The sequence below is a fragment of the Rummeliibacillus suwonensis genome, from assembly GCF_007896435.1.
In the GTDB taxonomy this organism is placed as follows: Bacteria; Bacillota; Bacilli; order Bacillales_A; family Planococcaceae; genus Rummeliibacillus; species Rummeliibacillus suwonensis.
Window position 1 is genome coordinate 2,679,462 of record NZ_VCBL01000001.1, and the last position, 57,671, is coordinate 2,737,132.

General features: G+C 34.6%; 46 protein-coding genes (1 of these 46 only partly in view). 10 read left to right on the forward strand and 36 right to left on the reverse strand.

All coding sequences use genetic code 11. The annotated features are described in order from the left end of the window. The 8 genes from FEU33_RS12200 to FEU33_RS12230 all read right to left on the reverse strand — a co-directional run. Nucleotides 1–1,200: the 5' portion of a phospho-sugar mutase gene (locus FEU33_RS12200; RefSeq protein WP_146549632.1), read on the reverse strand. 510 nt of this gene lie to the left of the window's left edge; only the first 1,200 of its 1,710 coding nucleotides appear in the window; its start codon is at nucleotides 1,198–1,200; its stop codon lies off the left edge, out of view. Between the two features lie 213 nt (nucleotides 1,201–1,413). Then, a complete protein-coding gene (locus FEU33_RS19135) occupies nucleotides 1,414–2,019 on the reverse strand; it encodes a hypothetical protein (protein ID WP_244951018.1) in 606 nt (201 codons plus the stop codon). An 89-nt stretch (nucleotides 2,020–2,108) separates the two neighbouring features. Then, on the reverse strand, nucleotides 2,109–3,359 hold the full coding sequence (locus FEU33_RS19140; RefSeq protein WP_244951019.1) for an RNA-binding domain-containing protein: 1,251 nt from the start codon (nucleotides 3,357–3,359) through the stop codon (nucleotides 2,109–2,111). Nucleotides 3,360–3,993: 634 nt separating this feature from the next. Next, nucleotides 3,994–4,353, reverse strand: a complete 360-nt coding sequence (gene fliT / locus FEU33_RS12210; RefSeq protein ID WP_146549633.1) for a flagellar protein FliT — start codon at nucleotides 4,351–4,353, stop codon at nucleotides 3,994–3,996. After that, entirely contained in the window at nucleotides 4,353–4,751 is a 399-nt protein-coding gene (gene fliS / locus FEU33_RS12215) for a flagellar export chaperone FliS (protein ID WP_146549634.1), read from the reverse strand. Before fliS ends, fliT begins: the two co-directional genes overlap by 1 nt. 33 nt (nucleotides 4,752–4,784) lie before the next feature. After that, nucleotides 4,785–6,998, reverse strand: coding sequence for a flagellar filament capping protein FliD (gene fliD, locus FEU33_RS12220; protein WP_146549635.1), 2,214 nt, complete (start codon nucleotides 6,996–6,998; stop codon nucleotides 4,785–4,787). A 15-nt stretch (nucleotides 6,999–7,013) separates the two neighbouring features. After that, nucleotides 7,014–7,394, reverse strand: a complete 381-nt coding sequence (locus FEU33_RS12225) for a flagellar protein FlaG (protein WP_146549636.1) — start codon at nucleotides 7,392–7,394, stop codon at nucleotides 7,014–7,016. 324 nt (nucleotides 7,395–7,718) lie between these two features. Continuing rightward, on the reverse strand, nucleotides 7,719–8,864 hold the full coding sequence (locus tag FEU33_RS12230; protein WP_146549637.1) for a glycosyltransferase family protein: 1,146 nt from the start codon (nucleotides 8,862–8,864) through the stop codon (nucleotides 7,719–7,721). Between the two features lie 120 nt (nucleotides 8,865–8,984). Here FEU33_RS12230 and fliB point away from each other — a divergent pair, with 120 nt between their 5' ends. Continuing rightward, entirely contained in the window at nucleotides 8,985–10,193 is a 1,209-nt protein-coding gene (fliB, locus tag FEU33_RS12235; protein WP_146549638.1) for a flagellin lysine-N-methylase, read from the forward strand. Nucleotides 10,194–10,962: 769 nt separating this feature from the next. On the opposite strand, the gene FEU33_RS12240 is transcribed toward fliB, so the two are convergent. The 24 genes from FEU33_RS12240 to FEU33_RS12355 form a co-directional block, all read right to left on the reverse strand. Beyond that, nucleotides 10,963–11,661: an acylneuraminate cytidylyltransferase family protein gene (locus tag FEU33_RS12240; RefSeq protein ID WP_146549639.1), complete on the reverse strand. Its 699-nt coding sequence runs from the start codon at nucleotides 11,659–11,661 to the stop codon at nucleotides 10,963–10,965. Further along, entirely contained in the window at nucleotides 11,651–12,703 is a 1,053-nt protein-coding gene (locus tag FEU33_RS12245) for a nucleotidyltransferase family protein (RefSeq protein WP_146549640.1), read from the reverse strand. The genes FEU33_RS12240 and FEU33_RS12245 overlap by 11 nt, the downstream gene beginning before the upstream one ends. A gap of 2 nt (nucleotides 12,704–12,705) precedes the next feature. Continuing rightward, on the reverse strand, nucleotides 12,706–13,329 hold the full coding sequence (locus tag FEU33_RS12250; protein WP_186731393.1) for an acetyltransferase: 624 nt from the start codon (nucleotides 13,327–13,329) through the stop codon (nucleotides 12,706–12,708). Next, nucleotides 13,322–14,401 (reverse strand): N-acetylneuraminate synthase, encoded by a 1,080-nt coding sequence (gene neuB / locus FEU33_RS12255; RefSeq protein ID WP_146549642.1) that lies wholly within the window; start codon nucleotides 14,399–14,401, stop codon nucleotides 13,322–13,324. The genes FEU33_RS12250 and neuB overlap by 8 nt, the downstream gene beginning before the upstream one ends. Then, nucleotides 14,398–15,525: a UDP-N-acetylglucosamine 2-epimerase gene (gene neuC, locus FEU33_RS12260; RefSeq protein WP_146549643.1), complete on the reverse strand. Its 1,128-nt coding sequence runs from the start codon at nucleotides 15,523–15,525 to the stop codon at nucleotides 14,398–14,400. Before neuC ends, neuB begins: the two co-directional genes overlap by 4 nt. Continuing rightward, entirely contained in the window at nucleotides 15,526–16,689 is a 1,164-nt protein-coding gene (locus FEU33_RS12265; protein WP_146549644.1) for a LegC family aminotransferase, read from the reverse strand. Beyond that, complete coding sequence (locus tag FEU33_RS12270; RefSeq protein WP_146549645.1) at nucleotides 16,686–17,684, reverse strand: NAD-dependent 4,6-dehydratase LegB; 999 nt, start codon at nucleotides 17,682–17,684, stop codon at nucleotides 16,686–16,688. The genes FEU33_RS12265 and FEU33_RS12270 overlap by 4 nt, the downstream gene beginning before the upstream one ends. A gap of 15 nt (nucleotides 17,685–17,699) precedes the next feature. Next, nucleotides 17,700–18,011, reverse strand: coding sequence for a hypothetical protein (locus tag FEU33_RS12275; protein ID WP_146549646.1), 312 nt, complete (start codon nucleotides 18,009–18,011; stop codon nucleotides 17,700–17,702). Between the two features lie 10 nt (nucleotides 18,012–18,021). Then, nucleotides 18,022–19,701, reverse strand: a complete 1,680-nt coding sequence (locus FEU33_RS12280) for a motility associated factor glycosyltransferase family protein (protein ID WP_146549647.1) — start codon at nucleotides 19,699–19,701, stop codon at nucleotides 18,022–18,024. A gap of 159 nt (nucleotides 19,702–19,860) precedes the next feature. After that, nucleotides 19,861–20,691 carry a flagellin Hag gene (gene hag / locus FEU33_RS12285; RefSeq protein WP_146549648.1) on the reverse strand — a complete coding sequence of 277 codons (831 nt, stop codon included), beginning with the start codon at nucleotides 20,689–20,691 and terminating at the stop codon, nucleotides 19,861–19,863. A 196-nt stretch (nucleotides 20,692–20,887) separates the two neighbouring features. Next, nucleotides 20,888–21,127: a carbon storage regulator CsrA gene (gene csrA, locus FEU33_RS12290; RefSeq protein WP_146549649.1), complete on the reverse strand. Its 240-nt coding sequence runs from the start codon at nucleotides 21,125–21,127 to the stop codon at nucleotides 20,888–20,890. Next, nucleotides 21,127–21,570: a flagellar assembly protein FliW gene (fliW, locus tag FEU33_RS12295; RefSeq protein WP_146549650.1), complete on the reverse strand. Its 444-nt coding sequence runs from the start codon at nucleotides 21,568–21,570 to the stop codon at nucleotides 21,127–21,129. The genes csrA and fliW overlap by 1 nt, the downstream gene beginning before the upstream one ends. Nucleotides 21,571–21,847: 277 nt before the next feature. Next, nucleotides 21,848–22,414, reverse strand: coding sequence for a DUF6470 family protein (locus FEU33_RS12300; RefSeq protein ID WP_146549651.1), 567 nt, complete (start codon nucleotides 22,412–22,414; stop codon nucleotides 21,848–21,850). A gap of 67 nt (nucleotides 22,415–22,481) precedes the next feature. Continuing rightward, on the reverse strand, nucleotides 22,482–23,399 hold the full coding sequence (gene flgL / locus FEU33_RS12305) for a flagellar hook-associated protein FlgL (protein WP_146549652.1): 918 nt from the start codon (nucleotides 23,397–23,399) through the stop codon (nucleotides 22,482–22,484). Between the two features lie 12 nt (nucleotides 23,400–23,411). Beyond that, nucleotides 23,412–25,094, reverse strand: a complete 1,683-nt coding sequence (flgK, locus tag FEU33_RS12310) for a flagellar hook-associated protein FlgK (RefSeq protein ID WP_146549653.1) — start codon at nucleotides 25,092–25,094, stop codon at nucleotides 23,412–23,414. A 255-nt stretch (nucleotides 25,095–25,349) separates the two neighbouring features. Further along, nucleotides 25,350–25,844 (reverse strand): flagellar protein FlgN, encoded by a 495-nt coding sequence (locus tag FEU33_RS12315; protein WP_146549654.1) that lies wholly within the window; start codon nucleotides 25,842–25,844, stop codon nucleotides 25,350–25,352. Between the two features lie 16 nt (nucleotides 25,845–25,860). After that, on the reverse strand, nucleotides 25,861–26,124 hold the full coding sequence (gene flgM, locus FEU33_RS12320) for a flagellar biosynthesis anti-sigma factor FlgM (RefSeq protein ID WP_146549655.1): 264 nt from the start codon (nucleotides 26,122–26,124) through the stop codon (nucleotides 25,861–25,863). Between the two features lie 795 nt (nucleotides 26,125–26,919). Further along, nucleotides 26,920–27,336: a TIGR03826 family flagellar region protein gene (locus FEU33_RS12325; RefSeq protein WP_146549656.1), complete on the reverse strand. Its 417-nt coding sequence runs from the start codon at nucleotides 27,334–27,336 to the stop codon at nucleotides 26,920–26,922. A gap of 445 nt (nucleotides 27,337–27,781) precedes the next feature. Beyond that, complete coding sequence (locus FEU33_RS12330; protein ID WP_244951020.1) at nucleotides 27,782–28,408, reverse strand: ComF family protein; 627 nt, start codon at nucleotides 28,406–28,408, stop codon at nucleotides 27,782–27,784. After that, nucleotides 28,408–29,784: an ATP-dependent helicase ComFA gene (locus FEU33_RS12335; RefSeq protein ID WP_146549992.1), complete on the reverse strand. Its 1,377-nt coding sequence runs from the start codon at nucleotides 29,782–29,784 to the stop codon at nucleotides 28,408–28,410. Before FEU33_RS12335 ends, FEU33_RS12330 begins: the two co-directional genes overlap by 1 nt. A gap of 576 nt (nucleotides 29,785–30,360) precedes the next feature. Then, nucleotides 30,361–31,203, reverse strand: a complete 843-nt coding sequence (locus FEU33_RS12340) for a DegV family protein (protein ID WP_146549657.1) — start codon at nucleotides 31,201–31,203, stop codon at nucleotides 30,361–30,363. Between the two features lie 864 nt (nucleotides 31,204–32,067). After that, nucleotides 32,068–32,748, reverse strand: coding sequence for a nuclear transport factor 2 family protein (locus FEU33_RS12345; protein WP_146549658.1), 681 nt, complete (start codon nucleotides 32,746–32,748; stop codon nucleotides 32,068–32,070). A gap of 555 nt (nucleotides 32,749–33,303) precedes the next feature. Next, nucleotides 33,304–33,978, reverse strand: coding sequence for a response regulator (locus FEU33_RS12350; RefSeq protein ID WP_146549659.1), 675 nt, complete (start codon nucleotides 33,976–33,978; stop codon nucleotides 33,304–33,306). Between the two features lie 12 nt (nucleotides 33,979–33,990). Next, nucleotides 33,991–35,163 carry a sensor histidine kinase gene (locus FEU33_RS12355; RefSeq protein WP_146549660.1) on the reverse strand — a complete coding sequence of 391 codons (1,173 nt, stop codon included), beginning with the start codon at nucleotides 35,161–35,163 and terminating at the stop codon, nucleotides 33,991–33,993. 203 nt (nucleotides 35,164–35,366) lie between these two features. Between FEU33_RS12355 and FEU33_RS12360 the strand changes: the two genes are divergently transcribed. Together FEU33_RS12360 and FEU33_RS12365 are read left to right on the forward strand one after the other, a co-directional pair. Then, nucleotides 35,367–36,005: a YigZ family protein gene (locus FEU33_RS12360; protein WP_146549661.1), complete on the forward strand. Its 639-nt coding sequence runs from the start codon at nucleotides 35,367–35,369 to the stop codon at nucleotides 36,003–36,005. A gap of 133 nt (nucleotides 36,006–36,138) precedes the next feature. Further along, nucleotides 36,139–37,329, forward strand: a complete 1,191-nt coding sequence (locus FEU33_RS12365) for an LCP family protein (protein WP_146549662.1) — start codon at nucleotides 36,139–36,141, stop codon at nucleotides 37,327–37,329. A 572-nt stretch (nucleotides 37,330–37,901) separates the two neighbouring features. Here FEU33_RS12365 and FEU33_RS12370 read toward each other — a convergent pair. Then, nucleotides 37,902–38,939 (reverse strand): glycosyltransferase family 4 protein, encoded by a 1,038-nt coding sequence (locus FEU33_RS12370; protein WP_146549663.1) that lies wholly within the window; start codon nucleotides 38,937–38,939, stop codon nucleotides 37,902–37,904. A 920-nt stretch (nucleotides 38,940–39,859) separates the two neighbouring features. Here FEU33_RS12370 and brnQ point away from each other — a divergent pair. After that, nucleotides 39,860–41,203, forward strand: a complete 1,344-nt coding sequence (brnQ, locus tag FEU33_RS12375) for a branched-chain amino acid transport system II carrier protein (protein WP_146549664.1) — start codon at nucleotides 39,860–39,862, stop codon at nucleotides 41,201–41,203. A gap of 1,009 nt (nucleotides 41,204–42,212) precedes the next feature. Further along, entirely contained in the window at nucleotides 42,213–43,781 is a 1,569-nt protein-coding gene (locus tag FEU33_RS12380; RefSeq protein WP_146549665.1) for an FMN-binding glutamate synthase family protein, read from the forward strand. A 336-nt stretch (nucleotides 43,782–44,117) separates the two neighbouring features. Here FEU33_RS12380 and FEU33_RS12385 read toward each other — a convergent pair whose 3' ends face one another. Next, a complete protein-coding gene (locus FEU33_RS12385) occupies nucleotides 44,118–45,449 on the reverse strand; it encodes an NAD-dependent malic enzyme (protein WP_146549666.1) in 1,332 nt (443 codons plus the stop codon). Between the two features lie 640 nt (nucleotides 45,450–46,089). Here FEU33_RS12385 and FEU33_RS12390 point away from each other — a divergent pair. Together FEU33_RS12390 and FEU33_RS12395 are read left to right on the forward strand one after the other, a co-directional pair. Then, a complete protein-coding gene (locus FEU33_RS12390; protein WP_186731394.1) occupies nucleotides 46,090–47,388 on the forward strand; it encodes a C40 family peptidase in 1,299 nt (432 codons plus the stop codon). Nucleotides 47,389–47,772: 384 nt separating this feature from the next. Then, nucleotides 47,773–48,513 (forward strand): C40 family peptidase, encoded by a 741-nt coding sequence (locus FEU33_RS12395; protein WP_146549668.1) that lies wholly within the window; start codon nucleotides 47,773–47,775, stop codon nucleotides 48,511–48,513. A gap of 511 nt (nucleotides 48,514–49,024) precedes the next feature. Here the strand turns inward: FEU33_RS12395 and FEU33_RS12400 are convergent. After that, nucleotides 49,025–50,542, reverse strand: coding sequence for a S1C family serine protease (locus FEU33_RS12400; protein WP_186731395.1), 1,518 nt, complete (start codon nucleotides 50,540–50,542; stop codon nucleotides 49,025–49,027). Between the two features lie 531 nt (nucleotides 50,543–51,073). On the opposite strand from FEU33_RS12400, the gene FEU33_RS12405 reads away from it, so the two are divergent. From FEU33_RS12405 to FEU33_RS12415, 3 genes are all read left to right on the forward strand, one after another. Further along, on the forward strand, nucleotides 51,074–51,817 hold the full coding sequence (locus FEU33_RS12405) for a WecB/TagA/CpsF family glycosyltransferase (RefSeq protein ID WP_146549670.1): 744 nt from the start codon (nucleotides 51,074–51,076) through the stop codon (nucleotides 51,815–51,817). A 392-nt stretch (nucleotides 51,818–52,209) separates the two neighbouring features. Beyond that, nucleotides 52,210–53,871 (forward strand): tetratricopeptide repeat protein, encoded by a 1,662-nt coding sequence (locus FEU33_RS12410; RefSeq protein WP_146549671.1) that lies wholly within the window; start codon nucleotides 52,210–52,212, stop codon nucleotides 53,869–53,871. A gap of 625 nt (nucleotides 53,872–54,496) precedes the next feature. Continuing rightward, nucleotides 54,497–56,137 (forward strand): tetratricopeptide repeat protein, encoded by a 1,641-nt coding sequence (locus FEU33_RS12415; protein WP_146549672.1) that lies wholly within the window; start codon nucleotides 54,497–54,499, stop codon nucleotides 56,135–56,137. A gap of 378 nt (nucleotides 56,138–56,515) precedes the next feature. Here FEU33_RS12415 and FEU33_RS12420 read toward each other — a convergent pair whose 3' ends face one another. Then, nucleotides 56,516–57,169, reverse strand: coding sequence for a hypothetical protein (locus FEU33_RS12420; protein ID WP_146549673.1), 654 nt, complete (start codon nucleotides 57,167–57,169; stop codon nucleotides 56,516–56,518). Nucleotides 57,170–57,671: the final 502 nt, after the last annotated feature.

Consider the following 57,671-nt stretch of genomic DNA (forward strand, 5'->3'; position numbering starts at 1 on the left):
ATAGCCAAATAGATAGGAATAGGTATTCTTTTTTTCAAATTGTTCAATTTGTTCCGCTATATATTTAAAACCAGTTAATGTATTGATTGTATGAATACGATGATGTTTTGCAATTTTAGCTCCCAATTCAGATGTGACAATCGTTTTGACGAGAACGGCATTACAAGGGAGCATATCCTTTTCTTTCTTTGTTTTAATCAAATAATCGGTTACAAGAGCACCTACTTGATTGCCTGTAAGCAGTTGATAGCCATTATGATTCCGAACGGCAACACCTAGACGATCAGAATCAGGGTCTGTTGCTAATAACAGATCCGCGGATGTTTTCTTTCCCAATACCATCGCTAATCGAAATGTTTCGGGCTCTTCTGGATTTGGATAAACCACCGTTGGAAAATCGCCATCTTGAATCGTTTGCTCTTTCACAACATGAACATTGGTAAATCCTGCATTGGTTAACCCCTGCATAACTGGCACATAACCGACGCCGTGAAGAGGAGTGTAGACAATGGAAAGATCTTTATCGATATTTGTTCTTTCAGAAATGGTTTGCAGATTTTGCTGAAAAGCCATATCGATATCTTCTAAAATCTCTGTATAAAGCCCTTTTTGCTGGAGCTCTTCAATCGATGCTGCTTTAATCGCGAAAATATCGTCCATGTCCTCCATTATATGTACAATTTGATCGGCATGCGTAGGAGTCAGCTGTGCCCCATCTTTTCCATATACTTTAAAGCCATTATATTCTTTCGGATTATGGCTGGCCGTAATCATCACACCTGCATATGCATGAAGATGACGAATAGCAAAGGATAACTCCGGCGTTGGTCGCGGCTCAGCAAATACAAAAGTTTTCAGCCCCTGTTCTCCAAGAACTTTCGCTGTTTCCAATGCAAATTCATATGAATAATGCCGAGAATCATAAGAAATCACCACACCTCGATTTTTAGCATCTTCACCATCATGCGCGATACTCTTTGCTAACCCAAAAGCCACACGTCTAATCGTGAAAATGTTCATACGGTTGGTACCGACACCCAGTAACCCTCGCATGCCTCCTGTACCAAATGGAACATATTGATAGAAACGATCATCGATAGCCTGTTGGTCGTTTTCGCTTGCTACTAGTTCTTGTTTTATATAGGATGGAAGATTGGCAGCTTGTGCTTGCCATGATTTGAACAGTGATTCGATTTGCATGATTGAGCTCCTTTGACTTTTCAAAAAAATGATTTTTCTTTTTAGCTGAATCCATTTTATAATGAAAATGCAGATAGATAAAAATGCTGATTGTTCATATGGAATCCATTTAAAAAGAAGAAGACCTCCTACAGCCTTTCCAACAAAAATGAGGATCTTCTTAATAAATCACAATATATTTGCGTATACATCTGTATTGTTGAAAAAGGGATTTTACCTTCTATTTTCTATAGGATTCTTTACGGCTTTATAAGCTTGATACTTATGATTTGGCGTATGCGGATAACGTAATTCTAATTGATGATTTTCGACAAGTCGCTTAATATGATTTTTTCTTAATCCAGCAGCATCTCTGTTTAAATAATGAGCAATTTCATTTATTGTTAAAAACTGATCGGAGCACAATGTTAATATGAGTACTCTAAGTATATCTGGTTTTATACGCGACTTCTCCCTAGCTGGCCTTGCAATTTCCATTAGTCTTTCAGTATTACTTTTTTGACTTTTATAATGCTCACCTAAATTTCCTCTGTTATTACCTAAGTTATTTTCTTTATTACCTAAGTTATCTTTGTTGTTACCTAAGTTATTTTCTTTATTACCTAAGTTATTTTTGTTATTACCTAAGTTATTTTCTTTATTACCACAGCTATTTCCATAACGTTTATTCAATTCTAAAAAAACGTCAGATAAAATATAAGTGGTGCCACGCCCAGCACCTTGTGGAGAAAGTAATCCTTCTTCCACTAAATTAGAAAGTAATTTAGTGATGTCTTTTGAAGATTTATTCGTTAATTCCTGAATTCTAACGTTATTCACACTTTTTTCTTGGAAAGTCGTAACTAATGCAAGTACTTCATCGAATGAAAGAAGGTGAAAACGATCTTTTAATATCCACTTTATATCATTTACAATTTCAATAGGTAATAGTGAAGTAGATATAACGTAAGAGTAGTTCTTTCAGGCTGAAATTCTTCTTTTATAATAGGTCGCTTCCAATGTTGTTGTCTCCATGTAGTGTGAATACTTTCCAATCCATATCCAGATCGTTCACCTAAACCTATTTGTGAGAACATCTTAAAGAGCAATGGATTTCTTGGATCACTATTACCTCCAGAAATAGCTTTTTCTATGGGTATTCGTAAAATACCAGAATTTGAAAAACGGAAAAAGCTTTTTTCTTTTTCAATCACAATTCCGGTTTCACCAAAATAATTCGCATGAATAATTGTATTAAGTACTGCTTCCCTTAAAGCTTTGTGCACTCTCGTTTCAACTTGTCGGACATACTCATCCCCTTCCAAATGAAAAGGAACATTAATATCAGCTGTTATTTTTATAATTACTTTAAAATAAAAATCATATAGATTTCCCGACCACGTTCCATCCTGTGAAGTAATTCTATTAGACCAACGTTGTCCAGGAATTTCTGTATTCTTTTCTCTATAATCTAAATAGTAATGGGGAAAATAACTTGTAATAGTATTCTCTTCTCCAAACATGAGTAAACCTGCAACTGTCAAACCTTCTTCCCTTGTTTTACGATTTCTTCCCCATCCTCCAATTCTCACTAAAAATTCAACATCATCAAGTTCATTCCATGTACTATCAGGTTTTAAATTAGCAAACCTCTTACGGTAACTTTTTAAAGATTCTGTATTTATATCTTTCAAATCATAAGAATCCAGTATTTTACTATCTTGTGATGAAGAAGATTGTTCGGCAATCATACGTTGAACTTCTTCTGCACTACATCGATAATCTCCTTCGAAATTCCGCCTATATGTTCCAATCAAAGGATTCTGCCCAATATAAACAGGTTTTTGCTGACGCATCGCTCTTGGAACAACAATCTTTAAAATATGCTTTCCCTCAATCACTAATGGAGTAACGTTTTGTAATATATTATTGCTCACTTTATTTCGATTATTAACATTATCCCAAAAATCCTTTTGAAGTTTTACTACATCAATATCTACTGGATAAAATAATCCATTCTCTTCCTTGATTCCTAAAAGGATTGTTCCACCATTGGTATTGGCAAATGCTGAATATGTGTACCACATTTCTTTTGGAACTGTCCCTTTACTGGCTAATTTGCATTCTAACTCTGCATCTTCTCCCAACTTTATCAGATTCCAAATTTCAGAACTCTCCATGTTTGCACCTCCTTCTAAGCTTTCAAATAACTATAATTTATAGACACACAACACCTTATGTAAATTTTACCTTAAGATCAGTATATATTGAAATATTTTCAACAATTATAAACCTATATACTTCTAATTAATTACTAGTACAACTTTAATATTGAAAAAAATCGCATATATAGATTTGTCATAATAAGCTCGAAACAAAAGAAAGCTGTTCACATAGAACTATAATTGACCAAAAAAAATTAGAAAATGCTATTTAAATCAACGTTGAATTCTCTTCTTTTAATATTCAGAAAATTTCCGAAAAATTCCATGGTAAATTAGTATGGTTCACTGATTTTAAACCTCTAAAAAGCATAAACAATTTATAAATCATATGATAAAGTAAAGCTTCCATCACTGATGGAATTTCACTTTATCTAATTCCTATTCGTTAGTCCAAGGATCTACATCCAGTTTTCTTCAGCTATCACGTCACCATGGATACTCTTACTACTATTCGCTAAAAAGTTCCTACTGTTTAACTTATCATAAGCATCCAACACCAAATTATCAACAATGCCAAGTGTACACAAAAAAGATTCTCACGAAAATAGTACTTCGTGAGAACCTTCTAATCTCTTACTGCAAATAGCCGCTATTTTCTTCCATCAAAATAAGTACCATCCATCACTCGAACACTAGCATATGGATCGACATATCGGCGTTCAGAGGTTTTGGATTTTTGGAGATTTTTCATATCTTGAGCAATTTCAGCTTTTGCCTTTTTTAAACGCTCGATAATACCTTTATCAAGCTCTCTTAATTGTTTCTCAAATGGATGACCGATGATTGGATTGGCATCGAGCTTTTTCAACTCATCAATGATGATGCCACGCTTGTCCAAGTAGTCATCCATTTTTTGGATATAAGCATCTCGTTCTTTATCTGCTGGAAGCTGCGTTAAATGCTTGTAAAGTTGAGCTGAAACTTGTAACAATTCTTGGATTTGATCCATTATAACTGATCTCCAGCAAATTGTTTTTGACGATTGATTTTGATGACTTCTTTCCAAGTATCACGGAATTCCGTAACCAAGCCTTCTACTTCATCTAAAATAGCCGCATCATTTTGGATATTTGCTTCTGTTAAACGACGATGCATGTATTCGTATAGATTAAACATTTCTTTTGAAATCGGTATATCCATATTCAAGGTCGCCATCAATTCTGAAATAATGGCCTGTGCTTTTTGAATATTCCTATTGCGGTTTTCAATATCCTCGGCTATAATCGCTTTTTTTCCTTGATGGATAAATTTGATACAGCCATTGTAAAGCATTAATGTCAGTTCACCCGGGGACGCGGTTGTAACACTGTTTTGTTTGTATGCATTATATGCATTTTGTACTGACAAATCGAACAACTCCTTTAGTTTCGCATGTTCCTATTATGATCCTGATGAGAAGATGGAAGATTGGCTATTGGCTTTTTGGATTGCTAGTTCCATTGCGGAGAACTGATTCCAATAACGTTCTTCAATGTCTTTTAGGCGGTCTTTCCAGTTGTCAATTTTCGTATCTAAATCAGAAATAGTTCTTCCTAATGAATAAGAACTATCAGATGTTGATGATGCCTTCCCAGCAGTTTGCTCAATATTTGTAATGGCTGTTTTGGCTGAATCACGCAAATCGGCGATGACCCCATTCTCACCAGTCGCTGAATTCCCGTTAAAGATTCTCTTAAGAATATCAGGATCTGCCTCTACAGCTTTACGTAATTTTTCTTCATCAATTTCTAGCTTACCGTTATCTGACCATTCTTTAGATGTTGTAATACCAATTTTATATAAAGTATCTCCTGATTCACTACCATATTGAGATAATGTTGATCGCATTGAGTATAAAGCCGCTTCAATATTATCATCACTTTTTAGAAGACCTGCTTTTGCTTTAACTTCCCATTTTGAGATTTGATCCTCTGTCATTTCAGCTTTTTGTGCATCAGTTAATGGTGCATAGTCTAAATTTTTCTTTTCAGTAACACGTGTATTCAAATCTTTAATTAAGCCATTATACGTTTCTACAAACGCCTTTACTTTTTCAACAGCTTTATCAACATCATTAGAAGACGTAACTTTAACAGGATCTTGCGCAGCATCTAAATTTTTTGTTGCTGTAATCGTATAACCTGCAATATTAAAGTCATTAGAATTTTGCTCGTATTGAACGCCATTAACTGTTATCGAAGCATTAGAACCACCATTAGCTAATGTTAATTCTTTTTCAGTATTTCCATCTGCAGTCATAGTTTGATTTGTCAATTTAGAGAAAAGTTCTAATGCTCCTGATGTATTTTCAACATCATTACCACTCTCATCTTTGACTGTAGATAAAATACTTACTTCTGCTAAATCATCACTACCTGTTCTCACTCCAGTATTGTTGGCTGAGATATTTAACTGTCCATTATTGAATATAGCAGTAACTCCTGCACCTGAGCTATTGATCTTACTCATGAGAGAACTAATAGTATCCGTTCCCTTATACGTAATTGTGGTGTCTTTTGTAGAGCCATCCGCTTGTACTGCACGTAATGTAAACATACCATCTTGTGCAGCCCCACCTAATACTTCTTGAATCGTACTAGAATTTTGCAGTGTAGAATCAGCAGAGGTAGTAACAAAAGATGTGCCTGTAGAATTGGCTAATGGACTTTGGAATGTAGCAGATGAAATAGTAGATTCCACAGAAAGAGAGGCTTTTCCATCTTCGGATTCAATCGAAATTCTTCCGTCAGAAATATAAGCTTTATATCCTTGTTTTTGCACTTCCATCAATAAATCGCTTACTGTCGCATCAGGGTCTTCAGAAACAATACTATTCAAATCAATAGTTTCTCCTCCATTAATTTGAAGTGTACCTGAAGTCAATCCAATGTCACTCAACTTTGTATCAATTGCAGCTGTTTGTGTTTCACCATCTTTGTCAAATGTTAACTTACCAGATGTTTGTGTAGCTACATTAAATGTAAAACCTAGTTTTTCAAGACTAGTACGTGTGTCATCATCGAATTGTACAGCATCTTTACCAGCTGAAATTGTAAATTGTCCATTAGATATCCCCGCTGAATAACCATTTGCCTTTAATTGATCGATGACACCCTGTGCAGTTGTTGCATCTGTCCCAAAAATTTTCAAACTTGAAACGCCCAATTGGCCAATATCACTCAAATTTGTATCTGCTGTAATTCTTTTATTCGTAACAGATGCAGAATCATAATTTTGACTAGCTACCTGAGCTACTGTTACTTGACTAATTGTTAAATTTCCACTTGCGGCTGTCCCTGCCTTCACTGTAACTGAATCATTTAATGATGTTGTAGCAGTCTTAGTATTCCATTTATCACTTGTCCCATAGTTATCCCATAGTCCATCCCTAAACGCAGAAAGTGAAGTATTTACTTCACGATAGGCATCCCGTGTCCATTCATACTTTTGCTTTTGCTGCTGAAGCTTTTCCATTTGCGCACTTTCAGCTTTCATCAACTTTTCCATGATAGAGTCAATATCCATACCAGATACGAGACCACCAATTTTATTTTTATATTGCAAATATGAATAAGCCAACTGTGTACTACTACTTGTACTATTAACTGAAGTCATATAAATTCCTCCTAACTAGATTTGTTTGTCAAACATTTTCCCAATTAGTTTTTGCATTTCATAATAAGCATCAAGTAATTCCTTTGGTGGAATTTCTTTGATGACTTTATCTGTCTTTGCATCAACGATTTCTACATAATATTTTTCAAGACCATCATGAAAGACAAATTTCGAGTTTTTTTGTGAGTACTCCATAAACTCATTTAATTTGTTGACGGCTGTTTGATAAGCTTGTTTAGTCGGCTGTCCATTTTCATCTGTCATTTCTGAAACATTTCCTAATTTTTCTTGGATTGAAATAGCATCTGCCTTTGCTAGATTTTTTGTATATATTTGTTGTTTGGCAGTTTCAATATTTTTTGTAGAATCGGCGTTGCTTATTGAAGAAATACTCATCATAATCCTCCTCCTCTTACACCTATATCTATATCTCACTAATATTATCGGAATCATTGTTGTCTTTTTAACTACTGTTAAGAAACAACGAGAGGAAAGTGGGAAAATATTTATCTAGATGGAAAACTTTCAATTGTTAGGAACTGAAACTAATCATCTTTCATTTGTATTATGATCTGTTTTTGAATAACTATTCCGTATGCCAAAGCTCTCAAGTTCTCGCTGATATTTGTTTATACATCCTGAAATCAACTAACTTTCTCCTGAAATGTTAATAGACTATTATAGTAGAAAGTGCTGTGTGTTACTATACATATCATTTAATTACGGGTTTATATTAAATCGATCATTGTAAATATTTATTAAATGTTGAACTCTTTCATTATATGTATGTTTTCCTATTATAGCCATTCTACCGTTTTGAGAAATTTCTTCTCGTATATCATCATTATTCAATACATATTTGATTTTCTCTACAATATTTTGTTTGTCAAAATCATAGAAAATGATTTCTTTGTTTTCAATAAAAAGTCCCTCTAAAAAAGGCGTTCTATTAGTAACAGTTACTGATCCATTTGCCATACCACTATACACTCTCTCATGTGATCCATCATATAAAAGTCCTTGAATATTTAAAGTGATTTTTGACATTTTCATTAAGTCTTGTGCTTGAATGTAATTTACAGCGGGATAAAAATTAATATTCGGATGATTAAATAATTCTGAATTTTCCCATTTATTTCCGAATATATTAAGCTTTATTCCACTATTAGCTACATTTTTTAATGTTTCTATTCTTCTATGAGCGTTTATTATTCTCCCTATATATCTTGCTAAAGTCATTAAATATTCATTTTCTTCTAATTGTAAATTCACATCAGATTGTCGCATAATTTCTTTGAATAAATCAAAATAATACATTTTGTCATCATTTATACATTGTTGAAATATATATTCTACAATTTTATTAAATACAGGAATATCTAATTTTTTAATACCATTTATATACTTTTGTTTATCTGGATATGATCCTAAAAATAATACATCTAGTTCTTTTTCAAAAATAATGGGTGAAATTTCAAACGCTGCATGCGGCATAAAATATGTATCGCAAGGAATATCTAAAAAACGGACAAAATCAAAATCCTTTTTATCCATCACCGTTAAAATGTCATTACTCTCCAAACATTTTATACGATCCACATGATCAATAGGATGATCTGCAAGCCAAAGGCAATATGGAATACGCCTCAAATAATTATTTTTTTTTATTTCTCTCACATACCATCCATTTAAACCTATTATAAGATCGACATTCTCTAATATTTTAGGAGAGAAATTTTCCAAGTTATAATCAAGCATTCTTATATATTCTACGTTATTCTTTATTAAAGATTTTTCAATTTCTAACAACCAGGTAGTCATCACATCATATTGTGACTTACCACTTAGCAATATAACTTTTTTCATAAAGATTTCCTTTCACTATTGTATTAAGTTCTTTCATAATACTTTTTTTAAATTAATTTATCAAGAAAACATGAGAAAAGCCGATAATAACCTATATTGTATTAACTAAGGAGTAAAACTATGACAAGAAAATCATCACACCATTTAATCCCTACATATTTTGTTAAATTTAAATGTATTGGTGGCAAGTGTGAAGATACTTGCTGCGCTGGTTGGCAAATTGATATAGATAAGAAAACATTCAAAAAATACAAGAATGAAACTAATCCGAATATAAAAGATACATTACATCAAAATATCAAACGTAACCGCTCGAATACTGTAAATGATTTTAATTATGGTCAATTTAAATTGGATGAAAACAATTGTTGTACAATGTTAACGAATGATGGACTTTGTAGTATTCAAAAGGATTTAGGTGAGCAATCACTTTGCCGTACTTGTACCATTTATCCACGTGAAATTAGTGAAGTAAATGGCATTATTGAGAAATCGCTTCTGTTATCCTGCCCTGAAGCTGCTAGAATTGTTTTGAATCGTCCTGAAGGCATTGACTTTATAGAAGATGAAGGAACTGAATTAATCTCTCCCACATTGATTTACCATCAAACCGAAGAAGAAAACACTATATTTTGGAAAATAAGAATCTTTATGATTGATACACTTCAAAATCGGCAACATTCGTTAGAAACTAGGCTTTTAATTCTCTCTATGTTTTTACAAAAGTATATTAATTTAGAGAAAAAAACTTACACTCAAGTGGACGATTTAATCAAGCATTATATAAATTTTTTAAATAATTCCAATTTAGGTGAAGCTTTTGCAAATATGCCTAAGAATTTTACAAATCAAATAACACTCGTTTCATCTGTACTTAATACTTCTTTAACTGCAGAGTATAATCAGTTTACGAAAATCGTAAAATCATCATTACATCTTAATAATGATGATTTCTATGAAATAGCTGAAAATACAGTTAATCATGCATTTGACACTTACTACATGCCGTTTATCGAGAAATATGAATTTATATTAGAGAATTTTTTAGTAAATGCCGTTTATACTCACTTGAAAACTTGTGAAAATCGGGACTTATTAGGTAACTTCACTACTATTTGTGTGGACTTTTCCATCTTAAGACTTTTAATTATTGGCTTTGCAAAGACAAACCATCGAATAACAATAGAAGATGCCATATACTGTATACAGAAATATACTAAATCATTATCCCACAACGCTAGTTATAAAAAAGAAATAGCAAATATATTGCAAAAAGACTCATCATCTGTTCTTTCACAGATTACAATGATTATCTTTATTGGAAATTAAGCATGGCTGGTTACGCCAACTATAGCTAAAATACGAGGTTTAGTTAAGTGGTTAAACTTATAGATTGTTAATAGCTTAAGTAACATCTAGCGACTAGAGAGGTGGCGACTCCCTTTGGCATGACTAGACTATCAATCGAAATAATACATTATTTACTCAGGTGTGTTGATTACCCAATTTAATCCATAAAAATAGGGAAATCCGTTGATTGTAGCGAAGAACTTTATAAAGTAAAGCTTCCATCAGTGAGATTTCTTTACCTCCACGAATGGTTAGTTGAACCAATCGGGCTTTTATGAGCAGTTTTTTGCTCTTCTCTAAAACTTAAAGGAGGAATCTTACTGCCTGTTAAAGCGGGATAAATGGTCCAAAAGCAGGATTTTACAAAAGTCACGTTACCTCCCTAATTTTTGTAAAATCAACGCGTGTGTTATTTACTCCACTTTTCCTAGTTTTGCCAGTAGGTCACCTCTTCTAAACACAGCAGAAAGCCGTCTTAACTCAACATTCTCATACCCTTCATGATATAAATTTTATGAGCTTTTGATTTGATTGTTCATAAAATATGTCACGTTTTTCTAAAAACAATTATCTAGATTCTTCAAAATTACGGTGTGTCAATTGTTCTAATGTAATATCATCTCAGTCAGGAAGGTATTCTTGACCAACTGGCATGGATTAAAAATAATTGCTATATGAAATATGTGGATATCTTTTCTGCTATACCAATACAAAAATAAGCATAGACACCATTTCTGTATTGCCTAAATTACTCATGAGAAAATCTTTTTTCTAATAAGTATTCACAAATTTGAAAATCATCTATTGTATCAATATCATAGGATCTATTCACAGGCATCACATAGGCAACAGTTTCATCTGTTACAAAATTTTTCGTTTGTTTAATCCATTCAATATTCGCAATATACAATGCACCATTTAATGCATAAGCCTTTGGAAGATCTTGTCTTCTAGATATTGAAGCATTTTCTTTCAACAAAGGGATTAAATTGTTGGAAGTACCTAACTGGTACATCCAATACGGAGATTTAGAAGGCTCACACACACTTACACAAGCATTGACATTTTGATTAATAAAATACGAGATAAAATCATCAATATCTTCTGAAGTACGCAATGGCGATGTAGGTTGAAGCAGGATAATGTAATCATATCCTGGACATTGTTCAATCGCATGTAAAATTGTGTCTATACCAGGTGTATTATCTTGCGCTAATTCTATTGGTCTTTTAAAAGGAACTTCACAATCATATTCTTTAGCAACATTAATAATTTCATCATCTTCAGAAGATAAAATTAATTTAGAAATATATTTTGACTTTTTAGCTTCTTCTATTGTCCATGCAATTAAAGGCTTTCCAACTAACAGTTTTATATTTTTTCGGGGAACTCCCTTTGATCCACCACGTGCTGGTATAATCGCTAAAATTTTTGGGCTATTCATCATTATTCACACTCTCATAATCATTGTTTGCTTTTTCATAATCTGCTAATCTTCCAATATCCATCCAATATTCTCTAATAGGGAAAACAGTTGCCATCCTTTGAGCTTCAATAATAGTATTAAATAATTCTGGCATGTCATAAAAAGAATTATGTGGAATCAATTCTAAAACCTCTGGATTTAACACGTAGATTCCTGCATTAACATATTCTTCTTTCATTGGTTTTTCTAAAATCGAAACTAATTTATGCTCATCTGTTTCAATAACACCAAAAGGAATTTGATACTCATACTTTCTTACACACATTGTTCCAGCAGAATTATGTTCTAAATGAAAATTTAATAATTGGTCAAAATTAATTTGTGTTAATAAGTCTCCATTCATTACAAAAAAAGGATCCTTCGGTTTTTCTGTTAATAAAGAAAGAGCCCCTGCCGTACCCATCCTTTCTTTTTCCTCAACATACTCAATATGTACACCAAAAGCTGATCCATCTTGAAAATAATCTTGAATGATTTCTTTTTTATAATTTACACAAAAAACAAAATTTACAAACCCGTAGTTTTTAAAGCCTTCAACAATTGTTTCTAAAATCGGTTTATTTCCTACTTTCAACATTGGTTTTGGGATGTGTTCCGTTAATGGTCGAAGGCGTGTTCCTAATCCTCCTACCATGAGTACCACCTTATTTGGTTTAACGTTTATATCATTTAGATAATCTGAAAAAATGATATCAATAATTTCATGCTGATTATTTACAATAGGCAATTGCTTTAGTTTATGCAATTTCATAAAGGACTGATAAACGATAGACGTATTTTCCTCTAAAAAAATGGGTTTAGAATTCATAATCTCCACAATAGATTTTTCTAAAGAAATTCCTTTTAAAATCCCTCGACGAATATCGCCATCTGTCACTGTTCCTATTAACTGTTGTTTTAAATTAACAACAGCTACAAATTGAAGGGCACTTTTATCAATGACTTTCATTGTTTCAATAATTGATGTTTGTTCGCTTACGGTAATTTGATTGATCTTCTTCATACTTACACTTCCTTAGCAGGTACACCCATCACTTTACAATTGTATCCTATATTATTCACAACAACCGCACCAGCTGCCACCATTGAATTTGCCCCAATATGAATTCCCTGAATCACAGTTGCACCAGTTCCTATATGACAATTCGATTCAATATGCACATTTCCCGATAAAACAGCACCTGGTGCAATATGTACATTTTCCCCAATGGAACATTCATGGTCAATACTAGCTCCTGTATTAATAATCGTATTATTATGAATTTGTACGAAAGGTTGTATTATGGCACCAGCCATAACTTGAACTCCCTCACTTAAAGTTGCTGTATCCGAAATTATAGCTTTTGGATGAATGCATGATGTAAAATGATACCCTTTTTCTTTAAACTCTTTAAAAATTCTAGCACGTATATTATTCGGTTCAATACTTCCAATTCCCATAGCTAAATCAACTTCTTGAGAGTTATAGTTCAAGATAGTCTCATCTGTTCCTAAATAAGATAAATCAAATCTATTTTTTGTTTCTTCAGGTGCGGTATATCCTAAAATCTTCCGTTGATTTTGAATTAATATTTCGGCAACTACTAATGCATGTCCACCGTTCCCTATAATAATTATCGGTTTATTCATCAATTAATTCATCCTGACTATAAAATTTTCTAGCAGTCTTATGTAAATAGGACCAATATTTTTCGGGACTAATCCCTATTCCTGGACGTTTCACCCCTAGATTTTCCTTTGTGAATTGCTCTCCCTGCTGAATCGGTTTTAAAGCGACTAAGCTTTTACGTGCCACTGCTTGGTTTTTTATTTCAACCTTCATTGGTTCCTTTTCTCCGCTACCTAATGCAAGCTCTACTTGTCGAATGGCAGCCACCATATCTTTCAATTCATCTGGTTCTAATGAAGCTTTATGATCTGGTCCAAGTAAATTTCGATCTATTGTAAAATGTTTTTCAATAATGGTGGCACCTTGTGCGACAGCAGCAACAGGGATAATAATTCCTTTAGAATGATCTGAAAAACCTATATCTAAGTTTGTTTCTTTTGAAATAGTATGCATAGCATTTAAATTAATAGAATCAAAAGGTGCTGGATATTCTGTCGTGCAATGTAAAACCACTACATATTTTCTTAATAATGTTTTTGTTTCTTCTCTTCTATAATAGTCCATAACATTTTGATATTGAATATTCTTTTCTTCTGGAAAAGCTAAGCCAAAAGCAATAAAAGCCAATGCTTCATGAATTTCCTCCATAGATGCCATACCAGTAGAAACAATCATTTTCCTTTTCTTTGTCGCAATATAATGTAAAAATGGTATATTCGTTAATTCCCCTGAAGGAATTTTTATTTTTTCAAGATTTAAACGATCAACTAAAAAATCAACACTTTCCACATCAAATGGAGTCGATAAAAATTCAATATGTTGAGCATTACAGTATTTCTTTAACTCGACAAATTCATCAAACAACAATTCTAAGTTTTTGAGCATTTGATATTGAGAAGATGCTTTTCCTATATTATCCACTTGATAATTAGCTTGCTTTGCATCTTTCGTTACTAAATTTTCTGCTTTAAAAGTTTGAAATTTAACAGCATCTGCTCCAGCTTCTTTTGCAACATCTATTAATTGTTTAGCTAAAGAAAAAGAGCCATTATGATTGACTCCCGCCTCAGCGATAATATAAGTATGTGTCATAAGTCATAAAACTCCTTTTGAATTTTAAATGTACTCAAAGATTTTAAAATTTCTATAACCTTTGTTGAAGCATGTCCTTTGCCAAAAATCCGTTCGTAAGATCCATTAAAATTTAAAGCTTTTTGAATTCCTTTATTTATTTCATTTTGTTGAATTCCTGTTGTAAAAACAGAATGAGGACATTCTCTTCCACTTTGCCTTGTTCCAATATTCACTGTAGGAGTTTGTAAATAGGGGACTTCTATCAAACCACTCGATGAATTTCCAATAACTACCTGTGCATATTTAGCTGCACTTAAATATCGTAATTGTCCCAACGAATCAAAAAAATATGCGTTATCATTCCGTTCGGTAAATTTTTTAATTTTATCATTGATCTCTCGCCCACCATTGTCTGCATTAGCTTTTGTAAATACTAAATTAACATCATACTGCGACAAACATTTTAATAATTCATCAATTGTCGAAATCTGTCCATTCGTCTCAGAATGCTGTGTGATCAAAAATAATGGCTTTTGTACATCTAAATGTAAGTTTTCGTACAATTCTCTTTTAGTCATCAGTTTTAAATTTAAAATATTTTCAATTCCCATGGCACCCACATTAAATACTCGCTTTGGATTTTCACCTAATTGAATAATTCTTTTGCGATGCCCTTCGGTGCTGGCAAAATGCCATGTTGCCATTTTCGTTATAGAGTGCCGGATAGCATCATCATAAGCTCCAAATGTATTTTCCCCGCCATGAAGATGTGCAATTGGAATTTTCATGATTAAAGCGGTTTGTGCAGCTGCTAACATTTCATATCGATCACCTAAAAGTATTACTAACTCGGGAGATAAACGTTGAAAAGCCGTAGCAAAACCAATAGCAGCTAACCCCATTGATTTAACCACAGCTGTAGGCGTGTCCGAAGATAATAGCATCTCCACTTTTTCGTTAATCATAAATCCATCTTTTTCAATTTGTTGATAAGTTAAACCAAACTCTGGTGATAAATGCGCTCCTGTCGCAATGATTTGCAATTCAAATGAGGGTTCTTTTTGAATTTTTTTCATTAAATTCATCAATAGACCATATTCTGCACGAGTAGCTGTTACAATGGAAATTTTTCTTTTTTTCATCTATACTCCTCGCTCTATAGGTGTACTTGGTATATTCACAACTATCTTATTCAAATCTTCAATAACTGATAGATCACTTCTAGGACAATCTTTATACATTTGTAAATAATGCATTGGCTGCCAAATTGGGCGGCTCATCACACCATTGTCATTTAAATAAGCAAGCACCTCATCACGCTCAATGGTTTTGTCTAATAATAAAGTTTGTAACCAATAGTTACTACTTGCATATGCAGGTTCGGTAAATAGCTGAACCCCATCTATATTTTTGATAAGGTGTTGATAATAATTTGTCAACTCTCTTTTCATCTTTATAAATTGAGGTACTTTTTCTAATTGCCCACAACCTAATGCGGCATTAATATTTGGCATACGATAATTATAGCCAATTTCATCATGAACATATTCCCATCGATGGGGTACTTTTGCAGTCGTCGTTAAATGTTTTGCATAATCTGCTAACTGCTCATCGTTTGTTAAAATAGCGCCCCCACCACCAGTGGTTGCAATTTTATTGCCATTAAAGCTCATAGCATTGACTTTACCAAAACTACCTGTATGTTTCCCTTTATAATAAGAACCCAATGATTCAGCTGCATCTTCTATTAAAATAAGACCGTATTTATCGCATACTGACATTAATTCATCTAACTCAACTGGATGCCCAAATGTATGCATTGGAACAACAGCACGAATAACTCTCCCAGTTTCTTTATTGAGTAGTTCATCATGTTGACGAACGGCTATTTTTTCTAAATAGGCATCTAATTTTTGTGGGTCAACACCTAAAGATTTTTCAGATACATCAATAAAATGTGGAATAGCTCCTGTATAGGAAACAGCATTCGCTGTTGCAATAAACGTCAAAGCTGGCATTAATACTTCATCATTTGGTTTCACGCCTGCCACTTTTAAAGCAATATGTAGTGCTGCAGTACCATTGACAACTGCCACTGCACGTTTGACACCTACCCTTTTTGCCAAGTCTTCTTCAAAACGTGTTACATATGCTCCTACAGAAGACACCCAGCCTGTTTTCACGCAATCTGTTACATACTCTAATTCCTTATCACCAAATGTCGGTTCATGAAGTGGCACAAAATCCTTTTGATAATGTGCTTTAATCTCTTTGATAAATCCATTCCATTGAGTATTGTTGATCATATATTATAAACATCTGCCTTATATTGAGCTAAATTTTGTGGATTGGTAAACCAATCCATGGTTTCTTTTAAACCTTTGCGGAAACCTTCTTTACCACCATATTGCGGTTGCCAGCCGACCAATTCTTTTGCTTTTTTATTTTCAGCCCATAGGCGGTTGACTTCACTTTTTTCAGGGCGCAAACGTTGTTCATCTGTTTCAATTTTTAGATTTACATTCATAATATCGGCAATTAGTTTAGCCGTTTCACCAATGGAAACTTCGTAGTTAGAACCAATATTAATGACTTCACCAATGGCCTTTTCTGAATTCATCACTGAAATAAAGCCAGATACAGTATCTTTGATAAAATTAAAATCACGTGTTGGACTAACAGCACCTAGCTGAATCGTTTCTTTACCATTCGCTAATTGACTAATAATAGTTGGAATGACTGCACGCGCTGATTGACGTGGACCGTATGTATTAAATGGACGAATCAAAGAAACAGGCGTATCGAATGAACGATAGTAAGACATCGCAATTTGATCAGCACCAATTTTAGAAGCTGAATAAGGCGATTGTCCTTGTAAAGGGTGTTCTTCATCTATTGGCACATAAAGAGCTGTTCCATATACTTCACTTGTTGAAGTCTGAACTACTTTTTCTACGCCTAATTCCCGAGCTGCTTGCACAATATTCAGTGCCCCATTAATATTCGTTTCTATATAAGTTGCAGGGGAATGATACGAATATGGAATAGCAATCAATGCGGCTAAGTTTAAGACATGCGTACAGCCTTTCATTGCCTCCTTCACACCAAAAGGATCCCGAATATCCCCTGAAAAAATATCTAATGAATCTTTAATCTCTTTAGGAGAATGATCCAACCATCCCCATGAATTAAAAGAATTATAATAGACAAAAGCACGCACATCATACCCTTGACGTACTAATTCTTCTGTTAAATGAGAGCCGATAAAACCATCTGCACCAGTTACTAGGATTTTTTTCATATTATTCACCTTTAATTAATTTTTATTTAGCTCTTCTTTCAAAAACAATAGTAATTCATATTCTACAATATCACCTAGTAGGTAATAATTTTTTTCACTTAGTGCTATATTAATCTTTTTTAATATTTCATTTAGCACTTCTACTTGTTTTTGGTTATGAGATGCTATTAAATATTTACTAATCCATGAAATTCCTTCAACTAAATCTTCAAAATCTTTTGTAAAAAGTTCTTCATTTTCTTCTTTTAATTCAGTTATGAATTTTGGTAAATTATTAACTAATTGTAAAACATATTTTTGATAAGATTCATATAATTCTTCATTCATATTTCATTACCTATCTTTCCTTTTGATAATGGTCATACATTTTTTTTACTTTTCCCCATACTTCAATTGTTTTTTTATACATTTCATTATACAAATAATAATTTTGGTCATATACGCGATTGTATATTTCTTGATCAGTTTCTTCTAATTTTGGTCTAAACTTTTGCAAAACGACTGCATCAATTTTTTGAAAAACAACACCAATGCCCGTTTGGTCCATTAATTTTTGTATCTTGGAATCCTGTTCACCTAGAAAATCTACAATTGCATGATCTAACAATGAATGATGAACAATTTTCTCAACACATTGTTTTAAGATTTTTTCCAATTCATCTAATAGCGAAAGAATTGTTGCAAAGCCTTGTACGATTTTTTTTCTATCAACACTTGCCTCAATAGCAGTCCTTGATATTGTTCGATCATCACAATGCTTTTTACAATTACGTTCTAAAAATTGCTGAAACGGTATATTCATAAATTCTTCAATCAGAATGCCTCCCTCTGTACAATTAAAAGTGCGGTTTTGCCCATCAAATCTCCTGCATAAGATTTCAAAGGATTTTTTCATTTGATAAAATGGATGATCGGTTAAAACTTTTTCATCTTCATTATAACCTTCTGTATAAAATAGGCCTCTCTTCTTTACTTCTTCATCGCTCAATTTTTTTCTGTTTAAATTATTTTCAGCATGCGTCTGAAAATTAGTATATGCTAAATCTTGTCCTATAAACGCAATATTTCCAGTCGTCATTTTTAATGCTAGGGCATAAGCATAGTTAGCAACAGAGCCTCCACCTGCTAAAGTACAAAGGTCTTTGGATGAAAACAAAGAGAATGGATGAGATAATTTTTGAAAAACCTCAGAAACGAAAAAATATGCTTCAGAAGAATTTAATAAAGGACCGATTTTATAATAATGTTCCATTGAGTATACTAATTTCGTATGACTTAAATTTGCTGAAATATTCTTAAAATGTTCATAATAAATTTTTGAACCGTCTACCGAAAATAAATAATCTGGAACAATATTTTCTTTTAATAAAGAATTAATGGTTGTACCAGAACATAGCAAAATTATTTGATTACGGTATTTTTTCAGTGAAGCTAGTTGCTTTGTTAAAGAAGGTCCACCTGAAGCAATAACAATTGGAATATTATGTTGATGATACAGGGCAGATATAGGACTATCTTTCATAGCAGCATAAAAACTATTATTTAAAAAATTCATATACCATTCTTCAGCATGAGAATTAAGCGTATTCTGAATGATAATATTGGAATATAAATGTTCCTTCACCCACAAAAGAATATCTTTGATTTTGGGTGTAACAATTTTTTCATAATTAGGTGCAACAATAACATTGACAGAATCCGTTACATGTATAGCTGATCTTAATGCCATTTCTATTTCTTTCTGATTTTCACTATCTACATAAACTACATCTGGAATATTTTTTAACAGCGGTTCTAAAACTAAAATTTCTTCGTCTTCGTTTTTCTGCTTCGATAATTCTCTGTATATATATCCTTTTCCATATCCTATTAGTAATTGAATATCTGCTGGGCGATAGTGTTTTTTAACAAAATATTTCGCTTCTTCCGTAGGATTATAGGGACTGTGTAAACAGATTCCATTCACTTTTATGATTTCTTCTCCATTTTTAGCTACATCGGTTTGAATATCAAGCAATAGAAAACATTCCTTTCTTTGTTACAGTATATATCGGTTTATTTTTCAAAAATATAAGTTCATCAACCATATTTGTAGCATTAAAAAAGCAAGAAAAGAGATGATAAATCTCTTCTCCTGCTTATTAAAATGATATAGACTTTACAATCAATTATTATCTTATTGTAATAATTGTAGAACACCTTGAGGTTGTTGGTTCGCTTGTGCCAACATAGATTGTGCAGCTTGTGTTAAGATATTATTTTTTGTAAATGCCATCATTTCTTTTGCCATATCTGTATCACGAACACGAGATTCAGCAGCTGTTAAGTTTTCAGAAGCAACACCTAAGTTATTGATGGTATGTTCTAAGCGGTTTTGAACAGCCCCTAGACCAGAACGAGTTTTAGATACTTTGTTAATAGCTGAATCAATTAATTTGATAGCATTTGATGCATTACCACCAGTTGAAACGCTAACTGTACCAGATTGTACACCCAATGCTGTTGCACTCATATCAGCAATTTTCAAGTTCAATGTTTGACCTTTATTGGCACCAATTTGGAATGTTAAACCAGTATCAGATTGAGAACCATCAATTAATTTTTTATTGTTGAATTCTGTTTGTTCAGCAATACGTGTAATTTCTTGTTGTAGTTGTGAAATTTCATCATTCAAATTACTACGGTCATTTGTAGCTTCATCGTTTGTATCGTTACGAGATTGTACTGCTAATTCACGCATACGTTGAAGAATTGAATGTGTTTCGTTCAATGCACCTTCAGCTGTTTGGATTAAAGAAATACCATCTTGTGAGTTTTTAGATGCCATGTTCAAACCAGAGATTTGTCCGCGCATTTTTTCAGAGATAGCAAGACCAGCAGCATCATCACCAGCACGGTTGATTTTGTAACCTGAAGATAATTTTTCTAAGTTTTTAGAAGCGGCATCATTGTTGATTCCTAAATTACGGTGTGCATTTAAAGCTGAAATATTGTGTTGAATTCTCATAATGAGATTCCTCCTTGAAATGTTTTTATTTCCACGTCCCTGTGGAGTTGTTTGGCTTTCGCCCTACACAATATATATCGTGAAGCATTTTAGATTGTTTAGTTAATTTTTAAATTTTTTTATTATTTTTTGAGAAATTTCATATTTTATTTTCTCTTATTGTTAATGGATTAAAGAAAATAATTGATATTCATGACTAATTTTCTTTATTAATATCCTTTTTTCCTTCCCATCCCTTCAACAAATCAATCGAAGCATTCAGCGCCGCTTTGTTTTCTTCTTGGATAGCTTTATAGACTTCGGAGCGATGGACTTTAACAGAGCGAGGGGCATCGATGCCGAGTTTGACTTGATCGCCTTCGACTGCAATAATTTTCACTTCAATAGTATCACCAATCATGATAGATTCACCTGTTTTGCGTGTGAGGACTAGCATCATTTTGCCCCCTCTGTCACTGATTGGAGTGGAAAATGTAGTAATTCTTGATGATTATCTTTTAAAATGATTTGTTTACCTTGTTGTTTTTTGGTGTTGATAACAATAGGTGCTAACAGATTGATCGTTGAGTTTGGTAACGTGTCTTTCAATGTGACAATGGCGTATGTAATAATATCTTCCTGCTTTTCAATGCTAAGTGCTTCTACATCTTCATCGGACAAGTCGAATGCGTAGTCCGCTTTAAACAAGTATGGAAAAGCAAGTACAAAGCCGGTTTGAACAGTGTTTGTTGATTGTAAAATGATGAATGGTGTATTTTCTCCAAATGGAATCAGTACAAATTGTTTTTCGTCTGGAAAGCCTGGGATGCCTTCTTCAAAAGTTATAAGCTGTTCCTTTTCGACTTCTACTTGTCCTAAGAATTTTGTATCTATTTTCAATGTATTTCTCCCTCGTTTCAACTGTATTTTCTAATTCTTTTCTACTATTTTAACATAGACTTTTTAAGAAGTAAGTGTTGGCTGTTATCTATCCCACAGTGACAGGCAATCATACGTCCACCTTAAAATTCAACGAAAGTAATGAAGTTAGATGAGCGATCAGCTGTCGCATGTGTCCAATTAGTTGAACTAATCATCAGTGGTGGATAAAGAAAAATCCACTGATAAAGGTTCACTTTATGACAAAAAAGAAGTGTACGCTAGATTAGCATACACCTTAATTTTCCCCTTTGATTACTGTTGTTTCGACGGATGGCCTTTGTATTAGCGTACCAGTGACATCCCCAGGTGTGTAGTCATGGACCACTTTTCCAATTTGAACATCAATCTTTGGTTGATGCCGTTGTATGTTGATATCAAGACTACCTGCTTGATAATGGATTTTTACAGCACCAACAGATGGTTTCCATGTGATTGCCATTTGGGGTGGTGCTGGGATCGCTTTACTTGCTGCGATGTTCCTGATAGCGTCACCAGAATTTTTGGATATATTCATCATTTGATCGCCTTCACTTGCACGACGCGCGACGCCTTCCATTGCTTTTTGTTTTCCCTTTTGGGCATTGACCTCGACCGCTTCCTTTGGTGTGTAGAGTCCCAAATCACGATAGGCTTGAGAAGAATCAATTAGTAGCTTCGCTGGTGTTGAATGAATTTCAAGCGTTGCGGCGGGTTGCTCGATATGCTGTTTGGCACGCGGCTGTTCAATATGCTGAACAGGGTCACTTATATTTAGGGCTAGTTTCGCATCAGTTGTATGAATTTGAATATGATCTAATTTCATTATTATCACATCCTTTAGAAAAGGACTCTCAAAATACTTGTGAGAGTCCTCCCAAAATTATGAATGATTAAAGAAAATCTACTAATGTTGGTTGAATAATTCGTCCACCTACTGATAAAGCCGCACGATGAATGGATTCTTCGGTGATTAGATTGGTAATCGTTTCTTCATAATCGACATCTTCGTTATCAGACATTTGTTTGGTTGTACTAATTTTTTGAATACTTATACGGTCTGTCATCATATCGGCACGATTTTGTTTGGCACCAATTACTGAACGTGCTTGCAACGCATCTTCTTGACCATCTTGAATATCTCCAAGAAGATTACCAATGACAGTACCAGATGTTGTACCTGCATTGAGCGCATCGTCATCATTCAAGGCAGTTTGTACGTCTGCCATTAAATTATCGATTTTTCTGAACAGCGTTGCACCATCTACGTTAACATCTAGCGTGACACCGTCATAAACTTCTATCGTTACATTCTCTGAATTCCCATTTAGTGGAACATCCTTATCGTCTTTTGAACTATTGGCTGTTGAACTTGTAAATAGTGGACTGAGTGTTTTAGTTCCACTGAAAATATAAGAATCCCCTACCTGTGTATTGGCCACATCTCGCAATTGTTGGCGAATTTGATCGATTTCAATTTTAATCTTTTCTCGCTCTTCATCCGTATTGGTATCATTTGCTGCTTGTGTAACAAGCTCCTGTACCCGTTGCAATCCACTCCCCACTTGTCCTAGCGCATCATCAGAGGAATCTAACCAGCTATTAACTGTCGTCATATTACGTGTATATTGGGAATTTTTAGCTAATTCTGTTCGATAGCCTATCCCTTTAACGGTGGCAACAGGATCATCTGACGGACGAGTTATTTTGGAGCCTGATGACAATTGCTCCTGATATTTTCCTAGTTTACTATTGCTATTATTTAAATTACGAAGCATATTGTTTGAAAGCATTGATTGTGTGACACGCATTGACTATACCTCCTATAATCCTACGCGGCCCATGCCGTTGATGATTTTATCTAATGTTTCGTCTACAACTGTAATCATACGTGCAGATGCATTGTACGCTTGTTGGAACGTAATCATATTGGTCATTTCTTCATCTAGTGATACAGAGCTCATGGATGCGCGATTGTTAGCAACGGTTAATTGCTGCGTTCCTGCATTGTACGCCATCGTTGCTGCTTCTTGACCTTGAACGCCTAAGTTACCAATAAACCCTTCGTAATAGGTTTGGGCAGATGCATTATCTAAGCCTGCGATCGTTGTCGTTTTTAGATTAGAAAGCTCAATGGCATTTTTACCATTTCCTTCTTCACCCGCAACTGTGGAAGCTGCAATTTTGTTATAATCTTTTAGAATATCAGCACTCACTTTAATGTTGGCGGCCGTGATTGTTGCATCATTTGGACTATCATTACCATCCACAAAGAAATTTTCTCCAACTTCAGAAGGTACTACAGGAGGCCCTTCCTTCTCCAATGTATAACCTGCATTATGGATTTCATTGAACTTTTTCGCAAACTCCCTTGCTAACAAATTCAACTCTTCCATTTTATCTGGATACAGGCCATCGGATAAATTTTTGTCGGCAGCTACTGTAATAGTTGTGAGCCATGCACCTGAGCCATCTGTCGTTACAGCATTGGATGATGCTACATCATTATTTTTTACCGCATATCCATATGAATCAATCAAAGAAGCCATTTTCCCAGAGCCAACATCATCGAATTGATCATAATTGATAGAAGTTGTGGCGCCGCCCAAATCAATGGTAAAGTTTGTGAATGGTGTATACGTATCTGAGCTATCAAAAGCTCCTAGTGTGTAACCACCTGCACCATCTGGCTTATACCCATTCGCAGTAAGTGTAGCCGCTTGGTTTTGATCTACGACTTTTACCAACGAACCATCGTCTAATTTAATCGAAACATTCATTTTCCCTTCTGCAATATCTAACGCGTTACCACCAGATGGGGTATAACTAACCGTCACATTAAAGTATTCAGATAGCTGGTCGACTAGTGTATCACGAGCGTCATACAAATCATTCGGTAAATAACCATTTGGCTCTACATTACCGATTTGCTGATTGAGCGCTGCAATTTGTTTCAGGATGGAATTGACATCATTTGATTCTACACTAATTTCATTTTTTAAATTTGTTTGGATTTGCGTTAGTTGCTTACTGATGTAATTAAACGAATCCGCTAAGTGTTCACCGCGTTGAGCAACTACCGCACGAGTAGCTGCACTTTTGGGTGTTGTGCTTAAATCTTGTAATGCCGCATAAAATTTGTCGAATGCTGCGTTTAAACCATACTCAGACGGTTCTGCCAATATGTCTTCCATTTGAGAAATAGCATCTGATTTGGATGACCAGTAGCCTAATTTTGTTGACTCCTGACGATACTGGTTATCGATAAATTTATCGCGGATACGCGTAACGGAACCAGCTTGAACACCTGTTCCTAAAAAGCCGGGTACTTGTGGAGTGTACATGCCAACACCTGGAAAGCCCCTTGTTGCTTCCATATTCACGCGTTGACGCGAATAACCGTCCGTATTTGCGTTCGCAATATTATGTCCTACTGTATAAAGTGCTGATTGCTGTGTGGTAAGGCCACGCTTACTTGTTTCTAAACCCATAAATGTGGAGAACATATTTTACCTCCTAATTTAGCTACAAAAAGTAGTTGTATTTCATTCACTCGTTTTATATATGTCTTTAATCGGTTAAAATAATGTTTTTTTTAGATGAATCTACAATATTCGTAACTTCCTATTTTATTTAGATGAGACTAGAATAAAATCTTATTTAAAATAACCGTATGAAGGCAAATTTATAAACCTTGTTTCATACGGTTTTATTTTCAAGTATTTGTACAAAAATCAATTCATTTTCAATTAATATCCTGCTTATGCCTGTGAATCGAAATGTACTTTTGACATATTATTGCCTCGTACTTCCGTTTTAGAATAATTGATTTGTTCTGGTTGTGGACGTAATAAATCTAATGTCATATTTACAAATTGTAAAGATTGGAAAACTAATTTCTGATTCAAGTCATTTTGCTTTTTTAGGGTCTTAATCGTTAATAATAGTCTTTTTCTTACTTCATCCAGTTGGGCTTTTTCTTCCGGCGAATCAGCTACTTCCATAACATCGGCAACTGTCGTTTGGCCAGATGGAGCAATCCCCTTAGCTCCTAAGTATTCCGTTACCACTTTCTGGCGTTGTTGCTCGAGCTGTGTAATCGCGGCTACATGCGCTTGCTCATCCTTGAGCATTTGATCGATTCCTTTCATGTCTCCAACTTTGATCAGTTCGGTCTTATGATAAGAAAGTTTGAGTAGACTCTTATGCATTTTCTCAAGTTTATCCATAATGGTTAATAGTCGATCAATGGACATTTCTCAAACTCCTTTTCTACTTACGATAATATTTCAACATATCCGACGCAAGTTTTTTGGCATCTACCTGATAATTGCCAGATTCTATCTGTTCTTTTAGTTGTTGAACTCGCTCAGCTCTTTCATCAGCATAACTCTTAATGCCTTGTAAATCTTTAGCTGCTGAAGAAATCTCTAATTGATCTGTTACATTGAAAGTACTTTTTTTCACTTGTTCTGTTTTTAATGATTGGTTTTGATAAGGATTTACCTTATTTACACCATAATTATATATTTTCATCTCTTACGCCCCCTCATCTATAGCGTTTTCTATATGTTATTTCGGATAAGTTTATGTAATGTTAAGTAAATTAACCGAATAGAGAAAGACTTCCTATTATTCAAGTGGCTCCATAGTTCCATTTTCCTTTTAAAATTTGATAAAGTGAAGCTTCCATCAATGAGGGTTTTCTTCATCTCCCATTGATGGTTAGCTGAACCAATCAGACTTTTTACTACTGGCTGTTTTTCTATTATCTGCTCGTTGTCCCTATTTTGATATGGATGATTTATGACTTGTTTATTATAAGGGGATCTGTTTGTGAAATGGACGAAAGGTGGGTTGCGTGGATAAATAGAATCTTGTTTCGTGATGGAATTTCTTCTTCCGTGGATTGGACCTCTGCTTCCATGGATAGAATCTCTCCTTCCGTGGATTGGGGCTCTGCTTCCGTGGATGGAATCTCTCCTTCCGTGGATGGAACCTGCTTCCGTGGATAGAATCTCTCCTTCCGTGGATGGAACCTACTTCCGTAGATTGGGGCTCTCCTTCCATGGATAGACTCCCTTCTTCCATGGATTGGAACTCTTCTCCCTGGATAGAACCCTATTCTTCCATGGAACGATTTAGTTTTATAAGAAGGATTATTTTTCCTTATGAAATGCCATTCTTTGCGGTGAGATTTACGCCGATCCACCAATAAAAAAAGAACTAACAAAAACAATTGTTTTCATTAGTTCGTGATTTTTTTAGCTGATGACACTTTATCAAATTAAGCGCAAACGTTACTCATGATAGATAAGCTCTTAAAAGGTTTTATCGATCTCGCCGTTCTGCCAAATAAGTCGCTTTGGAATTTTCTTCAACATTTTTTCGGAATTCCTGACCTGCTTCAAATTTTTTTAAATCCGATTTGAGCTCATTTGCACATTTATCACATAATTTTCCCTTTGTTGTTAAACGACCACAATTATCACATGGATAACCTAGATTTGGAAATAGAGCTGGTTGTAATCTATTTTTTTTAACCCATTTATATAAAAGTTCTTTTTCTACTCCTGTTGCTTCGACAATTCGATCTACTGTAGCTGCTCGGTTTTCTCTTTTTCGTAAAAAACGATACACCTTTTCATACATTTTTTCTTCTTCAGCTGCACACTTCGGGCAAACCTCTCTGATGCCGGTGTAATTAAAGAAATCACCGCATCTTGGACAATTCCGTAATTCCCCCATATTGGTTCCTCCTATTATATCCTTATCTTCGTTTATTCATATTGTCGACATTACCACGTAATTTTCCATAATCTATTTATAGGAAATTGATTTTCTAGCTATATCATAACAAATTAATAGGACTTTGGGTACTTATTAAGAATTGATGTTCTTTATGAAATTACGATTTTTGTCAAAAAGTTGTGAATTATTCAGGCTTATGATCGATTTTCCAAAATATAGATACTTCAAAAATGGGATCTTTTTCGACCTTGAATAAGTCTGCTGAAAAACGATAGAATCGTTATTTTCATTGAGCCAAAACGATCTTTTCTTTCATTTTATAAGCTGAAAAAGTTGATTTTTATCATGTTTCGAAGATAAATTGACTGTCCAATGATTTACTTGCTGGTACGGAATCGAGACTGGCGACTGTCTTTTGTATTTGATTAAACTTTGTAAAGCTTCAACCTTGAATAAGGGTAAAGGCCGTGACCTTTTCTGCTCCTGCTTCTAATAATAGTGACTTCGCATGTCTAATGGTGGTACCCGTTGTGATAATATCATCTACTAAAACATAATGTATCTTTTCAATGGTGACATGCTGTTTTAGCCTGAAGAGCTGGTCTGATTGTTCCCTTTCTCTTTTCGATTTACTTGATTGGGTGGTGGGGAGCTTTTTCTCCAATAAATGCGTAAAGGGAATATTCGCAGCATTCAATAATTCATCGATATGTGCAAAGGTCCTTTCTTTTAATTTTTCAGGATGCATTGGTATTGGAACGATGGTTGCTTTTTCATCTTTAAGATGCTGGGAAATTTGTTCGCGAAACACTTTTGACAATACGACATCCCTCATAAATTTATATTGATGCAAGAAATCTTTCATCGGCTCATTATAATGATATATTGCCGTAACATCCTTGTATTTTTGCTGTTGACATGTGACTGGCTCAAATTTCCGGAGGCATTTTTCGCAAACAACGGGAGCCTTTGTTTGAGTAAGTAGTTTACACCAAGTGAGTTTATTTGGTAACGGCGTGGCACATAGGTAGCAACGAGTGATGGTCATCTGTGGCAATTTCTCTCGCATTACATAAGCACCTCCATATCGTTGAGCATCATGATCTCCTTTCGTGCCTCATCCATTTCAAAGGTAATGCCATGATGAAAAAACACCAGATCACCAGTTGGACAGTCGGCAGAACGCCCTACTCGTCCACCAATTTGAATGAGTGCGCTTGCGGTGAAAATACCACTTTCTGCGCCAACGATTGCCACTTGTACTTTTGGAATAGTGACCCCTCTTTCTAAGATGGTTGTCGTTAGTAACCCAGGTACTTTTTTCTCTCGAAGTGCAGCTACCTTTTCCTTGCGATTAGGATCATCTGCATGGACAGCTTCAATAGCTGGGTGTAATTTTTGAAATAATGGCACGGCTTTCTCCATAAGTTCGATTGTTGGGAAGAAAAGGAGAAATGGTTCTTCATTTGTCAGTCTTAAACTTGTCCAATCTCGTAGTTTTTTGGGTATCTTGCCCTTTGTTATTTGTTTTTGATAGTTGAAAAGTGAAACATAGCGTGGTACTAGAAGCGGATGACCATGGTATCGCCTCGGAATAAACGAATATCCTCCTTTCAACTTTTCCACCTTTTCCTTTAATTCATCAGATGGTGTCGCCGTGACATATAGAATGGGGGCATCTGGCTTCTTCGCTTTCTCAACTGCTTGCTGTAAAGTTTCATCGAATGTATACGGGAAGGCATCCGCCTCATCGACTATCACAACATCAAAGACTTCTTCAAATCGATACAATTGATGCGTCGTTGCAATAATCAGGGGAGAATAACGTTTTTCTACTGTTGCTCCTCCGTATAATGCTTGTATAAAAATGTTTGGAAATACTTTTTGAAAACGTGGTGCTAATTCTAATACAACATCTGTTCGTGGCGTAGCAACACAAACTCGCTTATGCTGCATCAGACATTCTGCTACAACCGGAAACAGAATCTCCGTTTTTCCAGATCCGCAAACCGCATGCAATAGATGCACTAGATTCTTCTTGACGCTATCGATCAGTTCCTCTGAGGCCTTTTGCTGCTGTGGTGTAAAAACACCTTTCCATCGGAATAAATGTGAACGGTTTAATTTTGGATGGTACGATGATAAATTTTTTCGCTGTGGTCCGATCCATTTGACCAAACTAGAACAGTTGCTTACTCTTCCCATCTTGATGCAGTGTCGACAATATACGCAGATCTGTTGACACTTCGCACAATTGAAATGGGCAAAGAACTCTGGATTTTCGTTGTGGCAGCGATTGCAAATGTATTTCTTATTTGAGAATAATTTGTGAGTGGTGGGGATCATACGTATACCTGGTATTGTTTGAATATAGCCCATCTTGATATGTTGGTGGATAGTTTCCTTTAAGAAAGGTAAATGCTCGTAAAGCCATAAACGTCCCATTAAGAAGTCGCGAAGCTGGTCGTTTATCAAATGGTGTGGGACGTACAAATTTTTTAGTGGTTGTGACTTGTTAAGTTTAAAATGCAAGTTTTTCCTCCAATTCTGGGGTTGGATTGGGTTTATATTACAAAATCATGAAGTGCAATGCAAGAGATTTTTTAGGTAATTCTCTTGATTTTATTATGGATTATAAAGATGGAGGAAATTTATCACATACGATCAGGCATTGTGTGAAGTCTCACCTTAATATGATTTAGATACACTTAATGTTCTACGAAATTGTAGTTTGAAGACTAAGATAGATAATTTCTAGAGCGGTTGAAAAAGTTCATTTTAATAAAAATTTGATTTTTTAGTATTAATTATATTTATTTAAAAAAGCAAATTATTATCATTAAAAATGGCCATTTCACCATTTTTTAATGATCTCCTATTTTCTAACTGTATGTAAATTCAATAATCTATCCCTTCTATATTTAAAAAATTCTTTCTTACTGCTAAATAATAGGTAATTTCTTGACTTTTAATTATGCAAAAATCTCACTAAGAAATCTTAGTGAGATTCATATTTTACTATTATTTTTTATACCAACCTAACCCAAGTGATCCTTCTCCTAAATGTGTACCGATAACTGGACCAAAATAGCTTAGTTTGAAATGTACAGATGGATATTTTGCTTGCAATGTTTCGAGCCATTCTTGTCCTTCCGCTTCACAATTGGCATGAATCACTGTTGCTTCAATATTCGGATGCACTGCAACATCCTCACCTAATAATTCCTCAACACGCTTTAACGCACGTTTACGAGTACGGATTTTTTCAAATGGGACAATCACTTTGTTTTGAAAATGCAAAATAGGCTTGACCTGCAATAAACCACCGATTAATGCAGATGCTGCAGAAAGTCGGCCACCGCGCTGCAAATGAGACAAATCATCTACCATGAAATATGCACGCATTTCTTGTTTCATCTCATCAAGCTTGGTAATAATTTCTTTTGCGGAAGCACCTTGTTGTGCCATTTTAGCAGCTTCAATAACGTAAAAACCTTGAACAGCACAGGCGATTTCACTGTCAAAGCCATAAACATCGACATCTTCGACGATTTCCCCCGCTTGAACCGCTCCTTGATATGTACCACTAATACCACTAGATAAGTGAATCGTCACGATTTCATCATAGTCTTTTGCTAATTTTTCAAATAAAGAAACAAACTCGCCAATTGGTGGTTGAGAAGTCTTTGGAAGCTCCTTCGCTTCTCGAACTTTATCATAAAAAGTAGCAACGTCTATATCGACGCCCTCCGCATATGTCTCTTTGTCAAAAATAACACTAAGCGGTACTACGTGAATATTGTATTGTTGTTCTTCAGCTTTGGACAAGTAGGCTGTACTATCTGTTACAACGGCTGTTGTCATTATTCATTCACTCTCCTACCTAGTTCTTCATTTTATAGTATATCTCTTTGAATGTTCAATGAAAAAGATTTCTAGCATTTAGTTTTACCGATTTCTAACAATAAGTCAAATAACAATATTGAAATGGAGAGAATCTATACATGTGCTACTTTCGATGAAGAATTTTTTATTTGTGAATTATATTTGGAGGATTGAGGAGTTGTATGCTTGTTTTAGGACTTAAATTATTTCGTCCGTGGATACAATTCATTTTTCCGAGGATTGGAGACGATATTCCGTGGATTGACATCCGTTTTCCATGGATGGCATGGCATTTCCCATGGATTGGAGCATATTTCCCGTGGATCAACTCATTTTAAGGAAATTCAAGAGGACATTCTATAGGAATCAGACAATCTTCTATGATTTGAGAGTACTTTATTATGGGGAATGACCCTATTTACTTCATTTTGTAGATGAGACAGAGTTGGCTGATCCTAATACTATTTCGGAGGACTTAAGTTTTCCGGTTCGTGGATACAATTCGTTTTTCCGTGGATTGGAGACGATATTCCGTGGATGGCTCCCGACTTTCCGTGGATTGGCTCCCGACTTCCGTGGATAGATCCCCGCTTTCCGTGGATGGCTCCGGACTTCCGTGGATGGCTCCCGACTTTCCGTGGATGGTCACTCGTCTCCTATAGATTGATACCTATTTTCCATGGATTAACCCCTTTTTCGAAAATCCAGGAGAACGTTCTCTCTAAAAAAATACAATTTTCTACGATTTGAGAGTCCCTCATAGCTGACCATCTTCAATGAGTAATTTTTCCACCATAAAAAAATGTAAGGATGTGGTTCCTTACATTTTTATCAAATCGTGGATTATTCTTTTGTTCCCATTACATAGACAGCTGAGATCCCCCATTTGCCATCTTCCTTGATTAGCACGGTTACTTGATTTAAGGGTTGTGTGAATGATTGGTCACCTTGTTTTACTACTGTTTTAATATTCGCAAAAACTTCTGCATAATTTTCTTTGTATTTTTTTATTGTTACATTTTTAGCAGTTCGTTTTACATCGTAGTCTTTAAATGCTTGTTTCGTATAATCGATTTCTTCATCATAGTTAAAGCCCTTTGGATTTTCTGCTAATGTTTTGGCGTAACGATTGATATCTTTAGCATTGAATGCATCTATATATTCGTCAAAATCTGCAAGGATGGCCTTCTTCTCATCGGCTGGTACTGATTCGGCCTCACTTACTTTACCATCAGAGTCTAATTCGAAACCGACCTTTTCTTCGTCGTCGCTAGATGAATCAGATGTTGTCTGGTCTTCACTTTTATCTGCTGTCGAATCTTCTTTTTCTGTCGTTTTGGTAGCTTCAGTGTTTTGTTTGGTATCTGACACGCCATGATTGATCGAATTATCTTGTGATGCATAATCGCTATCTTTTGTAGAGCCAGAATTATTATCTTTAGCACCATCATTATTATTGCCACAGGCTGCAAGCACAAGCATTAAGGCACAGATCCCGAACAGTGCTATTTTTTTGAAATTCATTGATTTCCCTCCTACTTTCTCTTTGAAGTTTAGGATACCCATATTTTTTTATAATTCATCATCAGATATGCTGATTATCCAATTCTACCCATAAGGTAGCTTGAAAAATAGAGAGTTTTTCAGGATTACACCCGATTTTCGTCCTACTTTTCCTTATCAACACACCTGATTCGTCATATCTACAATTTCGTCCATGATTAAGACGTACTAGATATAAATAAGTTTCGAATATGTATATCACGTATAAAGTTTCAAATACACTCAATTAGTATAATCCAAAATATATTTCTATGTCATCAGAGTGTTTTTTTGAAGTACAAAGCAAAACTTCCATTCAAAGAAAATCTTATAAATACAGTGAAACTTTACCATGGTGGAAGGGTTGCTTCATCCCGTGCTAGTTGAACCAATCAGGCTGTCACTAGTCGTACTTATGCTTTGTTTTACTGGTGTTTTGAAGCGGGAGCTTGTTGTCTATCCATACGAGGGAAAATGAAAAAGGCTAGGGCAACGGTTGTTACACCATCACTCTAGCCAGATCCGAAATATTGATAATTATCGCACTTCTACCCATCCATTTTTTATGGCTGTTACGACTGCTTGTGTGCGATCGTTTACATTCATTTTTTGTAGAATACTTGATACATGGTTTTTAACCGTTTTCTCAGAAATAAATAACGTTTCGCCAATTGCTCGGTTACTTTGTCCATCCGTTAAAAGTTGTAAAACTTCACATTCACGTTTTGTCAATAGATGGAATGGACGACGAATCTCTGTTTGATGGAATGAGCCTTTGTTTTCACGTTCGCTTAGGCGACGATATTCAGCCACTAAATTACGCGTTACTTTTGGATGTAAGTATGAACCACCAGCAGCTACGATTTTAATGGCTTCTATGATTTCATCTGCATCCATTTCTTTCAGCATGTAACCCAATGCACCAGATTTTAATGCATGTGAAACATAAGATTCATCATCATGGATTGAAAGGATGATGACTTTTGCATCTGGGTATTTTTCGAGTAGTTCAGCAGTAGCTTCTACACCGTTTTTTTGTGGCATATTGATATCCATCAATATAACATCTGGTTGGTATTCTTCATAAAGACGCATGACATCTAAACCGTCATCACCCTCTGCAACTACATCAAAAGTATCCTCAAAATCTAAAATACGTTTTACTCCTTCGCGGAATAATTGGTGGTCATCTACAATAATAATTTTCGTCATGAAAATATCCTCCTAAATTCGGTTCGTTTTTTTCAATTCTTTGTCTGGATCAATTGGGATTTTAAACATAATACGCGTACCTTTATTTTCAGCTGATGTTAGATTCATTTCGCCATTTAATAATTCGACTCTTTCTCGCATACCAATTAAACCAAACGAATTCTTTTTTACAATATTTGTATCGAACCCGATACCATTGTCCTTAATAGTAATATTGACGTGTTCTTTACGCCACTCAAAATTTACTGATACAGTATGCGCTTTGCCATGTTTTATAGCATTATTAACACATTCCTGGACTAACCTAAAAACAGCTACCTCATAATTTGTACCTATGCGTATTGGTTCACCTATTGAATTAAAATGCACAGTAGTTCCTTTGTTATAGCCTTCCACAGAATTCAAATATTTTTTCAAAGTTGGTACAATTCCTAAGTCATCTAAAGCCATAGGACGCAAATCATAGATAATGCGTCGTACTTCGTGCAGAGCATCGCGAACCATTTCCTTTAATTCTAATATTTCCTGAAGTGCTTGTTCAATACCTCTTTCTTGATAGGTGCGACTAATTAAATCAGTCCTTAGTAAAACGTTTGCAAGCATTTGTGCAGGACCATCATGTATTTCCCTTGAAATTCGCTTTCTTTCTTCTTCTGTTGCTTCAATGATTTTAATCGTGTATTCTTCTCTCATTTTAGCATTTTCCAGTGCTGGTCCAATATGCTTTAGATCGAAAGTCAAATAATTTAGAACAACATTCACTTGGTTTACCAGGTGGTCAGCCCTTTCTATGGTGTCAAGTAAGCTGCGCATTCGTCTTTCTAAATCATCCCTTTTTTCTCTAAGTTGCTTTTCTTCGGCTTGGAGGACGGAGTAACGAATTTGTATTTGATTCGCTTGATCATAGGCTTTGTGAATTTCCTCTTCTGAGAATATTTTAAAATTTTTCGATACTTCTGCTAAACGACGTCTTGAAAGTCTAGATTTCTTTTCTAATACATCGTTTTCACATATTAAATTCTCTATTTTAGTTCGAACTTCCTCTAATTCAAGCTTCATCTCTTCAAAAGTTCGGCGACTTTGCTCACTAATCGTAAAGATGTCATTTTTTGATTCATCAATCGTTTTTACCATTCGATTGAAGATCAAATCTAGTGATTTCAAATCGATTTTATCATTTATCATTCACATCACCCTTACTTTTTGTGCTACATTTAGAATAAATAATACATATAAAAATATACATAGTATACATTAAAATTTGTATCTTTTCTACTGTACCCCCGGCATTATTATATCATTTATCAGACCTAAGACTATTAAATTATGATGTCAAAAATATGTTAAAGGTTTCATTCGAATAATACCATTTGTATGAGGAGTGTAACATGCGAAAAAATTATTTAACACTAAAAAAAGATGGAAATAGCGAAATAGTTATATCAAAGTCTAGATTTATCGCGAACTGTAAAAGGGTAGAAACTGAGCAACAGGCGATTGATTTTATCCAATCCATAAAAAAGGCACATCGTTCAGCTACTCATAATTGCTCAGCCTATTTGATTGGCGAACAGGATCAAATTCAAAAAGCCAGTGATGATGGTGAGCCAAGTGGCACTGCTGGCGTCCCGATATTAGAAGTATTAAAGAAACAACATTTAAAAGATACTGTAGTTGTTATTACTCGCTACTTTGGAGGCATTAAATTAGGCGCAGGTGGATTGGTCCGAGCTTACGGGAAAGCAACTACTGCGGGAATTGATGCTAGTGGTATTGTTGAACGACGCCTGCATCATCTTATGAAAATTGTGGTCGACTATGTTTGGCTAGGAAAGCTTGAAAACGAAATTCGAAATTCTCCCTATTCAATAAAAAATATAAATTATGCAGATCGAGTAGAATTTTTTGTTTTTGTACCGAAAGAGGAAGAATCCTCGTTTACTGAATGGCTGGTAGAAATGACAAATGGACAAGCTACTATTACACGTGATGACATATTATTTTTAGAGTTTGAAAAAAGTAACTAAAAATTAATTTTACTGATTGAATTCTCCATAGTATAATTAAATCCGTTATACGAAAAAGCGGAAACTTTCTATTTAAAATCAGCGTCAAATACAATATGTAATTTTAGTATTCCTATATTAGAGGAGAATATATATGACAAATTCTAGAGTGCAGGCGAAAAAGGAGAAAAAGGCCAAAAAATCAGTAAAAAAGAAGAAAAAACACGTCGTTTTAAAAACCTTCTTAATACTTATTGCTTTAATGATCATCACAGCTGGTTCTTATGCTTTTTACCTTTTCAAGCAAAGTGAAAAAGCTGCCAATAAAGCATTTGATAAAAATAATACGCGTGAAAAATCTGAATTGCGGCAAGAAAAGGTGGAGCCTTTAAAAGACAATATCTCCATACTATTTGTCGGTATTGATGATAGTAAAGCACGTGAACAAGGTTCAGATCATTCCCGCTCAGATGCTTTAATGTTAGCTACATTAAATAATAAAGATAAATCCGTGAAATTACTAAGTATTCCACGTGATTCATATGTCTACATCCCTTATGTTGGACATGAAGACAAAATCACTCATGCCCACGCATATGGTGGGACACAGGCAACCATTGATACTGTAGAAAATTTATTAAATGTTCCCGTAGATTATTACTTCCGCGTAAATTTCGATGCTTTCATCGATATCGTGGATGCTCTTGGTGGTATTGAAGTGGATGTTCCATATGAATTACATGAATTGGATGAAAATGATAAACGTACGGTGAATTTAAAACCTGGCAAGCAAGTTGTTAATGGTCGAGAAGCTTTAGCGCTGGCTCGAACACGACATCAAGATAATGATATTAAACGTGGCGAACGCCAACAAATGATTTTAGAGGCGATTCTTAAAAAGGCTTCGTCTGTATCATCATTGACAAAATATGACGATATATTAGAAGCAGTCGGTAATAATATGAAAACAAACATGACGTTTAATGAAATGAAGTCACTTGCCGCCTATATAAAAAATGGAATGCCACAAGTTGACTCTCTTTCATTAAAAGGTTCTGATGATATGTCAACGGGTATTTACTATTACAAATTAGATCCCAACAATCTTTTAGAAATAAAACAAACATTACAAAATCATTTAGAGCTATCTGAAGATGAACTGAACAACTCTCAAAACAATTCTTCTGATGATACCAGCGGAACGGATACAAATTCGACAAACACAAATAGTAACAGCGGGTATGGATCTGATTATCAATCTAATTCAGATTATAGCGGTTCTAATTCTGGAAGTGGTTTTAGCTCAAATTACGATTCGAATAATTCATCAAATACTAACCAATAATAAAGTGAAGCTTTTTAAACAGTGGAGGACTTAACCTCCACTGTTTTTTGATGAATCAAACGACTTTTATAGGCAATTATTTATTTTCCTTAAATAGGCTTACTATTACCTGCTAATGAGGGATAGAAAGGCATTACAATAACTAAATGTCTTTTTCACCAATAGATATGCTAGCTTGCAAATAATCACTTGTGAAAGTTTATTTTGTAAAATAGTATATCCACAGTTGTTACAGCCATTTAGGATATTATCCACAATTTATGTTGATAAATTTTAGAAATATTCTGAAATTATCAACAATTCCACAACCTTATCCACAATTTTGCCTTGCACACCCAGTATATTCTTCAATCGTTGGACTTCAGCCCATTCATTTTATAATTTAAAGTTTGAGGATTTTCTACAAACCCCTGAAGAGTATTCTTCAGATTACCTTATAAGCCAAGCCCTATAAGCTCCTACGGTTAGGAGTCTCTCTTATAGCTTATTTAATACTTGGATAAAAAAAGAGTGAACTAAAAGATCAACCACTTCTCTAGACCTTTTAGCTCACCCTAATATTTTATAAAACTTTATTTTTTACGAACAAGATTCAACAATGGACGATAATTTTGTCCAGCTAGTCCAATCGCTTCGACAAACAGTTCAATTGCAATTAGAATCACAGCAATTAAAAGAATTGCTCCCCAAAGTTTTGCCATTGAGAAGATAATTGCCGCTAAACCAAACATTGTAGCAATTCCATAAATGAGTAAGACTGTTTGACGATGTGTAAAACCGATACTCATCAAACGATGATGTAAGTGAGATTTATCTGGGCTAAATGGTGGTTGTTTGTTTAACAAACGACGCACAATAGCAAAGAAAGTATCTGAAATAGGCACACCTAACATCACAATTGGAATAACTAATGAAACAAATGCTACGTTTTTAAATCCAAGCAAAGCCAGAACAGAAATCATAAACCCAAGAAACAGAGCTCCGGTATCCCCCATAAAAATCTTAGCTGGGTGGAAATTATAAAATAAGAAACCACATGTGCTTGCGGCAAGGATTAGTGCCATGACAAGTACAAATACATTCGACATTATGAATGCCATTGTAGCAAGTGTAATCAGCGCAATCGTGGAAACACCTGCAGCAAGGCCATCTAATCCATCTATTAAGTTAATCGCATTCGTAATGCCAACAATCCAAATTAAAGTTAATGGGATACTCAAATATCCAAAAAATAATTTACCGCCAAATGGTAAATTGATAAAATCAATTTGAACACCACCAAAGAAAATAACGATTGCCGCAGCAATTGTTTGCCCAATAAGCTTTGCCTTCGGAGTAATTTCAAACATATCATCAAGAATACCTGTTACAACAATAACAAAGCTTCCAATTAGAATGGCAATCATTGAGTCATCCATCGGTTGTGCAATCACTATTCCCATTAAAAAAGCTATGAAAATAGCCAGTCCGCCAAGTCTTGGCATAACATGATTATGCACTTTACGATAATTTGGTTTATCAACAGCACCGATTCGGTATGCGAGTCGTTTAACAATCGGAGTCAAAAGAATTGAAGCAACAAAGGCCACAACTAATGCTAGGTAATTCATATATTACCCATCCTCCTTATAAAACTCTACGTATATTAATAAATGCACCTTAAAAGCGCATTCAAATGCTAATCATTATTGAATACAAGAAGTATTATAGCATGATTTGAGGAAAATAACACTCTGTTTCAAGTAATTTCTTTACACAATACTATTTTCATACTATACGATTCTTTCCACTATTTTAACCCATTAAATACTTGAAATATTCCATTATTTTCGAAATCATGCTTCATATTATGTTTTTTACTTTTACATATTCGTATGATTTTACGCTTGCTAATAAGGAAGAAGGACAAATCAAACTTTCTATTTTATGTATAGCGATCTCAATATTTAATTTAAACGATTCGCATATGATTTTTCAGCCATATTCATTATGCAATTTTATCTATTCAAAATAAGTGTCATCAACTGATTTTCGCACTACAATTATCGAATCAGCTGATAAATTATATCAAATTCTTCAATTGATGCTACATATGATTCATTCCCATTTACATTTTTTCAATTTCGTTATTTGTGACAGCAAGAAGATCTTGTGCTCTAAATATTCTTTAAATACAGCTTTTGTCGTACTCGCTGTATTTGTTGGTTCATTCTAAGGAATAATAACAATGAACTTGCCATTGCAAACAAAAATAGGCCACAATGTCTTTGCAATAAGGTATAGGTCATTCTAAATCTTCTATAATTTTTGATATTTTATACTAATAACTTGAATTTTCTCTTTTTATATAAAATTTAAGGTTTCATTATTGACATATTCATGTTAATCTATTCAAGTGTCTTTCATAACTATTGTAATTATAATTTTCAGATAACAACGAATATTTAATTACCTTTTTACAATTAGTATGACCGGTTTAAATTTATTTCTAAATATTACATGCAGTATATTTTAAAAAGGAGTCTTTTTTATGCAGAATCAACATCTTTCTCTGTGGGAAAAAATTTCAGTCGGCTTTATGTTATTTGCATTGTTTCTAGGTGCTGGTAACATTATTTTCCCACCGTTACTTGGTCAACAGTCCGGTGATCATTTCGTCTTAGCCATAATTGGATTCTTAATAACTGGTGTTGGTCTCCCATTATTAGGAGTTATTACAGTGGCAAAATCAGGTGGTGAGCTACAAGATATGGCGGGCCGCATTAGCCCTCTATTTGGTGTAATCTTTACAGCCATTGTGTATCTTGCAATTGGACCATTTTTTGCATTGCCTCGAACAGGTACAGTATCTTATGAATTAGGCATCAAACCTTATTTATCAGAAGGAACCGCAGCATCGTTTTTACCATTATTAATCTTCTCTATTGTTTTCTTCTTGATCACCATATTTTTCGCGCTGAATCCAAGCAAACTGATTGACCGTGTCGGTAAAATACTTACTCCCGCGCTTTTAATCGTCATTACAGCACTAGCTGTGAAAGCAATTGTTTCACCAATGGAGGGTTCTGGGAAGGCTATCAATGGATATGTAAAAAATCCATTTGGTGAAGGTTTTATACAAGGCTATTTGACGATGGATTTCCTTGCCGCCTTGATCTTTGGTATTGTAATCGTTGAAGCCTTAAAGGGTAAAAACATTACACATAAACCAACAGTTGTTAAAACAACTATCTTCGCGGCATTCATTGCAGCGGCTGGATTAGCACTTGTTTATCTGTCACTTGGCTACATCGGTTCATCAAGTTTCAAAACAATCGGTGGATTTGACAACGGAGCAGACATTATTACAAAATCTGCAAATGTACTTTATGGACAATTTGGAAACATCTTATTGACGGCTGTTATTTTACTGGCATGTTTAACGACATCAATCGGACTAATGACTGCATCATCTGAGTTCTTCCATAAAATCTTCCCTTCTATTTCTTATAAAGGTTGGGTATGGATCTTCACAGTTTTTTCAACTTTTGTCGCAAATATTGGTCTAGAACAATTGATTGCCATCTCTTTACCCGTACTACTTGCCATTTATCCACTTGCAATCGTATTAATGTGCTTAACACTTGTTTCAAAATGGTTCAATGATGCACGTGCTGTTTACATTTCTGCACTGATTTTCACAAGCTTTGTTAGTGTCTATGATGGTCTTAAACAGGCAAAAATTACATTTACAAGTTACGAAGACTTTCTAAATAATATTCCCCTTTACTCTGCAGGGATTGGCTGGTTAATCCCTGCTATTGTAGGCATAGTTATCGGCTACGTGATTTCATTGTTTAGAAAAAGTGATAGCCATTCTGTAACAACCAACTAATATGTTTTTTTAGATGAATAGGCTGTAAACAAGCTCATAAAAGAGTTTGCCTACAGCCACTTTTCTATATAAAAATCACGAACTATCATTAAATGCTGCTTAATCTATCCAAAACCAAAATTTTTTTCAATTATTGAATCTTCCTTATGCGCCACCTCCTTCTCCATATATTTTCTATTTTTGCCTGTCAGCTAACAGCTATCCTTTGAAACTAAATAAACTTTTAGCATATAAATATATATCAATTACACCTCCAGCTAACCAGTGTTCGGATTTTTCTTCGGTCTGCTCGAAAAACTCTTCTTCCAAATCCGTGATATCCATCGAAGACTTAGGGCAATACGATGTTGGTCATGAAGCTGTTGCGGCATAAATACGAGGGCATAAGACTTTGATCCTCTATTCCTCTAGATATTTGTATACTTCGCTGGATGAGGAAAAACAACTACTCATAGGAAGGTCGCTGAAAAACCATAGAATCACCATTTTTGTTGATAAAAATCCATTTTTTCTTTCATTTTATGACCTTGAAAAGTTAATTTTCACCATGTTTTTGAAGATGACTAGACTTTTTCATTGGCTTTCTTATAGGGGGAAGCTTCTGTACCTGTCGCTTACGCTTTCGGTACAAAAAAGGTTTGCTCCTGCCACTACGCTTTCGTCGCATCAAACATTTTCTGAATCAAGATCAATAAATTATACCTGTTGGTTAGGAAATGAACTTCTTCTTCACTGTGTTGAGTTGCATCAATTTGGCTTTTTCAAGTAGCTGTTCCTCGGATTATTTTTGCTTGTTACCTAAGTCTTGAAATGGAGTCCATTGCCTGTTAATATGGGATAAATATTCTACTTAAAGAAAGTATTTGCAATATTTTTCTCATCATGCTTCAACTTTTTAATTTAAACGCTTGAATCTATCTCGAAATGTGATATATTTAATACGCTATTGAGATAAATTCACAGGTTAGACACAATTATAAATAGATTTTAGAGGTTAGGAGATCATAAAATGTTTTCAACTATATTATTAATTCTAATAACTATTTTTATCATTATTCCTGCAATCTTATTATTAGTTTTATATATAATAGATCGTCGGCAAAAACAACATGCAATTCTACGAAATTTTCCAATTCTCGGTAGAATACGTTATATTACAGAAAAAATAGGACCTGAACTTCGACAATATTTGTTTGATGATGATCATGATGGTAAACCATTTAGTCGTGAAGACTTTTTACATGTCGTATTACCTGGGAAATACTTAGGAAATGTCATTGGATATGGGTCAAAACGCAATTTTGAAGAAGCAGGATTCTACATTCGCAATGCGATGTTCACTAAACAAGTAGATGAAATGCGTGTAGACCAAAGTCAAACTGTGGAAACGCAAAAATATGTTATCGATTCTGATGGATTATTTCAACGTAAAGAACATACAGAAAAAATAACGGTGCAACCTTGGCTGCTTCCAGAAGAAGATGCTATTGTGATTGGACCAAATTGTCGTGAACCATTTGTTGTCCGCAGTTTAGTCGGCCAATCTGCTATGAGTTATGGTGCACTTGGAAAAAATGCTATTTCCGCTTTATCCAAAGGAATTAGTATGGCAAAAGGTTCATGGATGAACACTGGTGAGGGTGGACTTTCTGATTATCATTTAGCTGGCGGTGCTGACATCATCGCTCAAATTGGCTCTGGTTTATTTGGCTATCGTACAAAAGATGGTGAATTCAGTTTTGAATTATTAAAAGAAAAAGCAGCAATTCCTCAAGTAAAAGCATTTGAATTAAAACTTGCACAAGGTGCCAAAACTCGTGGTGGTCATGTTGAAGCAGAAAAAGTGACGGAAGAAATCGCCAAAATTCGTAACGTTGAACCTTATAAAACGATTAATAGTCCAAACCGTTTCCATCAATTTAATGATCTACCATCACTATTTGATTTTATCGATCAGATTCGAGAAACTGGCGGTCTTCCTGTCGGCATTAAAATCGTAATAGGTAGCCCTGATGATGCAGAAGCGCTTGCATCATATATGAAGGAATCTGGTAAAGGTCCAGATTTTATCACAATCGATGGTGGTGAAGGCGGTACGGGTGCAACATTTCAAGATTTAGCTGACAGCGTTGGTTTACCTATTCATTCTAGTCTTGTTCTTTTACATGATGCCCTTGTTAAACATGGTGTACGTGATCGTGTTAAGATTATCGCTTCTGGTAAAATTATTACTGCGGACCGTGCAGCGGTTATCCTTGGCTTAGGCGCAGATCTAATCAATATTGCACGCGGATTTATGATTTCAGTTGGATGTATTATGGCACAACGTTGTCACACGAATGAATGTCCTGCGGGTGTTGCAACAACGAATCCCAAATTACAAAATGGTTTAATCGTTGAAGAAAAAAAATACCGTGTGACCAACTACATCATTACTATGCGGAAAGGTTTGTTCAGGGTAGCAGCAGCAGCTGGTTTAGACTCCCCAACCAAATTTAATAGCGAACATATCGTCTACAAAGATGACTATGGACGCGTGTTCAAAGTTGAGAATCTAACAACAAAACAAATAGGTTAAGTGATTGATTTCAAAAATGAAGTTGCATTTTGAAATGGAAGACTTACTGCCTGCTTATATATAGGCTAAAAAGAAAGATTGCTAGATTATCCCATAGGTTTTTGTAAAAAAACTGCGCGGTAAAAAGCACGAATGTTGATTGATAATCGTACCACATCCACAAAGTCAGATTTTTAGTTTAACTTTCGAGGTTGTATATGATTATCAAACCATTCGTGCTTTTGAGTTATATGTTTTTTGGCTGTATGTCCTTTTGAAGGAACACAGCTTTAGTGAATACATCTCTTTAGAAGTAGTTCTTGAGTGGTTTCTTTTTCTCCAAAAAGTTTTTTCTTATCATATAGTCACTTTTTCGTTCACTTCTTTTAGAGCGACACGTTCTACAGCTTTTGCAACGGCCGCGTGAACATTTGGATCTAATGGATGCGGCACTAGATCGCCATTATGTGTAGCATCTACGATAGCTTTAGCAGCAGCTAGTAGCATTGGATATGTAATACTTTTTGCGCTTGCATTCAATGCTCCGCGGAAAATTCCTGGGAAGCCCAAGACATTATTGACAAGTCGACCATCAGCCGCATATGCTGCTCCTGCTTCAAGTGCATCTTCCGGCGTTATTTCCGGGAATGGATTTGACAGTGCCAAAATAATTTGACCCTTGCGTACCAATTCTGGTTTGATCAAACCGCTCACACCTGTTGTAGCAATAATAATATCGCAGTGTTCCATTAATTCCTCAATGGAGTTCATCACCGTTCCACCAAAACTTCTAAGTCTAACGAGTGAACTTTCTTGTAGATCACTACCGCATACTTCTTTGACACCATATTCTAATAACATTCGAGAAATGGCTAATCCAGCTGCACCAAGCCCAATTTGACCAACTACTGCTTGTTTTAAATTAATCCCCGTATAACGACATGCTGACAGTGCTGCAGCCAATGTGACAACCGCTGTTCCATGTTGGTCATCATGCATGACTGGAATTGTCAAATCTTTTTTCAAGCGCTCTTCTATTTCAAAACAATGTGGTGAACCAATATCTTCTAATAAAATACCGCCAAACCCTTGTGCAATATGTCCAATCGTTTCAACTACTTCGTCTGGATCGCTTGTATTCAATAAAATGGGTACTCCACTAATTCCAGCAAACTGATCAAACAATACCGCTTTTCCTTCCATTACTGGCATACCTGCTACTGAACCAATATTACCTAACCCAAGAATGGCCGTACCATCTGTCACAATCGCCACTGTATTTCCAATACTTGTGAAATAATGTGCTTTTTCGGGTGAACGATGAATTTCTTGACAAACACTTGCAACGCCTGGTGTATAAATTCGACGTAAATCGCCAACTGAACGGACATCGATTTTACTCGTCATGTGTATTTTTCCGCCTTCATGCGCTTTCATCACATCATCCGAAACTGCACGAACTGAAATATATTTGAGCTTATTAATCGCTTTCACAATTTCATCTAACTGTGCTAAATCCTCACATGTACATGAAATATCCCGAACGGTAGATAATGTACCAATTTTTAGCGTTTTAATATCACCTATATTACCACCTTGATCCCCAATTGCTTTTGCAACCTTTGCTAAATTACCGGGCTGTGAAGGTGTTTCTACAATTAAATTACGCATAATATTTTGGACAGACATTCCATTTCCTCCATCTTTATCTTGAACTATTCTTTTGAATGTTTTTAATTATTAGACTACATTCTACTACTACACCCTATAAAGGTAAATATTTATATCATAAACGAGCTGAAAAATCACAATTATCTGTAAAATAAAGAACGTTTACGTTTGGAATTTATTAATTTAGGGCATGCTTGAACTGTAGTGATTTACATATATTCGCCTCAATGTAAAACACTATTCCATTATTCATTGCTTATTTCTATATTGAAATAAAATATCTATACACAAGAAACCATTAACCTCCTCAGCTCTTGCAAAGAACCGCTAATTCCCTTGTTAGCGGTTCTTTGTTGTCGATTCATCTCAAAATCAGAGTCTGCGGATTGTTACTAATCTAGTTGTAGAATAAGTATCTTAAATCTCCTTATTTTATACACCCAACTACTCTATTGATACAAATCCTTATCAAATTCAACACCAGCATTCATCTGTAGTCCTTTTTTCACACTTTTTCGATTCTATATTCAAAAATATATTTTCATTGATCTATCAAATTTCCCTTTTTTTCTATCTGGATTGTTTTCGTTTTCATTTTTAACTACAATGAAACTAACAATATTTGTACGCTTTCATCTAACAAAAGGGAGTGATTTTTGTGAAAAAAGCTGTATATTCTGTTCTAGCATTCGGAGCTACTGCATTAGTAGTGAATGGACAAGATGCACAAGCAAGTACCAGTACATATAAGGTCAAAAGTGGAGATTCTTTATATGTCATTGCTCAAAAATATAAAACGACAGTATCTCAGCTTAAGAAATTGAATCATCTTACTTCGGATATGATCTATGTTGGGCAAAAAATTAAAACTAAAAATACAACAGTTTCAAAGGTAAGCACTGCCTCAGCCAACAAAAATACAAAAACGGCGACGAAAAAAACATCCACCTATAAGGTGAAGTCTGGTGATTATTTAGCGAAGATTGCAGCTGAACACAATATTTCGTTATCATCACTTATGAAAGCAAATAGTCTTACAAATGACAAAATTTACGTTGGACAGACATTGAAAATACCTGGTACGTCTACAGTCAAAGTTGCTAGTACAACAACTACCAAAAAGACAACTACTACTAGCACAACAAGCAATGGAAAAACAACCACCTACAAAGTAAAATCTGGTGATTATTTAGGAAAGATCGCGACTAAATATAAAGTGACAGTTGACGCCATTCAAAAAAAGAATAATCTAAAAAATAATACCATCTATGTTGGGCAACTATTAAAAATTCCTGGAAGCAGTACTTCAAGTACGACTTCAAGTAGTTCCAAGAAAAAAACATCGGTAACTTCTAAATCCACTTCCAAATACACCGTTGTTGCTGGTGACACACTTTCAACTATTGCAAACAAATTTGGGATTACGGTTACTCAGTTAAAATCATGGAATGGCTTAACTTCCAGTCTTATTCGGGTAGGACAAGTATTAGCGGTCAAAAATACAGGTACAACTAGCCAACAACAAAAAGAAAATACAACCACTGTTTCCAATCCTACTGTTGTTCAACAACCATCTTCCAAAGTAGTGAAAACAGCTATGAATCTAGCACTTTCTTTGCAAGGTATACCTTATGTATGGGGAGGATCTTCTGCAAGTGGCTTTGACTGCAGTGGTTTTATCTACTATGTATATAAGCAAGCAGGATATAGCAATATTGTAAGAACAAGCGCTGCTGGTTACGAAGCAAGATCATACTATGTTTCATCACCTAAAGCTGGCGATTTAGTATTCTTTAAAAATACGTACAAACAAGGAATTTCCCATTTAGGTATCTATATTGGGAACGGTCAATTTATTCATGCTGGTGGCGATTATGTACAAGTTTCTTCTGTTAATGATTCTTACTGGAAAAGCCACCTTGATAGTTACAAACGATTCTATGATTTAAAATACTAATTTCGAGAAATTCCCAAAATAATCTAGACTAATTTCATATTACCTAAAAAATTTGTTTTAAAGGGGAATAGTATGCTAGAAGTAGCCTAGCATACTATTTTTGATATACAAGCATAAATCACGTGTAAATTCTTGTAAAAAACAAGTGCAACTAAAAATGTCTATTCTCTTGCTTTGGCTGAAGTCCTGTCGTGAGAGATTTGTCAATCAATGCAGGATAAAATCGAAATCTCTATACCTTGTTACACAACTGTAATATAACTGTAAATGAAATTGCGTTGTCTTTCTCCAATATTTTTTATAAAGTTATATCTGTGATTATTAAAAATTATAGACAATTGTTTTATATACATAAACATTGTTGAAATCAGTTGGAGGAATTTGATGAATAAGAGAGCAGTATTTACAGCGATCGCTTCAGGCGCATTAGCATTAACAATCAGCTTTGGTCATGTTAACGCAGCAGAAAACAACCAATCAACATCTACTACAGCGAAAACTACTAATGTAATCCAAAAAGTTTCAAACCCTAAAGTAACAAAAATTAGCGGAAAATATCATGTTACAGCTAGTTCATTGACATTACGTGCAGATGCTACTACAAGTTCAAAGGCTCTAGCATACATCAAGAAGAACACAACTGTAAAAGCAAGCTACAAGACAGTTGCTAAAGGCAAAACTTGGTTTAAAGTAACTGTTAAAGGTAAAAAAGGCTGGATGTCAGCTGCCTATCTAAAAAAGGGCTCTGGTGTTAAAAAAGCATCAGCAGAAGCTGGACTAAGCAATATCGTAAGTACTGGTAAGAAATATCTTGGCGTTCCTTATGTTTATGGTGGCACTACTCCTTCAGGTTTTGATTGCAGTGGTTTTACTCGTTATGTTTATGCTAAAAACGGCATTTCTTTACCACGCACGAGTCGCGCACAACGAGCTGCTGTAAAATATACAAATAATCCTCAACCAGGTGATTTAGTATTCTTCAATGTTGGTGGCGGTGCTATTACGCACGTTGCTATTTATGCTGGTAAAGGTATGTTAGTACATGCTGCTGGTAGTCATGTCCAATACCAAACAATGAGCACTTACTGGAAATACTACGTACACAGCTATGGTACAGTTCGTTAATCAAATTATTTAAATTCCAACTATTCAACAACATCCAACGGAATCCCTACATAAAGGACTTTTCAAATAAAGTTTTTTATGTAGGGATTTTTTCTATAAAAAACTTTTTCAATCATAAGTTTAGGAACTAAACCCATGACGGTTTATTTTATAACAGGCATGGTCGGTAAGGGAAAAAAATCCAAATAACTATTAGCGTAATATCAAAATCCTATATTTTCACTCCATTATAAACTCTCTCGCTGTGGTTATGTTGGATGATCGGCTCCTCAAAATACATATGCTTTTCCTTCGTTCGATGTTTGTTTATTCAGGACAGGTCAAATTTAAGTCAGTGTGGGATGCCTATCAACGTCCCTCAAAGTTCTTCTAAAGTTTGAATCCAATACCTTAAAAATAATTATAAAAGGCACAGAATGCTGTTCAATATCAGCATTCTATGCCTTATTTTTTCACTGATGAAGTTGAAGCTAAAACTTTAAATAAGCTTCTTTTCTATTAATCAGAATCATTACTTGTTGACTGGTATATTTTTTAAATCATTGGTACTGTTTTGATTTGAATTCTTCGTATCCTTAGTTTTATCAACACTTTGCTTATTTAAAGTTGCATCGTTATCATCTGTTGTAGTATTTTTATTTCCACTTGAATCAGTAGGGGTATTATTAGATTCAGTGACCCCATCTTCAGTGTTTGTTTGTTGGCCATCATCTGACGAACTTGTAATGTTGATATTCGTAAATTGATAATCACCATAATCATCAATCACGATCGTATAGACAATTGTTTCATGCAGCTTATGCTCTTGTTTTGTCGCTTTATCTGTATAGACAAATGTTGAATTGACTTCTGCCGTTGCATATTCATCATAGATATTCATTTTGTTAATCGTATGTTGCAAAGACTTATATTTCTTCTCTTTTGTTGAATAACTTTCAACCATTTTTTTCGCTGTATTAATGGCATTGCTTCCCGGCATTATATATGTCTCGTAATAATTTTGTGCTTTGTTTTTGATGGCATATGGGAACAATTCATAATATCCATCAATATAATCCTTTATTAAAGCTTTTCCTAAATAAGCCTCGTCTTTATGATTATCTTGAAAATCTTGTTCATCCTCAAGATCAATTTTAACATCTTTGCTAGACCAATTTGTGATTAGAGACATAACTTTGCCAATAGGAATAGCATAACCGATTTCGGGTTGATCTGTTAAGATGATCGAGTTGATCCCAATAACATTCCCAGTTTGTGCATTTATCAGAGGACCGCCACTAGAACCTGCGTGTAATCGAGCTGTCATTTCATATAGTCCGCTATACGTATATTCATCTGTAAATTCTGCCCCTATGCTTGTGATTTTACCTTCTGTTGAGGTGCCACCTTTATTGTTTGGGCTACCAATCGCAATAACTGGTGTATTTATTTTGGCAGGCGCTGTATCCAAGACAAGTGGATCTTTTCCTACTAGTTCTGGCACTCTAATTAATGCCACATCTGTTTTATTGGAAATACCGATTACCTGTCCTTGAAACTCTTGACCGTGTTCATTTGTGACAAACACATAAGAAGCATCTTTTGCAACGTGTGCATTTGTAATGATATCCCCTTTTTTATCAAACAAAAATCCTGAACCTTGTTGTAAATCTGTAATAACCGTATATACTTGCGTTTTAGCATTTGCAATAATAGCAGATGTGTCATTTTTAGGCATAATCACATCGGTAGAATCTTTTGTCGTTGTATCCCCATCATTAGATGGTATATCTTTTGTTACAGTTCCTTCTGCACGATTATCAGAATCAGCGTCACTATTCTGTTGATCAGAATCCTTTTTTTTAGTTGGATCTTCTTTCGTTGTTTTATGGACATTTTGAACTTTAATATGATCATTATCATTTGCTGCTTTATCATTTTTCGCCACGAGCATGTATGCACCCGTAATAACTGCAATTAACAAAACAATAGAAACAGCTATTCTTTTGATGGATGCTTTTTTTGGTTGATATCGTCGATTATTCGTCACGTCACATCCACTTCCATTCATTAAAAATTTTTATACTATATAGACGGATGAAGCATACTCAAAGTTTCAAAAAGTATTAGAAAATCATTCGCTAAATCCGTTTTCACAACGTTTATCATAGCACATATTTATTAGAATAGAATGAGAAATTATAAATTTTATTTAGAAAAATGTTCCTTTTGTGAAAAATTCTATTTCATGATGATAATAAGAAAATTATTGATTGGAGCGAGGTCTTACTTGAGTCTTTGAAAATACATGTGCATTTCCTTCAGTGTTGCTTATTCAATGCGCCGATTCAAACCCCTGTGGGAAAAAGCGAGCAAGTCATGGCGTAAATCAGCAAATACCTAATATCTTTATGGATGGAATGTGATAATCAACACTTCTGACATTTCTTATCAATCTATCACATGATTCCTTCATTTCATATTTTCCCCATAGAATTACCATACTGCTTCATTTGAAGAAATCATTTTGTAGTATATAATAGGAAGAAATATAAATTTACATATGTGGAAAGGTTCGATTATGAAAAAGATTGATATATTAGGAATTCCAGTAGTTGATACAACCAAAAATGAATTTGTAGATCTCATTGAAGATGAGATACAAAACTCTGAGAAACCCATTTGTATTGTGACTGCCAATCCTGAAATTATTATGTTAGCAAAGGAAGATAAAAGATACGAAGAATATCTATTAAATTCTAATTATGTCGTGGCAGATGGTATAGGTATCGTTATCGGTTCAAAGATTCTTGGAACCCCTTTAAAAGAGCGTATTCCTGGATATGAATTAGTGCATGACTTTTTAAGAACCGCCAAGAATAAGCAAAACCGCTTCTTTTTTTATGGAGGTAAACCAGGCATCGCCAAACAAGCTGCTGAAAAAGCAAAAGCATTGTATCCGCATATAGATATCGTTGGCGTGGCGGATGGCTATGGCGGCAATGGGAATGGAGATGAAGTCGCCAAACAAGCTGCTGCATTGAATCCTGATTTTATCTTTGTAGCACTTGGAGCTCCTAAACAAGAAGAATGGATTGCAGAACACCGCTGTCAGTTTTCAAATGCAGTCATGATGGGAGTGGGAGGAAGCTTTGATGTGCTCTCAGGCAATGTCAATCGTGCACCAGATATCTTCATTAGACTAAACCTTGAATGGTTCCATCGTTTAATCACTCAACCAACAAGATTTAAGCGGATGTTGAAAATACCTCAATTTTTAATAAATGTCATGAAATCAAAGAAAGCTAGCCAGCCATTACACTGAGCTGGCTTTTTCCTTATGAATGTTTCTTTTTTAAAAACCTCCGCGAATATGATTGATACATATCCGATCGACTATCGGTTGTTGTTCGGAATAAACTTCCAACAATATTACAATTATATTTCTAGTTCTATTATTTATGTCAATATGATTGCTATCTCTTAACATTATATTAAATCCTGTCTTTTTGAGATTGAATATCATTTTTCTATGTTTAAATAAATATAGTAAATACTTTAACTATTTAAACAACGTAGGCTTTTAATGCTATTGGTATTTTTATAATCTTACTAAATCTGCAAAAAACAGACTTATCTCTTCTTTTGCGGAAAATATCCATCTATAGAAATATCAATATTATTAAACTAAGCCTCAAATTAAAGGAGCTTTTTTAATTGAACAAATTGTCGAATGCAGAAGATTTAGCGAAACAACTTGCAGATCGAATGGTACAACAGCAACAGAAAAAACCCAGCGCAAAAAGCTATCTCGAACTCTCTTATCTTTTTGAACAATCCGACAAACTAAATAAAGCAAAATATATTTTGCAAGAAGGCGTCAGTCTATATCCAACTAATATGGCATTACATCACACGCTTTGGTCTTTATATACAAAGCAAAATGAGCGGAAAGAAAAGTTCAAACATTTTCCTAGAATATTAAAGAATTCCTTTCGAAGAAGACCACTTAAATTTTATGAACATCTACAAAATGTATTACAACAAAATCACTTATTTGAACAATCTCTTTCCATCACTAAGCTACAGTTACAAGAGCAGCCACGGCATATTGGCTTATTGCGCGTAGCTATTCAAAAGTCATTAGCCCTTCGTCATTTTGAAGAAGCTTTGGCTTATAGTGAAACACTAAAATCACAATTGACCAATATACGTTATCTTGCAAAGCTTAATATGAGAATCGGGATGATTTATATGCTTATGGGGTATTTTGAAAAAGCTGAGGAACAATTTACCTATTGTAGAGAGGCATATAAAGAGCTTTTACCGAAAATTTATAAAGATGGGTATGAAAAATTAGTCATATTCAATAATGGCGAAAGTTCCATTGAATACTACAAATATATTTATCCCACGAAACGCGTCGTTGCAACATTTGATTCAATTGATAAAACAGATAAAGCAAAACCATTTGCTTATAAGGCTCTGAAAAAGAAATCTGTCGACTTAATTTCTCTCAGACGTAGAACCGTAACCAATTATCATCAAGATATTTCGCGTGAAGAATATTATCATACTATTGAAAAGCTTATTCCCTTTTATGAAAAGAGATTTGCGTATGGAACAAGCCTAGGTGGATATTGTGCTTTGTATTTCGGTTCAACCATTCCAGAATGCAAAATTTTATCCTGCGCACCTAGAAATTCAGCCCATCCTAATTATGGCACAAGAGCAAGAGTTCAATCTGTATTTACACATTCACTTTCTCATCCCGTTAATACAGAAATTCAGCCAATCATATGCTATGATCCGAAACAAAGGGTTGACCATCATTATATAACAGCAGAAATCCAACATTCCTATCCAAATGCTATTTTTAAGCATTTCTATTATGCTGGGCATCGTGTCCCGTTCTATTTACAACAAGCTGGCATTTTAAAAGATATCGTTTCTCGCTTTTTGGAAGAACAACCCATTCCTGACTACGATCGAAAATTACACAGTAAGTCCGCAGAATACCATCGTGTTTTAGCCATGGAATGTAAACGCCACCAAAAATTACACTGGGCACTTGATTTAGCGGAAAAATCCGTAGAGCTCACACCAACATATGATCGTTCTTTAGCTCTTCGAATTGAGATTTTACTTTGTTTACAACGATATGATGAATGTATTGTTTATGCAAACGAAGCGATACAAATCCATCCAACACTAGCAAGATTTTATATATTATTAGCCGATACCTATATTGCAAAGGGCAATTTAGACAAGGCAAAAGATATACTGGAATCTGCAGGTAAATCTATTAACTCCCAAAAGATTACCCATAAACTTACCACTTTAAAAAAGCAAATGGAATTGCCAACAACTACTGAATAAAGTCCATCAGTCGGGGGTTTCTTCATCCACTATTGAAATAGAGGAACTCAGGGTGTTGCCACTTCCTGTGGCAACACCTGAGTGACCAACATCTTGTTGGCCCGAACCAATCGAACTTTTACAGGCAGTTGATCCTCGCTTATCTTTCTTGTTTCTCTCTAAACCTTGAGGGGGATCTTACTACCCGTTAGCGTGGGATAAAGTGAAAGGTTGCTTATCCGGCTGGGTGTTCATATTAATTAAGTACTTATGGGTAGCCTTTTATTAGAATTTCGAGGCAGGGTTCTTAATACCTATTAAATATATCCAAAGACTTATTTTTCAAAAATGTTACAAGTATGTATTTCCACTCTTTTTTGTGACAAAAATATAACTAACCATTTAATATCCGATTAATTTTTATATTTATCACCATTATATTCTAAATTTTATGGTTAAATATTATTGTAAAGAAGTTTTTTAACACATATGTTGATTATCCAATTTAATCTATTGAATCAGATTTCACCAATTAGAAGTAAGATTATTGTCTTATTATCAGTTCATCATTATCCTATTTTTTCCTGATCAACACATCTGTTTTTTAACTTACTGAATTCAAAGTATACTAAAGGAGATATTCATCTTGAAAAAGCTGTCGCATACAAAAGATTTGGCGGAGCAACTTGCAAACCAAGTAGTACAACAAAAAGAAAATATTCCTAATAAAGAAAGCTATCTTCTATTAGCAAAATATTATGAGGAAGCAGAAGAGACAACAAATGCAATGGTTATTTTGCAAGAAGCTCTACAAGAATATCCAATGAGTATGACATTACATCATGTTTTATGGACATTTTATGCAAAACACCATATTCAAAATGGAAGGTCAAGACATATACCAAGGACCATCAAAAAACTTTTTGATAAAAAACCTAACCAATTTTTTGAGTTACTCCAAAGGGTATTTCTCAAAAATGATCAATATGAAGTTTCCTTAGCTCTATTAAAAATAGAATTGCAAACAAAGCCGCATGAGATTGATTTGCTCTATAAAATTATTCAACAATCATTGAAATTCTGTCACTTTGAAGAGACAATTCCTTATTTTGAAACGCTCAAAAAATTAGAAAAAGATGACAAGAACCTTGTCAAACTTCATATGAAATTAGGCATGGTTCATATGGTTGCAGGTCATTTCGAAGAAGCAGAAAAACAATTCTTATATTGCAGAGAAAAATATGCGGATCTTCTTCCTGAAATTTATAAAGAAAACTATGAAAAATTAGTGATTTTCAACAATGGCGAAAGTTCCATCGAATTTTATAAATCTATTTATCCAACAAAAAAATTCGTTGCGACCTTTGATGCCATCGATAAAACAGAAACCGGCAAACCTTTTGCTTATAAACTATTGAAAAAACAAGATGTAGACTTAATTTCTCTTAGACGTAGGACCTTAAATAATTACCATCAAGATATTACAAGAGAAGACTACTATCAAGCTATTGAAAAATTAGTTCCTTATTATGACAAAAGATTTGCATATGGAACCAGTCTAGGTGGCTATAACGCTTTATTCCTTGGCTCTACGATTCCAGATTGTAAAATATTATCAATGGCGCCTAGAAATCCTGCTCATCCTATATATGGAACTAAGGAAAGAAAATATAATAAGTTTTTACATCCATTGTCTCATCCAGTAAATACAGAAATACAACCGATTATTTGTTATGATCCAAAAGAGAGAATTGATCAACCCTATATTTCGAAAGAGATTAAACGTTCTTATCCGAATGGAATATACAAAGAATTCGATTATGCTGGTCATCGTGTCCCTACTTATTTGAGAGAGATTGGGGCTTTAAAAGAGATTGTTACACTATTTTTAAATGGCAAACCTATACCAGATTACGATCGAAGACTGCATAGAAAATCTGCGGAATATCATCGTGTCTTAGGATTACATTGTCGAAGACATAACAAACTGCGCTGGGCACTTGATTTAGCTAACAGATCAATAGAATTAGCGCCTAAATATGATCGCTCATTAGCTCTTCGTATTGAAGTTTTGCAAAAATTAGGACGATATGATGAAGCCATTCATTACACAGATGAAGCGATAGAAATTCATCCTGATTTAGCAAGATTTTATCTATTACTAGCGGATTCATATGTTGGTAAAGGAGATCCAACAAAAGCTAAAAAAGTTTTAGAGTCTGCAAACAAAAAGCTGAAATCGAAAAAAATAAGAGAAAAAATCGCACAATTAAAAGTACAAGATTAAGTTTTATCTCATATGGACAAGAATAGTGTACGTTTCATGTTACAGGCAGTTGGGTTCCACCTATTGCTCTCGTCTTAAAGCTGTGTGTTACTATCCCATTAGTGTACAGGATAAACTCATGTATGTTTTGTATTTGAAAATCCAGTGAAACTTGTGTAAACACACAATGGAAGTGTCCAGAAAGCCTTTAAATGAAAAAGAAATAGCTGCCCACCTATTATTTAGTGGTCGCTACACGAAATTTACCAATAGTTCATGAATAGAATTCATAGAAAATGGTTCCAATCATTCAAAATCAATGATTGGAACCATTTTCAATTTTTTGGGGCCAGTTTTATCCCAGCCTTTTCTCTTTTTACATTTTAAACAGTATCTTACCTAAGATTGACGGCGTTTTAAATTATTGATCTCCATATCATGGATACCTGTTTTTTGGCTTAAATAATCAATATCAATTTTAACGTTTTTTAATTCATCCGCCACGATTTGAAACGTGTGTTGTTGCTGCTCTAGTCTAGATTCTATATGTTTAAAATGACTTCTATTTTCGGTTTGATTGTTACGTAGTTCTAATTGTAAATCATCAAGCCTTTGTTCAATTTTATCAAAATGGTTTGTCGTTCCTTCCAGTCCTTCTTCGATTTTATCAAAGCGTTCTGTCGTTCCATCCAGTCTTTCTTCGATCTTATCAAAGCGTTCTGTCGTTCCATCCAGTCTTTCTTCGATCTTACCAAGCCATTCCGTTGTTTCATCTAGTCTTTGTTCCATCTTATCGAAGCTTTCCGTTGTTCCGTCCAGTCTTTCTTCGATTTTATCAAAACGTTCTGTCGTTCCATCCAGTCTTTCTTCGATTTTATCAAAACGTTCCGTTGTTCCATCCAGTCTTTCTTCGATCTTATCAAAGCGTTCTGTCGTTCCATCCAGTCTTTCTTCGATCTTATCAAAGCGTTCTGTCGTTCCATCCAGTCTTTCTTCGATTTTATCAAAACGTTCTGTCATATTTTCCATGAGCTGTTTTAAGAATTCTTCCATTCCATACACCTCCCATTTTTATAGGATAATTATATATTGATTAGATTCACATGATTATCGTCAAAAATTTTGATATTACAAATTAAATATGAATCAGAAAACATAAAATTTTATACGTTAATTCAAATTATAATGCAACTACTATCGTTCAAAAATTCATTGACCGCAGGGATAAATTTATTGTGGGTTAAATTAGTTGGGGAATACTGATGAAAGAAATAACAGGCAAATTAATGCTACCATCCTCCATCTATCTCGATTATATAAGATTCTTATCGAAAGAGGTAGAAAATATTTAATATTTTATGTGCTATTCATTTTTAGTGCTATTTTATAATATCTAGAAATTAAAAATAGAATTAATATTTCAGACACATCAAATTATCACTATCCACGGGAAATGCCTCTCTATCCACGAAAATTATCCCTTTATCCACGGAAAACGCTCCTCTATCCACGGAAAAACGAATTGTATCCACGAAACAGATAATTTAGGTCATAT

Coding starts and splice junctions, on each gene's coding strand:
- FEU33_RS12385 (WP_146549666.1), bottom strand. CDS start 45,449: ATGTCTGTCCAAAATATTATGCGTAATTTAATTGTAGAAACACCTTCA.
- FEU33_RS12395 (WP_146549668.1), top strand. CDS start 47,773: ATGAATAAGAGAGCAGTATTTACAGCGATCGCTTCAGGCGCATTAGCA.
- FEU33_RS12250 (WP_186731393.1), bottom strand. CDS start 13,329: ATGAATAAACCGATAATTATTATAGGGAACGGTGGACATGCATTAGTA.
- FEU33_RS12330 (WP_244951020.1), bottom strand. CDS start 28,408: ATGCGAGAGAAATTGCCACAGATGACCATCACTCGTTGCTACCTATGT.
- FEU33_RS12380 (WP_146549665.1), top strand. CDS start 42,213: ATGTTTTCAACTATATTATTAATTCTAATAACTATTTTTATCATTATT.
- FEU33_RS12345 (WP_146549658.1), bottom strand. CDS start 32,748: ATGAATTTCAAAAAAATAGCACTGTTCGGGATCTGTGCCTTAATGCTT.
- FEU33_RS12420 (WP_146549673.1), bottom strand. CDS start 57,169: ATGGAAGAATTCTTAAAACAGCTCATGGAAAATATGACAGAACGTTTT.
- FEU33_RS12270 (WP_146549645.1), bottom strand. CDS start 17,684: ATGAAAAAAATCCTAGTAACTGGTGCAGATGGTTTTATCGGCTCTCAT.
- fliB (WP_146549638.1), top strand. CDS start 8,985: ATGACAAGAAAATCATCACACCATTTAATCCCTACATATTTTGTTAAA.
- FEU33_RS12355 (WP_146549660.1), bottom strand. CDS start 35,163: ATGATAAATGATAAAATCGATTTGAAATCACTAGATTTGATCTTCAAT.
- csrA (WP_146549649.1), bottom strand. CDS start 21,127: ATGCTAGTCCTCACACGCAAAACAGGTGAATCTATCATGATTGGTGAT.
- flgL (WP_146549652.1), bottom strand. CDS start 23,399: ATGCGTGTCACACAATCAATGCTTTCAAACAATATGCTTCGTAATTTA.
- FEU33_RS12275 (WP_146549646.1), bottom strand. CDS start 18,011: ATGAATGAAGAATTATATGAATCTTATCAAAAATATGTTTTACAATTA.
- FEU33_RS12225 (WP_146549636.1), bottom strand. CDS start 7,394: ATGAGTATTTCTTCAATAAGCAACGCCGATTCTACAAAAAATATTGAA.
- FEU33_RS12405 (WP_146549670.1), top strand. CDS start 51,074: ATGAAAAAGATTGATATATTAGGAATTCCAGTAGTTGATACAACCAAA.
- FEU33_RS19140 (WP_244951019.1), bottom strand. CDS start 3,359: ATGGAGAGTTCTGAAATTTGGAATCTGATAAAGTTGGGAGAAGATGCA.
- fliD (WP_146549635.1), bottom strand. CDS start 6,998: ATGACTTCAGTTAATAGTACAAGTAGTAGTACACAGTTGGCTTATTCA.
- brnQ (WP_146549664.1), top strand. CDS start 39,860: ATGCAGAATCAACATCTTTCTCTGTGGGAAAAAATTTCAGTCGGCTTT.
- FEU33_RS12370 (WP_146549663.1), bottom strand. CDS start 38,939: ATGAATTACCTAGCATTAGTTGTGGCCTTTGTTGCTTCAATTCTTTTG.
- flgK (WP_146549653.1), bottom strand. CDS start 25,094: ATGTTCTCCACATTTATGGGTTTAGAAACAAGTAAGCGTGGCCTTACC.
- FEU33_RS12230 (WP_146549637.1), bottom strand. CDS start 8,864: ATGAAAAAAGTTATATTGCTAAGTGGTAAGTCACAATATGATGTGATG.
- FEU33_RS12300 (WP_146549651.1), bottom strand. CDS start 22,414: ATGAAATTAGATCATATTCAAATTCATACAACTGATGCGAAACTAGCC.
- hag (WP_146549648.1), bottom strand. CDS start 20,691: ATGAGAATTCAACACAATATTTCAGCTTTAAATGCACACCGTAATTTA.
- FEU33_RS12335 (WP_146549992.1), bottom strand. CDS start 29,784: ATGGGACGTTTATGGCTTTACGAGCATTTACCTTTCTTAAAGGAAACT.
- FEU33_RS12245 (WP_146549640.1), bottom strand. CDS start 12,703: ATGAAGAAGATCAATCAAATTACCGTAAGCGAACAAACATCAATTATT.
- FEU33_RS12240 (WP_146549639.1), bottom strand. CDS start 11,661: ATGATGAATAGCCCAAAAATTTTAGCGATTATACCAGCACGTGGTGGA.
- FEU33_RS12315 (WP_146549654.1), bottom strand. CDS start 25,844: ATGTCCATTGATCGACTATTAACCATTATGGATAAACTTGAGAAAATG.
- fliT (WP_146549633.1), bottom strand. CDS start 4,353: ATGGATCAAATCCAAGAATTGTTACAAGTTTCAGCTCAACTTTACAAG.
- FEU33_RS12325 (WP_146549656.1), bottom strand. CDS start 27,336: ATGGGGGAATTACGGAATTGTCCAAGATGCGGTGATTTCTTTAATTAC.
- FEU33_RS12365 (WP_146549662.1), top strand. CDS start 36,139: ATGACAAATTCTAGAGTGCAGGCGAAAAAGGAGAAAAAGGCCAAAAAA.
- FEU33_RS12360 (WP_146549661.1), top strand. CDS start 35,367: ATGCGAAAAAATTATTTAACACTAAAAAAAGATGGAAATAGCGAAATA.
- FEU33_RS12265 (WP_146549644.1), bottom strand. CDS start 16,689: ATGATCAACAATACTCAATGGAATGGATTTATCAAAGAGATTAAAGCA.
- FEU33_RS12350 (WP_146549659.1), bottom strand. CDS start 33,978: ATGACGAAAATTATTATTGTAGATGACCACCAATTATTCCGCGAAGGA.
- FEU33_RS12340 (WP_146549657.1), bottom strand. CDS start 31,203: ATGACAACAGCCGTTGTAACAGATAGTACAGCCTACTTGTCCAAAGCT.
- neuC (WP_146549643.1), bottom strand. CDS start 15,525: ATGAAAAAAAGAAAAATTTCCATTGTAACAGCTACTCGTGCAGAATAT.
- flgM (WP_146549655.1), bottom strand. CDS start 26,124: ATGAAAATATATAATTATGGTGTAAATAAGGTAAATCCTTATCAAAAC.
- neuB (WP_146549642.1), bottom strand. CDS start 14,401: ATGACACATACTTATATTATCGCTGAGGCGGGAGTCAATCATAATGGC.